This is a genomic window from Rhodococcus sp. ACPA1, from assembly GCF_002300195.1.
In the GTDB taxonomy this organism is placed as follows: domain Bacteria; phylum Actinomycetota; class Actinomycetes; order Mycobacteriales; family Mycobacteriaceae; genus Rhodococcus_F; species Rhodococcus_F opacus.
In genome coordinates, this window is record NZ_NSDX01000015.1 from 230,687 (window position 1) to 287,199 (window position 56,513).

General features: G+C 66.5%; 56 protein-coding genes and 1 pseudogene (2 of these 57 running past the window's edge). 31 read left to right on the forward strand and 26 right to left on the reverse strand.

Annotation, left to right across the window (positions count from 1 at the left end):
• The 4 genes from CJ177_RS45680 to CJ177_RS45695 form a co-directional block, all read right to left on the reverse strand.
• Positions 1–101: the beginning of an MBL fold metallo-hydrolase RNA specificity domain-containing protein gene (locus CJ177_RS45680; protein ID WP_061699391.1), read on the reverse strand. It extends 1,471 nt beyond the left edge of the window; 101 of the gene's 1,572 nt are visible here — the first part of the coding sequence; the start codon lies at positions 99–101; its stop codon lies beyond the left edge, outside the window.
• 302 nt (positions 102–403) lie between these two features.
• Positions 404–952, reverse strand: a complete 549-nt coding sequence (locus CJ177_RS45685; protein WP_061699363.1) for a PAS domain-containing protein — start codon at positions 950–952, stop codon at positions 404–406.
• A gap of 49 nt (positions 953–1,001) precedes the next feature.
• Positions 1,002–1,151 carry a hypothetical protein gene (locus CJ177_RS47885; protein ID WP_156517597.1) on the reverse strand — a complete coding sequence of 50 codons (150 nt, stop codon included), beginning with the start codon at positions 1,149–1,151 and terminating at the stop codon, positions 1,002–1,004.
• A 305-nt stretch (positions 1,152–1,456) separates the two neighbouring features.
• Positions 1,457–2,452, reverse strand: a complete 996-nt coding sequence (locus tag CJ177_RS45695) for a hypothetical protein (protein ID WP_061699365.1) — start codon at positions 2,450–2,452, stop codon at positions 1,457–1,459.
• Between the two features lie 251 nt (positions 2,453–2,703).
• Between CJ177_RS45695 and CJ177_RS45700 the strand changes: the two genes are divergently transcribed.
• Together CJ177_RS45700 and CJ177_RS45705 are read left to right on the forward strand one after the other, a co-directional pair.
• A complete protein-coding gene (locus tag CJ177_RS45700; RefSeq protein WP_061699366.1) occupies positions 2,704–4,068 on the forward strand; it encodes a wax ester/triacylglycerol synthase family O-acyltransferase in 1,365 nt (454 codons plus the stop codon).
• Between the two features lie 87 nt (positions 4,069–4,155).
• On the forward strand, positions 4,156–4,905 hold the full coding sequence (locus CJ177_RS45705; protein WP_095871028.1) for a hypothetical protein: 750 nt from the start codon (positions 4,156–4,158) through the stop codon (positions 4,903–4,905).
• Positions 4,906–5,027: 122 nt separating this feature from the next.
• Here the strand turns inward: CJ177_RS45705 and CJ177_RS45710 are convergent, their stop codons facing one another.
• Genes CJ177_RS45710 through CJ177_RS45715 form a run of 3 tightly spaced genes read right to left on the reverse strand, consistent with a single transcriptional unit; the run spans position 5,028 to position 6,175 of the window.
• Positions 5,028–5,462, reverse strand: a complete 435-nt coding sequence (locus tag CJ177_RS45710; RefSeq protein WP_061699368.1) for a CBS domain-containing protein — start codon at positions 5,460–5,462, stop codon at positions 5,028–5,030.
• A 56-nt stretch (positions 5,463–5,518) separates the two neighbouring features.
• Entirely contained in the window at positions 5,519–5,677 is a 159-nt protein-coding gene (locus CJ177_RS47890) for a hypothetical protein (RefSeq protein ID WP_179443476.1), read from the reverse strand.
• A 39-nt stretch (positions 5,678–5,716) separates the two neighbouring features.
• Positions 5,717–6,175 (reverse strand): Hsp20/alpha crystallin family protein, encoded by a 459-nt coding sequence (locus tag CJ177_RS45715; protein WP_095871029.1) that lies wholly within the window; start codon positions 6,173–6,175, stop codon positions 5,717–5,719.
• Between the two features lie 438 nt (positions 6,176–6,613).
• Between CJ177_RS45715 and CJ177_RS45720 the strand changes: the two genes are divergently transcribed.
• Positions 6,614–6,928 (forward strand): DUF1918 domain-containing protein, encoded by a 315-nt coding sequence (locus tag CJ177_RS45720; RefSeq protein ID WP_061699369.1) that lies wholly within the window; start codon positions 6,614–6,616, stop codon positions 6,926–6,928.
• 6 nt (positions 6,929–6,934) lie between these two features.
• Here CJ177_RS45720 and CJ177_RS45725 read toward each other — a convergent pair whose 3' ends face one another.
• The 4 genes from CJ177_RS45725 to CJ177_RS45740 all read right to left on the reverse strand — a co-directional run bounded on the left by CJ177_RS45725 (position 6,935) and on the right by CJ177_RS45740 (position 9,460).
• Positions 6,935–7,498, reverse strand: coding sequence for a CBS domain-containing protein (locus CJ177_RS45725; RefSeq protein WP_061699370.1), 564 nt, complete (start codon positions 7,496–7,498; stop codon positions 6,935–6,937).
• 96 nt (positions 7,499–7,594) lie between these two features.
• Positions 7,595–8,491: a universal stress protein gene (locus CJ177_RS45730; RefSeq protein WP_061699393.1), complete on the reverse strand. Its 897-nt coding sequence runs from the start codon at positions 8,489–8,491 to the stop codon at positions 7,595–7,597.
• 109 nt (positions 8,492–8,600) lie between these two features.
• Positions 8,601–8,858: a hypothetical protein gene (locus CJ177_RS45735; protein WP_007298887.1), complete on the reverse strand. Its 258-nt coding sequence runs from the start codon at positions 8,856–8,858 to the stop codon at positions 8,601–8,603.
• A 2-nt stretch (positions 8,859–8,860) separates the two neighbouring features.
• Positions 8,861–9,460 (reverse strand): HPP family protein, encoded by a 600-nt coding sequence (locus tag CJ177_RS45740; RefSeq protein ID WP_061699371.1) that lies wholly within the window; start codon positions 9,458–9,460, stop codon positions 8,861–8,863.
• Positions 9,461–9,638: 178 nt separating this feature from the next.
• On the opposite strand from CJ177_RS45740, the gene CJ177_RS45745 reads away from it, so the two are divergent.
• Entirely contained in the window at positions 9,639–10,742 is a 1,104-nt protein-coding gene (locus CJ177_RS45745) for a 3-oxoacyl-ACP synthase III family protein (RefSeq protein ID WP_061699372.1), read from the forward strand.
• Positions 10,726–11,601 (forward strand): 3-oxoacyl-ACP synthase III family protein, encoded by an 876-nt coding sequence (locus CJ177_RS45750; RefSeq protein WP_061699373.1) that lies wholly within the window; start codon positions 10,726–10,728, stop codon positions 11,599–11,601. The genes CJ177_RS45745 and CJ177_RS45750 overlap by 17 nt, the downstream gene beginning before the upstream one ends.
• 43 nt (positions 11,602–11,644) lie before the next feature.
• On the opposite strand, the gene CJ177_RS45755 is transcribed toward CJ177_RS45750, so the two are convergent.
• Both CJ177_RS45755 and CJ177_RS45760 read right to left on the reverse strand, forming a co-directional pair.
• On the reverse strand, positions 11,645–14,548 hold the full coding sequence (locus CJ177_RS45755) for an arylsulfatase (RefSeq protein ID WP_061699374.1): 2,904 nt from the start codon (positions 14,546–14,548) through the stop codon (positions 11,645–11,647).
• A gap of 144 nt (positions 14,549–14,692) precedes the next feature.
• Positions 14,693–15,415 (reverse strand): hypothetical protein, encoded by a 723-nt coding sequence (locus CJ177_RS45760; RefSeq protein ID WP_061699375.1) that lies wholly within the window; start codon positions 15,413–15,415, stop codon positions 14,693–14,695.
• Positions 15,416–15,571: 156 nt separating this feature from the next.
• On the opposite strand from CJ177_RS45760, the gene ppsA reads away from it, so the two are divergent.
• Positions 15,572–17,941, forward strand: coding sequence for a phosphoenolpyruvate synthase (ppsA, locus tag CJ177_RS45765; RefSeq protein ID WP_061699376.1), 2,370 nt, complete (start codon positions 15,572–15,574; stop codon positions 17,939–17,941).
• Positions 17,938–18,303: a hypothetical protein gene (locus tag CJ177_RS45770; RefSeq protein WP_061699377.1), complete on the forward strand. Its 366-nt coding sequence runs from the start codon at positions 17,938–17,940 to the stop codon at positions 18,301–18,303. The genes ppsA and CJ177_RS45770 overlap by 4 nt, the downstream gene beginning before the upstream one ends.
• On the opposite strand, the gene CJ177_RS45775 is transcribed toward CJ177_RS45770, so the two are convergent.
• The 3 genes from CJ177_RS45775 to CJ177_RS45785 are packed head-to-tail and all read right to left on the reverse strand — an operon-like array spanning position 18,304 to position 21,399.
• The gene (locus CJ177_RS45775) at positions 18,304–19,257 is read right to left on the reverse strand and encodes a 1-phosphofructokinase family hexose kinase (RefSeq protein WP_061699378.1); all 954 of its coding nucleotides are present in this window, start codon (positions 19,255–19,257) and stop codon (positions 18,304–18,306) included.
• A 54-nt stretch (positions 19,258–19,311) separates the two neighbouring features.
• A complete protein-coding gene (locus CJ177_RS45780; protein ID WP_061699379.1) occupies positions 19,312–20,826 on the reverse strand; it encodes an AAA family ATPase in 1,515 nt (504 codons plus the stop codon).
• 9 nt (positions 20,827–20,835) lie between these two features.
• Positions 20,836–21,399 carry a GNAT family N-acetyltransferase gene (locus tag CJ177_RS45785; protein WP_061699380.1) on the reverse strand — a complete coding sequence of 188 codons (564 nt, stop codon included), beginning with the start codon at positions 21,397–21,399 and terminating at the stop codon, positions 20,836–20,838.
• Between the two features lie 175 nt (positions 21,400–21,574).
• Here CJ177_RS45785 and CJ177_RS45790 point away from each other — a divergent pair, with 175 nt between their 5' ends.
• Genes CJ177_RS45790 through CJ177_RS45820 form a run of 7 tightly spaced genes read left to right on the forward strand, consistent with a single transcriptional unit; the run spans position 21,575 to position 27,441 of the window.
• Positions 21,575–21,934 (forward strand): three-helix bundle dimerization domain-containing protein, encoded by a 360-nt coding sequence (locus CJ177_RS45790; RefSeq protein ID WP_061699381.1) that lies wholly within the window; start codon positions 21,575–21,577, stop codon positions 21,932–21,934.
• A gap of 44 nt (positions 21,935–21,978) precedes the next feature.
• Positions 21,979–22,287: a dsRBD fold-containing protein gene (locus tag CJ177_RS45795; RefSeq protein ID WP_231914157.1), complete on the forward strand. Its 309-nt coding sequence runs from the start codon at positions 21,979–21,981 to the stop codon at positions 22,285–22,287.
• A 9-nt stretch (positions 22,288–22,296) separates the two neighbouring features.
• Positions 22,297–24,066 (forward strand): acetate--CoA ligase, encoded by a 1,770-nt coding sequence (gene acsA / locus CJ177_RS45800; protein ID WP_061699383.1) that lies wholly within the window; start codon positions 22,297–22,299, stop codon positions 24,064–24,066.
• Positions 24,063–25,061: a pyruvate dehydrogenase (acetyl-transferring) E1 component subunit alpha gene (gene pdhA, locus CJ177_RS45805; protein WP_061699384.1), complete on the forward strand. Its 999-nt coding sequence runs from the start codon at positions 24,063–24,065 to the stop codon at positions 25,059–25,061. Before acsA ends, pdhA begins: the two co-directional genes overlap by 4 nt.
• Positions 25,058–26,032 (forward strand): alpha-ketoacid dehydrogenase subunit beta, encoded by a 975-nt coding sequence (locus tag CJ177_RS45810; RefSeq protein WP_061699385.1) that lies wholly within the window; start codon positions 25,058–25,060, stop codon positions 26,030–26,032. The genes pdhA and CJ177_RS45810 overlap by 4 nt, the downstream gene beginning before the upstream one ends.
• Positions 26,033–26,047: 15 nt before the next feature.
• Positions 26,048–27,184, forward strand: coding sequence for a dihydrolipoamide acetyltransferase family protein (locus CJ177_RS45815; protein WP_061699386.1), 1,137 nt, complete (start codon positions 26,048–26,050; stop codon positions 27,182–27,184).
• A gap of 8 nt (positions 27,185–27,192) precedes the next feature.
• On the forward strand, positions 27,193–27,441 hold the full coding sequence (locus CJ177_RS45820) for an acyl carrier protein (RefSeq protein WP_061699387.1): 249 nt from the start codon (positions 27,193–27,195) through the stop codon (positions 27,439–27,441).
• Positions 27,442–27,455: 14 nt separating this feature from the next.
• On the opposite strand, the gene CJ177_RS49280 is transcribed toward CJ177_RS45820, so the two are convergent.
• Together CJ177_RS49280 and CJ177_RS45825 are read right to left on the reverse strand one after the other, a co-directional pair.
• Positions 27,456–27,974 carry a cation-translocating P-type ATPase C-terminal domain-containing protein gene (locus CJ177_RS49280; protein WP_306453433.1) on the reverse strand — a complete coding sequence of 173 codons (519 nt, stop codon included), beginning with the start codon at positions 27,972–27,974 and terminating at the stop codon, positions 27,456–27,458.
• 172 nt (positions 27,975–28,146) lie between these two features.
• Positions 28,147–30,201: pseudogene (locus CJ177_RS45825) on the reverse strand (cation-translocating P-type ATPase); the annotation flags it as partial.
• A 204-nt stretch (positions 30,202–30,405) separates the two neighbouring features.
• Here CJ177_RS45825 and CJ177_RS45830 point away from each other — a divergent pair.
• Positions 30,406–32,739: a heavy metal translocating P-type ATPase gene (locus tag CJ177_RS45830; RefSeq protein ID WP_061699388.1), complete on the forward strand. Its 2,334-nt coding sequence runs from the start codon at positions 30,406–30,408 to the stop codon at positions 32,737–32,739.
• Positions 32,740–32,751: 12 nt separating this feature from the next.
• Here the strand turns inward: CJ177_RS45830 and CJ177_RS45835 are convergent, their stop codons facing one another.
• The 4 genes from CJ177_RS45835 to CJ177_RS45850 all read right to left on the reverse strand — a co-directional run bounded on the left by CJ177_RS45835 (position 32,752) and on the right by CJ177_RS45850 (position 36,564).
• Positions 32,752–33,633: a universal stress protein gene (locus CJ177_RS45835; protein WP_061699389.1), complete on the reverse strand. Its 882-nt coding sequence runs from the start codon at positions 33,631–33,633 to the stop codon at positions 32,752–32,754.
• A 123-nt stretch (positions 33,634–33,756) separates the two neighbouring features.
• Positions 33,757–35,487, reverse strand: coding sequence for a GAF domain-containing sensor histidine kinase (locus CJ177_RS45840; protein WP_095871030.1), 1,731 nt, complete (start codon positions 35,485–35,487; stop codon positions 33,757–33,759).
• Positions 35,488–35,547: 60 nt separating this feature from the next.
• Positions 35,548–36,195, reverse strand: coding sequence for a response regulator transcription factor (locus tag CJ177_RS45845; RefSeq protein ID WP_061697520.1), 648 nt, complete (start codon positions 36,193–36,195; stop codon positions 35,548–35,550).
• A 96-nt stretch (positions 36,196–36,291) separates the two neighbouring features.
• Positions 36,292–36,564, reverse strand: a complete 273-nt coding sequence (locus CJ177_RS45850; protein ID WP_061697521.1) for a hypothetical protein — start codon at positions 36,562–36,564, stop codon at positions 36,292–36,294.
• 373 nt (positions 36,565–36,937) lie between these two features.
• On the opposite strand from CJ177_RS45850, the gene CJ177_RS45855 reads away from it, so the two are divergent.
• Positions 36,938–37,540, forward strand: coding sequence for a hypothetical protein (locus CJ177_RS45855; RefSeq protein ID WP_061697522.1), 603 nt, complete (start codon positions 36,938–36,940; stop codon positions 37,538–37,540).
• 59 nt (positions 37,541–37,599) lie between these two features.
• On the opposite strand, the gene otsB is transcribed toward CJ177_RS45855, so the two are convergent.
• Both otsB and CJ177_RS45865 read right to left on the reverse strand, forming a co-directional pair.
• Positions 37,600–41,241, reverse strand: coding sequence for a trehalose-phosphatase (gene otsB, locus CJ177_RS45860; RefSeq protein ID WP_061697523.1), 3,642 nt, complete (start codon positions 41,239–41,241; stop codon positions 37,600–37,602).
• Positions 41,242–41,313: 72 nt separating this feature from the next.
• Entirely contained in the window at positions 41,314–41,847 is a 534-nt protein-coding gene (locus tag CJ177_RS45865; RefSeq protein ID WP_061697524.1) for a flavodoxin domain-containing protein, read from the reverse strand.
• Positions 41,848–42,269: 422 nt separating this feature from the next.
• On the opposite strand from CJ177_RS45865, the gene CJ177_RS45870 reads away from it, so the two are divergent.
• Positions 42,270–43,166 (forward strand): universal stress protein, encoded by an 897-nt coding sequence (locus CJ177_RS45870; protein WP_061697525.1) that lies wholly within the window; start codon positions 42,270–42,272, stop codon positions 43,164–43,166.
• Between the two features lie 22 nt (positions 43,167–43,188).
• Here CJ177_RS45870 and CJ177_RS45875 read toward each other — a convergent pair whose 3' ends face one another.
• Positions 43,189–44,427, reverse strand: a complete 1,239-nt coding sequence (locus tag CJ177_RS45875; protein WP_061697526.1) for a serine hydrolase domain-containing protein — start codon at positions 44,425–44,427, stop codon at positions 43,189–43,191.
• 212 nt (positions 44,428–44,639) lie between these two features.
• Here CJ177_RS45875 and CJ177_RS45880 point away from each other — a divergent pair, with 212 nt between their 5' ends.
• The 9 genes from CJ177_RS45880 (at position 44,640) to CJ177_RS45920 (ending at position 51,997) form a co-directional block, all read left to right on the forward strand.
• A complete protein-coding gene (locus CJ177_RS45880) occupies positions 44,640–44,894 on the forward strand; it encodes an SHOCT domain-containing protein (protein ID WP_061697527.1) in 255 nt (84 codons plus the stop codon).
• A gap of 211 nt (positions 44,895–45,105) precedes the next feature.
• Positions 45,106–46,527: a wax ester/triacylglycerol synthase domain-containing protein gene (locus tag CJ177_RS45885; protein WP_061697528.1), complete on the forward strand. Its 1,422-nt coding sequence runs from the start codon at positions 45,106–45,108 to the stop codon at positions 46,525–46,527.
• Positions 46,528–46,597: 70 nt separating this feature from the next.
• On the forward strand, positions 46,598–46,885 hold the full coding sequence (locus tag CJ177_RS45890; protein WP_061697529.1) for a DUF1876 domain-containing protein: 288 nt from the start codon (positions 46,598–46,600) through the stop codon (positions 46,883–46,885).
• A 126-nt stretch (positions 46,886–47,011) separates the two neighbouring features.
• Entirely contained in the window at positions 47,012–48,169 is a 1,158-nt protein-coding gene (locus tag CJ177_RS45895) for a 4Fe-4S dicluster domain-containing protein (RefSeq protein WP_061697530.1), read from the forward strand.
• Positions 48,166–48,627 (forward strand): cyclic nucleotide-binding domain-containing protein, encoded by a 462-nt coding sequence (locus tag CJ177_RS45900; RefSeq protein WP_061697531.1) that lies wholly within the window; start codon positions 48,166–48,168, stop codon positions 48,625–48,627. The genes CJ177_RS45895 and CJ177_RS45900 overlap by 4 nt, the downstream gene beginning before the upstream one ends.
• On the forward strand, positions 48,624–49,472 hold the full coding sequence (locus tag CJ177_RS45905; RefSeq protein WP_061697532.1) for an FAD/NAD(P)-binding protein: 849 nt from the start codon (positions 48,624–48,626) through the stop codon (positions 49,470–49,472). The genes CJ177_RS45900 and CJ177_RS45905 overlap by 4 nt, the downstream gene beginning before the upstream one ends.
• Positions 49,472–50,257, forward strand: coding sequence for an oxidoreductase (locus tag CJ177_RS45910; protein WP_061697533.1), 786 nt, complete (start codon positions 49,472–49,474; stop codon positions 50,255–50,257). Before CJ177_RS45905 ends, CJ177_RS45910 begins: the two co-directional genes overlap by 1 nt.
• A complete protein-coding gene (locus CJ177_RS45915; RefSeq protein ID WP_061697534.1) occupies positions 50,241–51,533 on the forward strand; it encodes a Ni/Fe hydrogenase subunit alpha in 1,293 nt (430 codons plus the stop codon). The genes CJ177_RS45910 and CJ177_RS45915 overlap by 17 nt, the downstream gene beginning before the upstream one ends.
• Complete coding sequence (locus tag CJ177_RS45920) at positions 51,530–51,997, forward strand: hydrogenase maturation protease (RefSeq protein ID WP_061697535.1); 468 nt, start codon at positions 51,530–51,532, stop codon at positions 51,995–51,997. Before CJ177_RS45915 ends, CJ177_RS45920 begins: the two co-directional genes overlap by 4 nt.
• A 25-nt stretch (positions 51,998–52,022) precedes the next feature.
• Here the strand turns inward: CJ177_RS45920 and CJ177_RS45925 are convergent, their stop codons facing one another.
• Positions 52,023–53,036, reverse strand: coding sequence for a hypothetical protein (locus CJ177_RS45925; RefSeq protein ID WP_061697536.1), 1,014 nt, complete (start codon positions 53,034–53,036; stop codon positions 52,023–52,025).
• Between the two features lie 157 nt (positions 53,037–53,193).
• On the opposite strand from CJ177_RS45925, the gene CJ177_RS45930 reads away from it, so the two are divergent.
• The 5 genes from CJ177_RS45930 to CJ177_RS45950 form a co-directional block, all read left to right on the forward strand.
• Entirely contained in the window at positions 53,194–54,105 is a 912-nt protein-coding gene (locus CJ177_RS45930) for an ABC transporter ATP-binding protein (RefSeq protein ID WP_061697537.1), read from the forward strand.
• Positions 54,095–54,895: an ABC transporter permease subunit gene (locus CJ177_RS45935; RefSeq protein ID WP_061697538.1), complete on the forward strand. Its 801-nt coding sequence runs from the start codon at positions 54,095–54,097 to the stop codon at positions 54,893–54,895. The genes CJ177_RS45930 and CJ177_RS45935 overlap by 11 nt, the downstream gene beginning before the upstream one ends.
• Positions 54,896–54,897: 2 nt before the next feature.
• Positions 54,898–55,836 carry a universal stress protein gene (locus tag CJ177_RS45940; protein ID WP_061697539.1) on the forward strand — a complete coding sequence of 313 codons (939 nt, stop codon included), beginning with the start codon at positions 54,898–54,900 and terminating at the stop codon, positions 55,834–55,836.
• A 275-nt stretch (positions 55,837–56,111) separates the two neighbouring features.
• Positions 56,112–56,267: a hypothetical protein gene (locus tag CJ177_RS49085; RefSeq protein WP_231913902.1), complete on the forward strand. Its 156-nt coding sequence runs from the start codon at positions 56,112–56,114 to the stop codon at positions 56,265–56,267.
• 160 nt (positions 56,268–56,427) lie between these two features.
• Positions 56,428–56,513, forward strand: partial view of a nitroreductase family protein gene (locus tag CJ177_RS45950; protein WP_179443477.1) — the 5' portion only. It continues 937 nt past the right edge of the window; the window shows 86 of its 1,023 coding nt (coding positions 1–86); its start codon is at positions 56,428–56,430; its stop codon lies off the right edge, out of view.

Consider the following 56,513-nt stretch of genomic DNA (forward strand, 5'->3'; position numbering starts at 1 on the left):
CAGTCCACCAGGATGCGCGTGCCCTCCGACTCGATCTCCATGCAGGAGCCGGTCACTGTCTTCACAGCACCGTGAAAAGTGAGGTTCACGTGATTCGCCATGCGAGGCTCCTCGTATTCGATCTGGCTTCCGGGCCGAAGCGCGCGGGTGTCGAACGACACGACGCTGCCCTGCCGAGGCAGCGACGACATCCAGTCTCTGATGCACTCGCTCCCAGCATCCGGGTCCGGTGCCCTTGCCTGTATCGCACGGCTTTCACGATTCGAGTGAACATCGGAGGGAAGGTGGGCCGGTAGGGTCTCCCGTCACCTCTAGGCCGTGGGTGAGTTACTCGTAGTAGCGGCGGGGTGGCGTACCAGCAGCTGTCGAGCTCGCGCGAGGGGTGTCCCAGGTGCACCGGCGTTCAATCGGAGGCGCGATCCCGACCGCCGTCCCACAGTCGTTCGGTGACGTCCTCGAAGCACACGAGCGTGATCGGATCGTCGTGCCGGAGCAGTACCGACCTGCTCACCAGTGCACGAACGACGAACTCGTCCTGATGCGCGAGTTCGATCACCTTCCCGGCGAAGTCGTGCAGGATGGCCACCGCCTCGGCACCGATCGGCGACGACTGCGGATCAACGGAATCTGCGACCGAACCACCACCGAGCCCGCTCTCGCCGTAACCCAGCATCCGCTCCAGCGCCCGATTCGCATGCGAGATCACGCCATGCCTGTCCACCGTGAGAGCGGGCACCGGTAGCCGTCGCAGCAACACGAGCGCGGGAAGTTGCTCGAGGTAATCCTCCGCGGTCGCCGGATTCCGGCGTCGCCTGTCGTCTCTCGGCTTCGACCGTCGTGGGGTACCGGAGGCGGCGAGCATCGCGTCGATGCGAGTCTTGATCTCCTCGCTACTGATCGATCGCAGGGGTGGCAGGAGTCGGTCGAGCCGGTGTATCGGATGGTTGCTCATATGTTCAGGCCTCCGGTCGGGGCGGTGCGCGAGGCACCACCGCGGGGGGTCAGATCAGCACCGCGGCGAGCGCGAAACAGCCCAACACGAGGACGGCGGCGCTGGCCGCCACCCACGTTGATCCGGTGCCCGATGGTCGTCCGATGGTCGCGTCGGCCCTCGGGCGGCGCCGGAAGCTCGGTATTCGGATACTGCTCATCGCCAGGACGGCATCTTTCAGATCGACGCGGGGACGGGTGGGGCCGCCGGCCACCGACGGTTATCGGCGATAGAGTGCTCCACCGCCCGCTGCAAGGATTACGTGCGGGGGTCCGCGCTGCACAGGGGGCAATGAGTCACTGGTTCGGCCCGCCTCTGAATGCGGGTCCGTGCCCCGGCGCCTCCCGGGTTCGAGGGTACTGCCCGGCTGCGCAACCCGGGCGCGGTGTGGGAGTCGCCCACCCGGCCGGAACTGCGAACCGCGTCCGCGCACTCCGTGCGATCTCCGCGCCAAGGAATTGCCGGTCAGCAACGTTGACCGGGTCGCGGGACGATGGTGAGAACCGACTCGATCGGGCGGCGGGGTGTCTGTCGTGGAGGATCCTGCGTGTGGGTCGAACCGATTCGAACCAGGACTTGCGGTATACCCGAGTCCGGCAGCAGGCTGCCAATCATTCTTCGACTCTGCGGAAACTCGGTCATGTGGGTCAGCGGGCATGTTGCGTGTCCGGTGGCCGTGGCTTCGAGCAGTACGGCCGACAGGGCTTCGCCGGTGCGCACCCACGCTCCACGGTCGTCGCAGTCGGTGCTGAGGACGAGCACCGTCGCTTGGTCGGGATGGAGGATGGAACCGCTGTCGGAGCCGATGGGGAATCGGCGCCCGATGTCGACGCGGGCCTGATTGTCTGCGGTGGCCAGTGCCTCTGTCGGGATTCCGTCATCGGGCAGGGAATGTCCTGCCCACCAGTAGAGTTCGGTTTGGTAGGTGGGGTCGAGCCGCCGGGATGCGGCGGTGAGCTCGGTGGCGGCCGCAAGCACTGGTCGGGCGCTGTGCGGCAATACCGTCAGGTGAACGCCGTGCCGGCGAACCATGTCCTTCAGCGTGGCCGGTGACAGTGCATTCGGATCGACCGGATCAAACGGGCCCCGATCCGAGTAGCGGCGGCGAATCGCGGAAACCAGATCGAGATCGTGCGACTGCGGGCTTCGGGTGCAATGGTGGAACCGGATCTGGGCGACATGGGACGGGCTCGCCTGGTCGGGTAGGCGACGTACGTCGGCCAACCAGCCCAGCGCGGTCAATGCGGTGCCCAGATGATGCAGGGCCGCTCCACAGCTGACCACCAGTTGCCGCTCCGACGGGTCCGCCGAGGCGAGTCGGCGGCGGGAATCGGCAGACAAATCGAGCACACCACCGTCATAACGCCACCGCCACGGTTGGGTGTTGTGTACCGACGGCGCTCGGCAGGCAAGTCCGACGGCGATCCGAATGAGATCGTCATCGGGGACAGTAGGCTGCATAGTCGTCTCCTCGACCGCCTGCCCGAGTTGCTCTGACGGCCCGGGGCATTCCGTTTTCAGTGTTCGCCGGTTGGGAGCTCACGATTAGGGCCGATGGTCATCGAGTGACGACTGTAGGCGTTGACCTGTGACCCTATTTTCCCGCGCACTCCCGGATCGACACTGGTCGAAGGACGACAACTCGCGAGGCCGTGGTAGTCGTGGTCGGTCCGGGATGGACGTTCTGTTCATGCACTGATGGGGTGAGGCTCATGGAGCGGTTGACCGCACAGGACGTGATGACTCTGTGGCCGGACGAGGCCGGGTGGTCGCAGGACATCGGTCTCGTGGCCCTGCTCGACGCCTGTGACCTCGTCGACACGGACGGGCGGATCCTACTCGGCGACGTCCGGACATCGATCGAGGCGCGGTTGCAACTGGCGCCGCGCCTGCGGCAGGTGGTCTACGTACCTCGGTGGGGTCTGGGACGGCCACTGTGGGTGGATGCGGCAGCCTTCGATATTCGAGACCACGTGTGTGCCGTCCCGCCGGTGCGTCGCGCTGACGAGGCGGGGCTACTCGAGGTGGTCGAGGAGTTGCGTCGGCGTCCGCTCGACCGCTCCCGGCCGCTGTGGGAGATGTGGTTCGTACCCGGCCTGACGGGCGGCCGGACCGCGGTCTATCTCCGGGTCCACCACGTGATCGCCGACGGCCCGGCCGGGGTGGCAATGCTCGGTGCACTGTTCGACTCTGTGCCCGACGGTCCGGTTCCTCGGGTCGAGCCGTGGATGCCGGCCCCGGTGCCGGCGGCGAACGAGCTGATCGTCGACAACCTCCGACGTCGCCGGGCCGCGGTGGCTCGTGTGCTGGCGGCGTGTACACGGCCGGCGACGATCGTGTGTCGTACCCGGCGTGCGTGGGCATCGGTGCGGGAGGTGGTCGCCGGGGGACGGGCGCCGCGATGCAGCCTGAATCGGCCGATCGGTACTGCTCGTGAGTTCGCTGTCGTACGAACCGAGCTCGCAACGATGCGGAGGATCTCCGATCGGTACGGTGTGAAAGTCAACGATGTGCTGCTTGCCGTCTTCGCCGGTGGCCTGCGTGAACTGTTACGCAGTCGAGGGGAACCGGTCGACAACCTCGAGTTGCGTGCGGTCGTGCCCGTGTCGCTGCATCGGGAGCTGCCGGGGCCGGCGCGCGGGAATCTGCTTGGGCAGATGATCGTGCCGCTCCCGCTGTCGATCGACGATCCCGTCCGCCGACTGGTGTCGATAGCCGCCGACACCGCCACCCGTAAGCAGGGTGTCCGTCCGCGCCGGGGGGCCGTGGTCGGCGGCCGGACCGTCCGGTGGATTGCCCTGACTCTGCTGTCTCGGCAACGAATGATGAACACGTACGTCGCCGACGTGCCCGGCCCGCCCGTCCCCCTCTACCTCTTCGGGGCCGCCGTGCGCGAAATCATCCCGGTAGTGGCCCTGATGGGAAACATCTCGGTGGGTGCCGGCGCATTCTCCTATGCGGGGCAGTTCACGATCACGGTTGTCGGTGACGGTGCCGTATGCCCCGAGGTCGACGTGGTCGCCCGCGGAATGGAACAGATGCTGCGGTCACTCGATGCGTCACGGCACCGGGGCTGATCCACTCGCGAGGAGAATTACGCCGGACGATGCGAGAGTTCGCCGATTCGACGGCGATGTCTTGTCGCGCTGTGCCACGCTCGAACGATGCAGACGGAGCGAGACCAGCTGCTGCTCACGGTGCGCAACCTCGCACGGTTTCACCGGGAACACGAGAAGTTCTATTCCGAATCACCATTTCACGACGTGATCCGGTTGCAACGCAACTCGCGGGCATTGAAGGCATTGGCCGAACGGTGGTCGGTAGTCGCACCGTCCGGTGAGACGTCCCTCAGCCCGTTCGCGGGAGCTTCCGACCTCAACGATGATCGCGCCACCGAGACGCTCGGGATCCTGTTCATGGAGGGCGGTGGCGAGCCCGCGGAGATCACGAATCTGAAACGTGATCTCAGCGCGCTAGGGGAGGCGAACCGGGCGATCGGGCAGTGGCTGGCGTCGGCGATGTCGGCGGCTTGGGACATGTTGGAGGCATTGCTGAGCTACCCGGAACTTGCGGATCTGCTGGCCGAACGGCACCGTATCGTGAGCAACGACTGGCAGTGCGCGTCGATGGCCGAACTCATCGCCCGCAACCTCGACCGCGCGGTCGCGATCCTCGGGCGGGTCGACTTCACCCCGGCCGCTCTGCGTGCGGACCTCACGGCGCACCGTGTCGTTCCGCGGTATCTGTTCTCGGCCTCGGAAATGCTCGATTTTGCCGCGGATCTCGCGGCTCGCAGCGCGGTGCTCACGCACGAGAACGAGCGACGCTGGCGGATCTTCCACGAGCGGGTCGATCAGATCGTCGGGGCCGCCGACACCCCCGGCGGCAACGAACTCCCGCCGGAGGGCAGGTAGAGACCGATTGCAACGGCGTATTCGTCGTGATCACTGAATGGCGCCACGGCGTCCTGAGCGTTGAGTTGTCGGCTGCCTGGCGTGGCGGAGGGCTGTTATGGGCCCCCTCATCGTGATGGGTTTCAGTGGCTGGGGAGTGCTTTCGGGGCGCAGACGGCTTCGACGAACGCGCCGACGGCGTGTTCGGGGAGGTGGCGGGCGATGTCGGCTTCGCTGATCATGCCGACGAGGCGGTGGTCGTCGAGGACGGGAAGGCGGCGGATCTGGTGTTCTTCCATGACGGTGACGACTTGTTCGACGGTGGCTGCGGCGTCGACGTGGTAGGTGCTGCCCTGGGCGAGGTCGCCGGCGGTCATCGTGTTGGGATCTGTGCCGGCGGCGACGCATTTGAGGACGATGTCCCGGTCGGTGATGATGCCGTGGAGGCGGTCGTCGTCACCACAGATCGGTAGCGCTCCGACGTCGAGTTCGCGCATGCGTTGCGCGGCGGTGGTGAGCGTGTCGTGTTCTCCGATGCAGGTCGCACCGGTGTGCATTATGTCACTTGCTGTAGTCATGGTGGTGATCTCCAAAAGGTTGCAGGCAATTGTTTTGATGGTCCGGCGCTGAGGCTTCAGTGGCCGTTGGAGCCGGTGACGGCACTGGCCAGCAGGTACGTGCCCAGCAGGACGGCGGCCGGCGCGGCGATCGCGAAGGCGATGGTGCTCCAGGCGCCGATCGCGGCGAGGGTGAGCCACAGGGCTCCGATGACGGAGATGAGCGTCTTGGGCATGCTGTCCTCGATGGGCCGCGAGTGGGTTCGAACCGGCGGTCAGGTGGTCTTTTCGCCGGTGGGTGTGGTTTTCGTGATTTCGACGTGCTTTTCCGGTGTCGGGGATTCGGTGACCGGCATCGTGACGGTCAGGATGCCGTCGGTGTAGGTGGCGTCGATGTCGTCTTCCTTCGCACCGGCCGGCAGGGGCATGGATCGGTAGAAGCTCCCGTAGTGGAATTCGGATCGGGTGCCTTCCTTGTGTTGTTCGGTGCGTTCGGCTTTGATCGTCAATTGTCCGTCGCGGACGCTGATGTCGACGTCTTTGTCGGGGTCGACTCCGGGGAGTTCGGCGCGCAGGGTGTAGCGACCCTTGTCGAGGTGTTCCTCGACGCGGATCATGTGGCCTTCGAGGGAGGTCCAGGGCGGCATCGCCTCGAATCTGGCCATCAGGTCGGACCAGTCCGGCAGGGACGGGAGCAGGGCCTGGTATGGGCGGCGGGGGGACAGAATGCTCATGGTGGACTCCAGAGGATTCGGGCGTGGTTGCTGGCGTCTTCGAGTCCACTCGTCATCGGGTGAAGCCAGTAGGGCCGACGGTCCTCAATTCGCGGACTGCGGTCGGCGGCCCGACCCTTGTCTCGCACATTCGGCTCAGATCGCCATCGCCCGCCGTGCCTCGTCGAGCACGTACTTCGGCGAAGTTGTAGCCGCGACTGTCGACACTCATGTCGACGATTCGCCGGACTGACCTCGCCGATCTGCGGAGCGGGTAGTGACAGGTGGGGCGAGTCCGAACCGAGGACCCTCGGCCCTACCGTCACCACCCGAGGCGAGTGGACTCTGAAGGGGACCGGCCCCCACTACCCGCCTCGACAGCAACGTCACGGAAATCGCACGGACCACGACGATCGAACTACGGCACACGCGCGGGTCGCCCGTGTCGGATCGCGACGAATGGAGATCGATATGCATGCAGAACCAGGGGACTGGCTGGTGGTGAAAGGCACGGTCGTCGACAGCCCGGACGAGGTCGGGCACATCGTCGAGGTCCGCCGCGCCGACGGCGCACCGCCGTACCTTGTCAGGTGGATACGGGACGATCACGAGGCGCTCGTGTTCCCCGGCCCGGATGCGCATGTGGTGACGGCCGCCGCGAAGAACGAGGAGGACAGTCACGAGCGGCGACGCATTTCCGCGCTCCAAGACGCCATTGCCGGGAAACCGCACATCGAGCAGCGGACTCTCCGAACCCGCCCCCGAAAGTCCTGATGTCTATCAGGACTGGGCGAGCTGAACGTCTGCGACGCCCGGCACGGTCTCGGCGAGGGCAGCCACTACCCCCCGTTCCGGGTCGTCGAGCGCGAGCCCGGCGATCGTCACCTTGCCGTCTGCGATCCGCACCGTCCACCGCCGCGATCCCGCATACACATCGAGGCGGTGTTGCACTTCCCTCGCTATGTTCGTGTCGTCCATCGTCAGGATCTCGAGAAGATCACGCCGGGTGACGATTCCGATGACGTCGTGTTCGTGGACGATGGGGATCCCGCGCAGACCTGAGCGCAGCATCGCAGACGCGAGGTCGCTGACGTCGGTGTCCGCTGTCATAGCGACGACTGGGCTGGTCATCGTGTCGGCCGCTGTGACATCGGCTCTGGGGAGCGTAGCGAACTTTTCGCGGAGCAGATCGCCCTCGGAGACGATGCCCACCAGATGCTGCGACTCGTCGACGACCGGCAGGACGGTGAACCCCGAACTCGCAATGATGCGGAGGCATTCGTCGACCGGGGTCGACCGAGTCACAGTGGTGACGGGGCTACTCATGATCTGTTGCGCTTGCATGACAGCTCCTTCCTTTCGGCAAACGGCGTTGCAATCGGGCGCCGACAGGCGGCAGGGCCGACGCGTCGTTCTGGCCAGTGGACGCATCGACCTACGTCAACGTCGGACGATCAGCAGCGGGCAGGTGATGGAGTGCAGAAGCGCCCGGCTGGTCGAACCGAGCAACAGTGAGGCGAACCCACCACGCCCCCGGCTGCCGGTCACCACCAACTGCGATTCCCGTGCTTGCTGGAGCAGGTGGTGAACCGGTCGATCTCGGACGACAACTTTGCGTACGGACACGTCCGGATACTTGTCCTTCCATCCGGCGAGGCTCTCCGACAGGACGGCCTGTTCGGCGGTTTCGATTGCCGACCAGGGAAGATCGTTGTCGCTGAGATCGGCGGGGGTAACGGTCAACAGGCTGAAGTCGCTCCACGCGTGCACCGCCACGAGATCGACGCCGCGCAGAGAGGCTTCCTCGAAGGCAGCCGCGATGGCCGGTTCGCTGTTCGGCGAACCGTCGACACCGACCACCACCGGACCGTCCAATGGCGGCGCATCCGTCTCGGGCATTCCGCGGATCACCGCCACCGGGCACGCTGCATGACTGGCGACCGCGGAGCTGACCGATCCCACCAGGCCGCCGGTGAACTCTCCGAGGCCACGGGAACCGACGACCAGCATGCGAGCCGACTTCGCGGCGTCGAGCAGGACCGTCGCGGCCGAGCCGTGGCGTAGCGCCGTCCGGAGGGTGAGACGGTTGCCGGGCACGCTCCGCCGGGCGAGTTCGGCGGCCGTGGCGAGCCGCTGGGTACCCCCGTATTCGACGCCGGTGAATGCGCCTGCGGACAGGTTGACGGCGTCGCCGAACGTGCCGGGCGCCTTCAGGAGGGAGGACACCAGAAGTAGCGGGGCTCGGTGGTGGACGGCCGCGTCGGCTGCCCAGCGCACGGCGTCGAGCGATTGCGCCGATCCGTCCACACCCACGACGATCGGTGAATCTGTCTGCATGTCGATTCCTCGTCTCTGTTCGGTCGTGCAGGCCTGGTCGAGAATGTGCCACCGCCGCGTGACCGTCTCGAGAGGGCACACAGCCCTCTCCCGATCGCGAGGCGGCCGCTCACAGCGAGTTCACACCGTGGAGAAGTAGGGCGGGCAACCCCGGGACCATCAGTCCGACACCGACCGACACGGTCGCGGCGCCGACGACACGGTGGTGTGGATTGCGGAAGATGCCGAGTCCGATGAAGACGATCGCGGCTGCGCCCCCGAGGACGGTGAGGGGAGACGTCACCGACAATGCCGCGAGGCCCACGACGGTGGCGGCGGCGACCCATGGCCATCTCAGGTCTCGGGCTTCGAGATATCTTGCCTGCATTGCTACCCCCCACCGGGAGATGTCGATTCGGGCGGGAAGTGCACCTCGGCGATGCCCGGCACGGTGTCGGCCAGGGCGGCGATGACATTTCGTTCCGGGTCGTGAGGCGTGACGCCGAAGATCGAGGCGGAGCCGTGGGCAACGTCTACGCGCCATCGGCCGGCTCCACCGTAGACGTCGAGTCGGTGCTGCACTTCCTTCGCGACCTGAGCGTCGTCGGTCGTGAGGACGGCGATGAGATCGGGACGGGTGACGATCCCGAGGATGTCGTGGTCGTGGACGATGGGGATGCCGCGCAGCCGAGATCGAAGCATGGCGGATGCGAGTTCGCTGACCTCCGCGTCGGCCGTCATCGCCACCACGGGACTGGCCATCACGTCGCCTGCGGTCATCTCGTCCGGCTGCGAATCGGCCCCGCCCAGCTCACGGAATCGTGCACGGAGGAGATCGCCCTCGGACACGATGCCCACGAGATGCTTCCGCTCGTCGACGACCGGAAGCACCGTGAAGCCCGAACTTCCGACCAACCGAAGGCATTCGTCCACCGAGGTGGATCGGTCCACCGTGGTGACCGGGCTGCTCATGACGTGTCGTGCCTGCATGACGACTCCTCTCCTCGTCCCTCAGCGTCGGCGTGCCACTGTCACCGGACAAGGGTCCTAGGACCTCACCTCGTCGCATTCCTCGGTGCTGGTTCGAACGATCCCCCGGAAGGGTCCAAATGCCCTGGTGACGAGATCGCCGGTGCGCGATTGTGGAGTGAGCACGGAGGTGGAAAGAATGGTCAAGCGTTGGCTGGTCATGGAGACCGAGAACGGCGACCTGCGAATGCCGTTCGCTACGCGTCTCGCCGGGGCCGGCCGGCATCTACCCGCGACACATCTCACGACCACGGACCTGATGTCGACCACCCGTCACTCGACTCACATCGACCTCGAGCGGCTCACCGGGATCCGCGAGCGCCGGGTGTCCGTGGGGGACGAGGACTCCTACACACTGGCGATCTCGGCGGCACTGGATTGCCTGGAACGGTCGAACCGGGACGCCGCGTCGATCGACGTGGTGGTCAGTTGCAGCATCACCAAGTTTCACGGCGGTCTCACTCAATGGCTGGAACCGACGATGAGTAGTGCGGTCGCCCAGGCGATCGGCGCGCAGGGGGCGATGACCTTCGATCTCTCGAACGCGTGCGCCGGCATGTTGACCGGTGTGACGGTGATGAACAACTGGATCCGTCAGGGAATCGTCGAACGGGCACTTGTCGTCAGTGGTGAGTACATTTCGCAGCTCGGACAGAATGCTGCCCAGCACATCCGGAACATCATGAGCAAGGAGCTTGCGTGCCTCACGCTCGGGGACGCCGGGGCCGCGCTGCTCCTCGAACGTGCCCCTGCCGGATCGGCCGGGATCGGTTTGGCCGGATTCACCACCGTCGCCGACTACAGTCGGCTCTGTCTCGCGTACCCGAAGGGCGGCGACCCCGGCGCCCGGATGTTCACCAATTCGCGGGGGATTCAGCGGGCGGCGATCGCGGACACCCCGCTGTTGTTGCACGAGGTGCTCGACGCCGCCGGGATCTCCCTCCACGACATCGATCACGTGATCACACACCAAACCTCGGCGCGGGCGATCCGCAAAGGGATGGCCGAGGTGACCGCCACGCTGGGCGATTCTCCACGGCACGACGCGGTCATCACCGTCGACCGCTACGGAAATACGGCCTCGACGACCCACACCGTCGCGCTCGTCGAGGAACTCGAGGCAGGCCGCATCCGAGCGGGTGAGACCGTGGCGTTGATCGCCCTCGCATCGGGTTTGGAGATCGGCGTCGTTCTGTTGACCCTGGACGAGGAATTGGTGGCACGCTATGGGCACAGTCATTGATCGGCTCGACGTCACACGAGGCGGCTGGCGCACCCGCCACAGTGCATTGCATCTCGCGGTGTCTGCCGCCCAGACCTGCCTCGAACGGGCCGGTCGGAATGCCGACGACCTGGACCTGCTCGTCAACGTCGGATTGTACCGCGACCGGAATCTGGGAGAGCCCGCCCTCGCGGCGCTCATCCAGGAAGATATCGGTGCCCACCCGGAGGACCCCCACGACGACACGCACGGGACCTTTTCCTTCGATGTCGCCAACGGATCCTGCGGGGCTCTCAACGGTCTGCAAATCGTCGACGGATTCCTACGGTCGCACACGATCGACTGGGCGCTGGTGGTTGCCAGTGACGCCGATCCCGGACGTGGGATGAGCGAGCACTTTCCGTTCGCGCCGACGGGTGGAGCCATTCTCTGCCGCTGGACCGACGACGACTTCGGCCTGGGCCCCGTCCATTGGGTGAATCGCTCCGATGCCGGTGAAAGTTTCTGCGCCACCGTCGGACTCGAGGACGCCCGGAACGTACTGCGGTTCCGGGAATCGGATTCGATGGACGAGCGATTCGCGACCGCCGGAGCGCAGGCGGCACGGGAATGCCTGGAGGCATCCTCCCTCGACCTCGCCGATGTCGATCTGATCGTGGCCGCTCCCGCCCGGCGGAAGTTCCGCGCGACGCTCGCCGAGCACCTGGGCGTCCCCGTGCCACGGATCGTTGTCGCGGACGACGAACGGATGCATACCGCGTCCCTCGTGGCGGCCCTGGACCGCCGGACGGGTGGTATCCCGGCCGGGAACCGTGTCCTGATTATCGCCGTGGGTGCAGGGGTCACCGCCGGCGCCGCCCTGTACAGCGAACACCCCTGAGCCCGGGCAAAGGCATCGTCGCCCGGGCAAAGGCATCGTCGGGTCAGCCGGCCGCGCCGTGCCCGACACCCTGCATCGCCGCGTGCTCGTGCAGCGCAAGCTCGGCCTCGTGGTGTGCCGGTTGGAGATCGAACACGACCTCGTGGACGGTCCCGGTGAACCGGTACGGGGCCTTGTCCTCGTAATCGCGGTCGACGACCAGGCCGTTGTCGCGGCCCACGTCCATTCCCGCGTACGAACTGAAGGCCACGGGCACCGTCCGGGGCATGTCACCTTCCCCGATCAGTTCGTCGTTCGCCCACAAGGACACGTGACCACCGCTGCCCGGTTTGGGCTCGTCGGTCTCGAACAGCATCTTCACGGTGACATCACCGGTCGGAATCTTCTGCTCGGACGCCTGCCTGTAGGTCTCCACACCGAGGAAGGAATACGTGTGGTGGAGTATGCCGGTGCCGTCGACCCACAGTGCGAAGCCGCCGATGAAGTCGGCGTTGGCAACGATGACACCCTCGGCGCCGTCATCGGGTACGTGAAGGTTCGCTTCGATGGCGTACGAGCGTCCCGCCACACGAGGCACCATGCCGCGCTGCACGTTCTGGACGTCGCCCTTGAAGGTGAATCGGGTGGTCGTCGGCATCGGCGGCAGCAGGCCGAAGAAGATCGACATTCCCCCGAGCAGGGGGAGAGCCCGGTTGCGTTCCGCCTCAAGCCACCACAGCTGCTTCAGCTCCTCCAGTCTGTCGGGGTGATCGGCGGCGACGTTGTGGGCCTGGGAGAAGTCGTCGGGCAGGTAGTAGAGCTCCCAGACATCGTCGTCCGGGTTGTAGACACCCGGTGCGAACCGTTTGATGGTCTCCGGGGAGAAGTCCCAGGGGGCCTTGTCCAGGCGGGTGCACGCCCACCAGCCGTCCTGATAGATCGCGCGGCTGCCGAACATCTCGAAGTACTGCACCGTGTGCTGTTCGGGGGCGTCGGCGTCGGCGAATGTGGGGAGAAAGCTCGTTCCGTCCATGGGTTCCTGGTCGATCCCGTCGACGGTGGTCGGTTCGGGCAGCCCTATCGCGGCGAGCACGGTGGGGGTGATGTCGATGCAGTGGGTGAACTGCCCCCGCACCTGTGAGTCGGGGGGGATCCGGTTCGGCCACGCGATCACCATCGGGTCGCGGTCGCCGCCGAGGTGGCTGGCCATCTGCTTGCCCCACTGGAACGGGGTGTTGTTCGCGTGCGCCCAGGCGGCGGCGAAGTGCGGAGCGGTGTGGTCGCCGCCGAGCGCCTCGATCCCACCGTATTCGTCGATCAGCTTCAACTGGTGTTCGGCGTCGAGTACCACCCCGTTGAGGAAGGTCATCTCGTTGAAGGAACCGGTGATCGTCCCTTCCATGCTGGCGCCGTTGTCACCCCAGATGTAGAAGACGAGCGTGTTGTCGAGGTCGCCCATGTCCTCGATCGAGTCGAGCAGCCGCCCGACGTTCCAGTCGGCGTTCTCGGAGTACCCGGCGAACACCTCCATCTGTCGGGCATAGAGCTTCTTCTGGGAGTCGGACAACGTATCCCAGGCAGGAAACAGGTCCGGTCGCTCGGTCAGTTCGGTGTCCGCGGGAACGATCCCGAGTACCTTCTGACGCTCGAGCGTCTTCTCGCGGTAGGTGTCCCAGCCGTCGTCGAATTGCCCCTTGTATTTGTCTGCCCATTCCTTGGCCACATGGTGCGGGGCGTGGCTGCACCCGGTGGAGTAGTACATGAACCACGGTTTCTGTGGGTCCTGAGCCTGGACACCGTGGAGCCACTCCACCGCCTTGTCGGTGAGGCCGTCGGGGAAGTAGTAGCCGTGACCGTCTTTGCCCTCGGGGACGCCGAGGATCGAGTTGTCCTGGGTGACGATCGGATCGTATTGTCCGGCCGCACCACTGAGGAAGCCCCACCAGTGGTCGAAGCCCCAGCCCTGCGGCCAGTTGTCGAAGGGTCCGGCGGCGCCCTGCACGTTGTCCGGGGTGAGATGCCATTTGCCGAACCCGCCGGTCACGTACCCGTTCTCGCTGAGAATCCGGGGGAGTGCGGTGCAGCTTCTCGGCCGCACGGCCGTGTATCCGGGGAAGGGGCCCGGGTACTCGGCAATCGAGCCGAATCCCACGCGGTGGTGGTTGCGGCCGGTGAGAAGCCCCGCCCGGGTGGGCGAGCACACCGCGGTCACGTGAAAGCGGTTGTAGGTCAATCCCTGTTGCTGAACCCGGCTCAAGGTGGGGGTGCGGATCGCACCGCCGAAGGTGTCCGGGCCACCGAAACCGGCGTCGTCGATCAGCACGATCAGCACGTTCGGAGCACCGTCCGGTGGCTTCGGCCCGGGCACGATCGTCCAATCCGGTACGGAGTCCTGCACCGTGCGGCCGACGGTGCCCCCGAAGGTTCGGTTGGGGATCGGTAGCCGCGTGCGGTCCGGATCGAACTTCCCCATTGCCGCGGCCAGGGACGCCTCGAGGTCCCTCAGGCTCGAACCATCCAATTCCGCGACCGACTTCAGGGGGGCGCCGCCGAGCGCCTGCTCCACCGGAAGCCGGCTGCCCGACGGCAGGACCGCGATCACCACGCATGTCCCGGAGGCCAGCGCCTCACCGATCTTGGTCTCGAGGCCGCTCGTGATGCGGTGTGAGGCGAACTTGCCTGCCAGCGCGCCGGCACCGGCGCCGACGGCGGCTGCAGCCAGCATCGGCGGGGCGAACAACCCCACCACCAGGCCGACGCCCGCACCCCAGCCGGCGCCTTTACGGCCCAGATGGTCGCCCGTGTCGATCACGGTGAGGTTTCCGTCCGAGTCCTTCGTTACCAGGACTGCACCCCGAAGGGTGATCTGCTTGCCGCGCACCTGGGCGGCGAGCGCGTCGAAGTCCTCACGTGCACGGTCGAGGTCCTGATAGCCGGCGACCAGGACCAGCGCGTTGTCTTCAGTCATGGGGGGACTCTCCGTCTTCGGTGTCGCCGGTTCTGTGTGGGCGGCCTGCTCTCGATGCTCGTCCGGCGGCAGACTCGGCGACAAGGATCAAAAGGCCTCTGTTTCCGGCAGCGTCCGCTCGTCCCGTTTGCGAACGTTGCCTGATCAGCCGCATTCGCGGCGGTGGCCGAGATCGATCCGTCGCGGGACGAAGCCACGCCTCGGGGGCTGTGGTCGCGCAGCTTCGGTACCGGTGGCCGAGGCGAGAGCTCGGATCGTGAGAAGCATCTTCCGGCTCATGACGAAACCGATCGGCTCCATCAGCAGAGGCCCGAAGAAGAGACGGCTGACGAGTCCGGGGCCGCAGGAGCTGCAGCCCCGCTCGATCAACCGGGTGCGCCCAGCCTGGTCGCGAAGAAGATGAAACGCCCAGATGGAGGCGTCGCCGGTGCGGGGGTCGCGGGCATGGAGGACCAGGCGTGCATTCGGTTCGACCGACGCGACAGTCAGCGGGGGCGCTTTCGGGTGCAGCCGCACTTCGTCGCCGGTGTCCAGGTTCTGGTAGTCACGAAGTACCTTGTCGGTGTTGCGCACGCGACAACCGATGAGGTTCTCGAGTCCGACGTAACTGTAGAAGCCGCCGCGGCCCTGACCCAGCTGGACGATCCAGGGCCACACCACTTCCGGCGGCGCGTCGACCGTGACGGCGTGCGTGTAGCGCCATGCGGGGTGGGGGATCAGCTCGTCTCCCGGCAGCGCTGCCGCCGCCTCCGTTGCGGTCGCGCCCCACGTCGTGCGCCGCCGGCGCAGCGGTTTCGTCAGGAGCACGTGCGTCGAAATCAACACCGCACCACCGAGGGACTGCCGGATGACGGCCGAGCGCGTCACGACGTGCCTCCTGTCGGTCGAGCGTACGTCCCATCATCGAGCCGCAGACCAGAGTTCGACAGGGTATTTCGGCCCCGCGCGAAGTGACGGTGACTTTGGACCCTGTGCGGTCCGAAGTCGACGGTGTTCGCTGGATCATGACGACGAGGAGACCTCATGAACGTGCAACAGACGGTGGTCGAACACCGTTGGGTCAAGCCGATCGATCAACTCGGATTGGCGGACGCACCATCGGTAGGGGGCAAGGCGGCCAATCTCGGTGAGCTGACGCGCGCCCGCTATCCGGTCCCACCAGGATTTGCCGTCACCGCGGAAGGCTACCTGGGGGCGATGGACGAGGCGGGAGTGCGCGACACCCTTCGGGAACACGGGTTGCCGAAAGCCGGGACCGACGACAACACCCTCACCGCAGCGTCGCACGAGTTGCGGTCGACCGTACTCGGCGTTCCGATGCCCGCTGCCCTGCGGGCGGAAATTCTCGCTGCGTACCGTGAGCTCGGCGCGGGGGCGCCGAGGGTCGCGGTCCGCTCGTCCGCCCCCGCCGAAGACGCGGCCGACACCTCGTTCGCAGGTATCCACGACAGCTTCGTCGGCGTGTCCGGTGACGACGCGCTGATCGAGGCAATCGGCAAATGCTGGGCGTCGCTGTGGTCCGAGCGCGCACTCACCTATCGCAGCGTTCAGGGAGTGACCGACGAGCCGTCGATCGCGGTCGTCGTCCAGTTGATGGTGGACGCCGACCAGTCGGGCGTGGTCTTCACCGCAGATCCCAGAACCGGTGCACGCGATCGCATCGTCGTCGAAGCCGCGACCGGACTGGGCGAGGTCGTGGTGGGGGGCCAGGTGGAGCCGGACACCTATGTGGTGGCGAAGTCGGGATTCGCAGTGATCGACGCCCACATCGGGTCACAGTCCTTCTCCATCACCGCGGATGACGAAGGGGAGCATTCGGTAGAGATTCCCGCCACGGCACGAGGCCGACGCGTTCTCACCGACCAGCAGCTCGAACGATTGGCGTTGCTCGCCGTCGCTGTCGAAGACCATTATCACGTCCCCCAGGACCTCGAATTCGCGTTCGCTGCAAATCGGTTGTGGATCGTCCAGACCCGCCCCATCACGACTCTGGGACAGCCCCGGGCTCGCACGGAGGAACACCGCGAATCGACGAGCAAGGCCCTCGTCCACGGGCTCGGCGCAGGCCCCGGAACGGCGACCGGCCGCGTCCGCATCCTGCGGTCCATGTCCGACGCCCACCGGTTGTCCGACGGAGAGATACTCGTCGCACCCATGACACGCCCCGACTGGCTTCCCGTGTTGCGCCGTGCGGCGGCAATCGTCACGGACGGCGGCGGGATCACCTGTCACGCCGCCATCGTCGGTCGCGAGCTGGGACGTCCCGTGGTCGTCGGTACCCGGACCGCCACCACCGAACTGGTGGAGGGGGCGATCGTCACGGTCGACGGTGATTCGGGGGTGGTCTACGACGGAGCGGTATCCGCCTCTGCACCGGAGTCGTCGGCGAAGGGTGCCGTTTCCGCACCGCGACCGGCGACGGAGCGGACGAGTGCGGGGTCCGCACCGGAGGTGACGGCCACCTCCGTGTACGTCAACCTCGCCACACCGGACGCCGCCGACCGTGTGGCCGCTTCCGACGTCGACGGAGTGGGGTTGCTGCGCGCCGAGTTCATGATCATGGACGCGCTGGGTGGGACACATCCGGCAGCGATGATCGCGCAGGGACGCCGCGACGAGTACGTGGCCGAGATGGCGGCGGCGGTCGAACGCATCGCCGCCGCGTTCACGCCGCGCCCCGTCATCTACCGGGCGATCGATCTACGCACCAACGAATTCGCCAACCTTTCCGGTGGCGACGTGGAGCCGCACGAAGACAACCCGATGATCGGCTACCGCGGCTGCTTCCGCTACGTGCGCGAACCCGAACTGTTCCGCCTCGATCTCGACGTGCTGTTCACCGTCAGGAAGCGCTACCCGAACGTGCATCTGATGATCCCGTTCGTCCGCACCCGGTGGGAACTCGCTCAGTGCCTTGCTGACCTCGACTCCCATCCACTGGGCGCGGATCGCCGCATGCACCGATGGATCATGGCGGAGGTCCCCTCCGTCGCGTACTGGATTCCGGAGTACGCGGCCCTCGGCATCGATGGCGTCTCCATCGGTACGAACGACCTCACCCAACTCGTGCTGGGAGTCGATCGGGATTCCGAGATCTGCCGGGATCTGTTCGACACCATGGACCCGGCCGTACTCGACGCCATCGACGTCATCATCGAGCGTGCTACACGTGCCGGGCTCACCACCTCCCTGTGCGGGCAGGCAGTGTCGACCAACCCCGCTCTGGCGGAACATCTCGTGCGCAAAGGCATCACCTCGGTGTCCGTGGCACCGGACGTGGCCGCCAATACGCGCCACAACATCGCGGCTGCGGAACGCAGGATCCTGCTCGACCGAGCAAGGTCAGAGCTGCGAACGTCCGCGGATGGGGACCGGCGAGGAGGAACCCGATGAGCGAACCCGTCGCGACACTGATCAGCGGCACCAGCGACTCCGTCACCGTGCACGGTCCTGGTGGCACCGACACGGTGCTGCCGGTCGCCGTGTGGCAGCTGCCCGACGCCCGTCAGGTGGTCGTGGTGGGGGAGGGCGGTCCGCTCATCGTCGCCGATATCGACGGGGCGCAGCTCGCCGAGGCGATCCAGTCGAGATGGCCCGGGGCTGCCATGCTGGAGCGTCGCACCAGTCCCATCGCATCGACAGGTGACCCACGAGCTTACGACGCCGTGTACTGTCAACTCGCGCTGGATGGTTCACGATGCGATCCGAACTACGCGGAACTGAGCGCGGCCGGTCTCCATCTCGCACACGCTTGACTATCCGACGATGGTGCCCGCGGCGGATCCGTCGGTGAGCAGTTGATAGAACCGCTCGACGTCGGATCGCCGGCACAGGGCGGTGCCGGGTGTCTGCAGCATGGCCGCCCCCGCGGCGATCCCGTACCGCACCGAGTCGCTCAACGAGCGACCGTGTGCCAGGCCGCACACCACACCGGCGACCATGCTGTCGCCCGCACCGACACCGCTGACCACCGGGACTTGGACCGACGGGAAATACTCGTCGCGGTCCCGCGTGACCAGCAGAGCGCCATCGGCACCGAGCGAAAGGACCACGACCTGGGAGACCCCCCGGTCGATGACTTCCCGAGCCGCAGCCACCTGGTCGTCGATCGCCGACAACTCCCGCCCCGTCCAGTCCCGGAGTTCGCGAATGCTCGGTTTGACGAGAAACACCCCACCCCGAAGTTGTCTCAGGGCCGGACCGGACGTATCGACGATGACTCGCGCACCGAGGTCGCCGACGACGTCTGCCACCTGCTGGTAGAAATCGGCGGGCACACCCGGTGGCAGACTTCCGCTCACCACCACATAGTCGGCGCCCGACGCGACCTCGATGACCAGGTCGAGACAGGCCACCTGTTCCCTCGCGGTCACTGTTGGTCCCGGCAGGACGAAACGGTACTGCAGACCCGTCTCGTTCTCGTTGATCGTCAGGCTCTCCCGTGTGGAACCGCGGATCGTCAGACTCCGGATCTCGACGCCCTCGGTGGCCACGAGATCCTCGAGGGCCCGGCCGGTATGGCCGCCCGAAGGAAACACCGCCGTCGCGGGAGTTCCGAGAACGTGCAGTACCCGGGCCACGTTCAGTCCGCCGCCGCCGGGATCTCGGCGAGGCGCGCCGCAGCGCACCTTGTCGGTCGGCACCACCCGGTTCGTGCTCGTGGTGATGTCGAGCGCGGGATTCATCGTCAACGTCACGATGTCGGGCATGGGCTCTCCTGTCGTCGGGCAAGCCGGGCCGTGACCGGCGAACGGTAGCTGTGACTACTCATCTCGCCACCCCGACGTGGAATGCCAGATCCGCTCCGCCGTCTGCACGGTGTCCCCGGCGGCCGTGTCCGTGTCGACCGCGGTGGCCGAGGGCCACGCCGCGGCACTCGCGGCCATCGCGTCGTACACGGCGGGGGTGGCGTCCGAGTCGCCGGTTGGACGGCTCCCGATTCTCGCGATCGCCATGGCGCGTGGTGCCCTGCATTCGAGTTCGACGAGATCGCTGTGGGTGCAGGAAGCGACGAGCGCAGCGCGCTCCCGGAGCATCGGTTGTGTCCACGACGCATCCAGCACGACCGACCTTCCGGCCGTGAGATGGTCGCGAGCGCGCCGCAGCACCTCGGCGTAGGTGCGGTCGGTCATGGTGCCGCTGTACAAGCCCTCACCGAATCCGGCCACCTGACCGGAATGCGGATCGAGGCCGTCGAGTTCCTTGCGGACGCGGTCGCTGGAGATGACGACGGATCCGGTGACGTCGGCCAACCTGCGCGACAGCGTGGACTTTCCGGTGCCGGGTAGCCCACCGACCAGTGCCATGCGCACGGTTCCTGCGCGCAGCTGCCGCAACGCGAGGCCGCAGTGCGCCCGGGCATCCTCGCGGGCTGCCCGGGAACCCTGCGTGTACCGCAAACAGGCCACCTTCGCGCGGACGAACGCCCGATAGGCGATGTAGTGATGCTGCAATGATGCCGGGGGCTGGTCGCGTGCCGCGGCGCAATACCGATCGAGAAACCGCAACCCCAGGTCTTCGCGTCCCAGGTACTCGAGGTCCATCGCAAGGCATGCCGCGTCGTCGATACAGTCGACGTGGCGTAGGTGGTCGTCGAAGTCGAGGCAGTCGAGAATACGCGGCCCGTCTGCGAGGCAGAAGATGTCGTCCGCCAGAAGATCGCCGTGACCATCGACTATCCGGCCTTCCCGAACGCGGTTCTCGAACAGCCGTTTCCGCCCCTTCAGATACCTGAGGGCCCGTCGCTCCACCTCGTCGACGTCCGCCGCCGGGAGGACATCGCACCGGTAACTCGTCACCTCGGAGACGTTGGCTCGCCACCGTGCGGCCACCGCTCCGGGCGTGGCGTCACGATCGATCTCCGCAGACTGCTCCGCCCCGGCATGGAATCGGGCGACGACGGCGGCGATCGCATCCACCTGCGCGGTGGTATCGTCGCCGCCCCCGCCGACCAGCCGGGCCAGTCGTCGGTCCGACGGCATCCGGCGCATCTTGACCAGCGCTTCGGTCGGCCCTCCGGCCGGGTCCGTCAATTCGGCGACACCGAGATACACGTCGGGGCACAGCCTGCGGTTCAATGTCACTTCACGCTCACAGGCCGCGCGACGCCTTTCGGCGGTGCCGAAGTCGGCGAACGCCGTCCGGATCGGCTTCTTCGCCTTGAAGACGACATCACCGACCATGACGACGTAGGCCGTGTGCGTCTCGACGCCGCTCACCGCGAGTCCACCGACTGCCTGCGGTGGCGAACACCTCTGAGTTCTCTCGGTCGCCGACATGAGGGTTCGTCACATCACGACGGGCCGGCGCCGCGCCGAAGGTCCGTCAGCCTGCGCCTCCTCATCGAGGTCGAGGTCGAGGTCGAGGTGAAGTGTGGTCCCGTCGCGACGCAGCGCGTGGGCCCACCCCCGGTCTCGGATCACCTCGAGCATCAAGGTGTTCTGCGCCAGCACCTCCGCCGTCATCCGCTCGATGCCGTGCGCCCGCGCTGCGTCGACGAGCCGGGTCAGCAGCATCGTTCCGATTCCGTGCGATTGGTACTCGTGATCGACCACCAGCGCGAATTCGACCAGCGGCGAGTCGTTGTCCTGCTGGTGTGCCGGGCTCACGTAGTTCGCGACTCCTACCAGGATGCCGCCGATGAAGGCGCCCAGTGCGCAATGCCGGGGGTCTTGCAGGCACAGTGACTCGGCCAGATCCTCGAGATGGGTCGGACGGGCTCCGAAGAACCGCAGGTAGGCGTCGTGCTGGTCCATCCGCTCGTGCAGATCCTGCACGTCGTCTCTGTCGGCGGGTCGAAGGGAGCGCACGCCGACGCCCGTGGTGACCGCGTGTGGCCTTCCGGCATTCATGCACCGTCACCTCCGTCGTCGGCCGTCGGAATTCATTCAATAGTGGGGGCGGCCGCGGCGTCAGAGCCTTTGGTCCTCGACTACGGTCCTTCGCCTCTATTACCGGTGTCGGTGAGTTCGCGATGCTGAAGTAACCAAGGACGCGCAACTGGCATCGAAGGAACCCCAGAACGCAATGACCAGCACGAACAGTGATACGAACAACACGTCGGTGGGGCATGCGGAGGCGGTTGTGGAGCGGCTGATTCCCGAGTTCTGTGGGAGTTTCACCCGGGACGCGATTGCTCGGACAGTTGCCGGCAGCATTGCGGACCTCGCGGGGGTGCCGATCGCAGACATGCCGGAACTGGCCGAGCGGGTTGCCCGGCAACGACTCTTCACGGCACTCGAACGGCATCCGGAATGGTCGTCGTTCGCGAGTGGTGAGCCCTCCCCGAACAGCCGAGTGATCGTCGTTTCAGCTGCGGACGGGATGTTTGACCGGTCCGGGGTTACCGCGCGTCACCACACAGCAAGCGAACGGGAGAGGCCATGACGGAGCAGTGGCACGGCCGCGATGTGCATGGGTCCAGAGCTGCGGTGAACAGACAGGTGCCCGCGACCACGTGGCCCGTGGAGATCGAGATACACGAACCCGACGCGGAGCAGACCTGCTCCCGGGCCACGGCGCGCCTGCGCACACACGACAAGGCCCTCCTCGAGGGACGGGGAGAGGCCGGCTGCCACTCTCGAAACGCCGACATCGTGCAGGTCAGTCGCCAGATGGCCGCCGCTCGGGCCCTGACCGACCTGGCGCACCAATTGTTCGAGCTGGCAGCCGCACAGGACGCGGCTGCGGGCGGGCACGGACGCGAGTTCGGCGCTTCCGAGGCCGGACGCGGACTGTGATCAGCGGCCATGACAATTCTTCCCGCATCGCCATCCACCAGTGGGGCGTCAACGAACTTCACCGACTACGACGGTGAACGCACCCGATTTTCGTGGTCCGATATCGAGCGTCAACTCGGTCCTGCCCCCGGTGGCTGCAACATCGCCTACTACGCCGTCGACCGCCACGACTGCGGGCCGCAGCGAGACAAGGTCGCTTTCCGGTTCGTGGGTCCGAGCAAGGGTGTCGGCGAGCTACCCACCACCGAGGTGACCTTCGGAGAATTCGCGCATCGAGTCCGCAAGTTCACCGACGTGCTGCGCGGACTCGGCGTCGGGAAGGGCGACCCCGTCTTCGTGTTCACCGGTCGCATCCCGGAGTTGTACGTCAGCATCCTCGGCGCGTTGCGCAACGGAAGCGTCGTGTCGCCGTTGTTCTCCGCCTTCGGCCCCGAGCCGTTGGCCACGAGAATTCGGCTCGGCGGCGCCCAGGTCCTGGTGACCACCGAGCAGCTGTATCGGCGGCGGGTGGAGAAGATCCGCGGCTCGTTGCCCTCCCTGCGCCACGTTCTGCTGGTGGGGGATTCCGGTTCGATCACCGACGTCGCGGACACGCTCGACTTCCACAGCATGATGGCGGCAGCCGACGGGGACTGCGACATCACCCCGACCTCCGCCGACGACGTGGCCCTGCTGCATTTCACGAGTGGAACGACCGGTACCCCGAAGGGTGCGGTCCACGTCCACGGCGCCGTGGCCACGCATTATGCAACCGGCTTGTACGCCCTGGACCTGCATTCGTCGGACGTGTTCTGGTGCACGGCCGATCCGGGCTGGGTCACCGGCACGTCGTACGGGGTGATCACACCGCTGCTGCACGGCGTGACGTCGATCGTCGACAGCAACGAATTCGACGCCGAACGGTGGTACCGCATCCTCGAAGAGCAGGCCGTCACGGTCTGGTACACCGCGCCGACCGCGATCCGCATGCTGATGAAGTCCGGTCCGGAGCTGGCGCACAAGTACTCCCACCCGCACCTGCGATTCATCGCCAGCGTCGGCGAACCACTCAACCCCGACGCGGTGTTGTGGGGACGGGACGTCCTCGGGCGGCCCATCCACGACAACTGGTGGCAGACCGAGACCGGCGGCATCATGATCGCCAACACACCCGGTTTCGCCATCAAACCCGGCTCGATGGGACGACCCCTTCCGGGTATCGACGCCGCCATCGTCCGGCGCACGGAGGACGGCGGGATCGCACCCGTCGAAACGCCAAACGTGGAGGGGGAACTCGCGATACGGCGAGGCTGGCCGTCGATGTTCCGCGGTTACCTGCACAACGACGACCGGTACCGGCGTGCATTCGCCGGCGACTGGTACCTGACCGGCGACCTGGCCAAGCGCGACGCGGACGGCTACTACCGGTTCGTGGGCCGGGCGGACGACGTCATCAAATCGGCGGGCCACCTCATCGGTCCGTTCGAGGTGGAGAACGTCCTCATGGAGCATCCCGCGGTCGCCGAAGCGGGAGTCATCGGTAAGCCGGACCCGATCGTGGGGGCAGTGGTGAAGGCATTCGTGTCGGTGAAGACGGGCTGGAACGCCGACGACGCCCTGCGCCGTGAGCTTCTCGGGTACTCCCGCAAGAAGCTCGGCGCCTCGGTCGCTCCCAAGGAGATCGAGTTCGTGGACGTTCTCCCGCACACGCGGAGCGGCAAGATCATGCGCAGGCTGCTGAAGGCGCGCGAACTCGGTCTGCCCGAGGGGGACACATCGACTTTGGAGGTGGGCGGATGACTGCCCCGGACTTTCCCTACGACAAGGCGTTCGCGGTCGAGTTGCTGACGGACATGCTGCGCATCCGACGCTTCGAGGAGAAGGCGGCAGAACTATACGGCGCCCAGAAGATCCGCGGCTTCCTGCACCTGTACGTGGGGGAGGAAGCGGTCGCGGTCGGGGCCCTGCACGCGCTGTCTCCGGGCGACGCGGTGGTCGCCACCTACCGCGAACACGGCCACGCGCTGGTGCACGGTGTCCCGATGAACTCGATCATGGCCGAGATGTTCGGGAAACGCGAAGGCTGTTCGAGGGGTCGAGGCGGATCGATGCATCTGTTCGACGCCGCCACCCGGTTCTACGGGGGCAATGCGATCGTCGCCGGCGGTCTGCCACTCGCGGCCGGTCTGGCGATGGCCGACAAGATGCAGGGCAAGCGCCGGGTGACGGCCTGCTTCTTCGGCGAGGGCGCAATGGCGGAGGGCGCTTTTCACGAGACCATGAATCTCGCATCGCTGTGGCAGTTGCCGGTGCTGTTCTGCTGCGAGAACAACCTGTACGCCATGGGAACGGCCCTGTCCCGCTCGGAATCGCAAACGGATCTGTGTGTCAAAGCCGCGTCGTTCGACGTGCCGACGCTCAAGGCGGACGGCATGGATGTGATTGCCACCCTGCACGCGGCCCGCTCCGGCGCCGCGCACGTCCGCACGACCGGAGGCCCCTTCTTCATCGAATTCCAGACGTACCGATTTCGTGCCCATTCGATGTTCGACCCGGAGCTGTATCGCGACAAGGCGGAGGTGGAGTCCTGGAAGGAGCGGGGCCCGATTCACACCTTCTCGGCACGGCTCAAGGCGCTAGGGCTGTTCTCGGAGGAAGAGTTTCTCCGCATCGACGACCGCGTCATGTCGGAGGTCGATGCCGCGGTCGACTTCGCCGAGGCAGGCACCTGGGAAGCACCCGGGGACCTCCTGCGCGACGTACTCACACCGGAGCGAACAGAGGAGGCGTCGTGAAGATCACCTACCGGGACGCGATGCGGGAAGCGATCCGTGAGGCAATGCACTCCGATCCGCGGGTGTTCCTCATGGGTGAGGACGTCGGACGCTACGGCGGCACGTACGCGGTGTCCAAGGGTTTGCTCGCCGAGTTCGGGGACGAGCGGATCCGCGACACCCCGCTCTCGGAGTTGGGTTTCGTGGGAGTGGGAATCGGGGCGGCCGTGGGCGGGATGCGCCCGATCATCGAGGTGATGACCGTCAACTTCAGCCTGCTCGCGCTCGACCAGATCGTGAACACCGCGGCGTCGCTCCGGCACATGTCGGGCGGACAATTCTCCGTCCCCGTGGTGGTGCGCATGGCGACCGGCGCGGGCAGGCAACTCGCCGCACAACATTCGCACAGCCTCGAGAACTGGTATGCCCACATCCCCGGCATCCGGGTCCTGGCGCCCGCGACGGTGGCGGACGCGCGCGGCATGCTCCGACCCGCCCTCGCGGACCCCGATCCGGTGATCATCTTCGAACACACCCAGCTGTACAACTCATCGGAAGACCTCGAGGGGCCCGTCCCGGTGGACATCGACTCGGCGGCGGTGCGCCGGGAGGGAAGCCACATCAGCCTGATCACGTACGGGGGTTCGCTGCCCAAGGTCCTCGCCGCCGCCGACGTCCTGGCGGAGAAGGGAATCGCCGCCGAGGTCATCGACCTTCGGGTGCTGCGACCCCTCGACACGGCCACCATCGCTGCGTCGATCCGGAGGACACACCGTGCCGTGGTGGTCGACGAGGGTTGGCGTACCGGCAGCCTCGCGGGGGAAGTGATGGCGCAGATCGTCGAACGCGAGTTCTACGAACTCGACGCGCCACCTCGCCGCGTGTGCAGCGCCGAGGTCCCGGTGCCCTACGCCAAGCATCTCGAATACGCGACCCTTCCCCAAGTCGAGACCATTGTGTCCACGGCGTGGAATGTGATCGGCGATCGGTAGGAACGAGGCATAACCATGTTTGATTTCACGCTGCCTTCCCTGGGCGCCGACATGGACGAAGGAACGTTGACGGACTGGTTGGTCAAACCCGGTGACGAGGTCGAGCGCGGTCAGGCGATAGCGACGGTCGACACCGTGAAAGCGGCCGTAGACGTGGAGATCTGGCAGAGCGGCACCGTTCACCGGCTGCTCGTCGAGCCCGGAACGACCGTGTCGGTCGGAACCCCGTTGGCGACCCTGCTGAATCCCGGAGAATCACCTCCACCGGAGCGGCCCACGGCCGATGGGGTGCCCGGCACCACCGCGGCCACCCCCGCAGGGGAACCCGCACCGCGACGCAAGGTCTCGCCCAGGGCGCGCAAGGAAGCGGAAAGAGCGGGAATCGATCTCGCCGGTGTCACCGGGACAGGCGCGGACGCTGCGGTCACACTCGACGACGTCCAGCGGGCGGCAGCCCACGGCATCGAGCACGGACCGGCCGAGGCCAAGACCCGCGACATGCGCAGCGCCATCGCCGCGTCCATGAGCCGCTCCAAGCGGGACATCCCGCATTACTACCTGATGGACGAGATTCCACTGCGGACGGCGACGAAGTGGTTGCGCACCGAGAATGCCGCCCGACCGATCACCGAACGAGTCCTCCTCGCCGCTGTGCAACTCAAGGCGGTAGCGCTCGCTGCCCAGCAGTTCCCGGACCTCAACGGGTACTGGGTGGACGGCGAGTTCCGGCCGGCACCCCACATCCACCTCGGGGTGGCGATCTCGCTGAGAGACGGAGGTCTGGTCGCTCCCGCGATCCACGACACCGCCGACAAACCCCTCTCCCAGCTGATGGTGGAACTCGGCGACCTGGTGACCCGCGCCCGTGCCGGTTCGCTGCGCAGCTCCGAGATGTCGGACCCGACGTTGACCGTGACGAACCTCGGGGAACGCGGGGTCACCTCGGTTTTCGGGGTGATCTATCCGCCGCAGGTGGCGCTGGTGGGTTTCGGGAGGCCCAGTGAACGCCCCTGGGTGTTCGACGGAGATCTGCAGGTCGCGACGGTCGTGACAGCGACCCTCGCCGCCGATCATCGTGCCAGCGACGGAACACGGGGTGCACAGTTCCTGACCAGAATCAGCGAACTGCTTCAACAGCCGGACAGGTGGTGAGGACGACGATGAACAGCGAGACGATCGACTCGAGAGTCATACACGCATTGCGGGATATCGCCCCGGAGATCGAGGACGAGGAACTGTCCCCGGACGTGCCGTTACGCGACCAGGTCGATCTGGACTCGATGGACTGGCTGAACTTCCTGGTGCGCCTGCACGCCGTGTTCGGCGTCGATATCCCGGAATCCGACTACGCAACGCTGGTGACCGTGGAGGACATCGTCGAATACATTGCCTCGCGCACCCACGCCTGACGGGCGAGTGACTACTACGCGATCCCGGCGGGCAATCGGGCCGCGGTACTGCGGGGTGTCCGTCGCCGGTGCCACCGCCACAGTTCGTCACACCCCCAGACGACGAACGGCAGGGGAAGGAGCCACAGCACCTGATGCCATGACGGAGTCACAGTTCCGAAGACGAGTCGAAGCGCCGGGACGGTGACGACCAGCGCGGCGAAACACACCTCGAAGGCGATTCCCCACAGCAGCAGCGGATTGGAGGCGATCCCCACCTCGGTGAGTGCCGCGTGTTCGGTGCGCGAGGCGAACGCGGTCCCGATCTGACAGGCGACGATGCCCAGGAAGCTCATCGTCGTCGCCGATTGCCAGGTGTGGTGCAGGCTTCCGGCGCCCACATCGGCACCCAGATACCAGCCACCTTCGAGAAGTGTCGCGAAGAAGAGCGTCATCACCAATACTGCCGACACACCTCCCAGCAGGCCCCACGACCGGACGAGGATCCCCCTGTCGACCACGTTCTGGGTGCGCTTGCGTGGACGCCGATCCATCAGGCCCGGTTCGGCCTTCTCTCGGCCCAACGCCAGCGCCGGTAAGGTCTCGGCCCAAATCGATGGCGAGAATCTGCATCACCGTGAGAGGGAGGGGAACCTGTCCGCCGGACAGTGCGTAGACGAGGAACGGCACCACCTCGGGGGTGGCGTGCGCGAAAATGTAGACAATGAACTTGCGGACGTTGTCGTAGACCCTCCGTCCCGCCTCGACGGCGCTGACGATGGTCGCAAAATTGTCATCGGTGAGGACCATCGTCGCGGCCTCCCGCGCGACATCGGTGCCCGACTTACCCATCGCCACACCGATATCGGAACGACGCAACGCCGGAGCGTCGTTGACCCCGTCACCTGTCATCGCGACGACCTGCCCGCTGTCGCGCAAGGCGTCGGTGATCCGCAACTTCGCCTCTGGTGAACTGCGCGCGAAGATGAGTTCGACGTCGGTGGCGAGCAACCTGTCGAGATCGGCTTCCGGCATCTGCTCGAGTTCCGAGCCGGTGACGACTCGCAGACCTGCGTGCCCGATCCCCACGCTCTGTGCGATCCCTCGCGCGGTGAGGCCGTGATCACCGGTGACGACGATGATCCGAATTCCCGCGGAATGACACCTGGCGACGGCCGCCGCTACTTCCGGACGCGGAGGATCGAGCATTGCCGCGATTCCGAGGAGGGTGAGATCGCTCTCCGCCTCTTCCCGCGTCAGTCCCGGGCGAGTGCCCGCGTCGATGTCGCGCTCGGCGACGGCAAGCACACGCAAACCTTCGCGAGCCCAGTCGCGTACGAGATTCGCGGTGAACTCCCGATCGGAACCGGTGAAGGCCGTGTCCACACCAGCCGGACCGGCGATTCGGGTACACCGATCGAAGATCACTTCGGGTGCTCCCTTGGCATGGACGTGCAGCGTGTCGCCGATACGATCGACGGTGGACATCCGGCGCAGCACCGGGTCGAAATGGAACTGCGACAACCGGATTCCGTCAGCGTCTTCTGTCGCGGCTCCCAAGGACAGCGCTGCGTGCAGCAATGCCACCTCCGTCGGATCACCGGATTCGGCACCGGTACTCGAGATGCGGATCTCCGTACTACAGCACGCGACGATCGCCCGGGCCGTCCGGCCTGCCGGAGTCTCTGGTGCCGGAACGGCGACGGCGCCGTCGAACGTCACGACACCGTCCGGGGTCCACAACTTGGTGGTACGCATCCGGTTCATCGTCAGGGTGCCGGTCTTGTCGGTGCAGATGACGCTGGTGGAACCGAGCGTCTCCACGGCCGACAGACGTTTGACGAGGGCGCCCTGCCGGGCGAGTGTGCGCACGCCCACCGCGAGAGCCAACGTGATGGTGGGCAGCAACCCCTCGGGCACGTTCGCGACGAGCAGGCCGATGGCGAAGTTGATCGAATCGTCGAGCGACAATCCCGCCATCAGCGTCCCCAGCGGGATGAACGCCAGACCCATCGCCACCGCAACCGCCGCGATCAGCCAGGCCACGCGCTTCACCTGTTTCTCGAGGGGGCTTTCCTCGTGGCCGACGCGTTGTGACAACGCCGCGATGCGTCCGAGTTCGGTGTGCATTCCTGTCGCGAACACCACCGCGGTGGCATCGCCGCCCACCACATTGGTGCCGCTGAAGACGATGTCCGGCGCCTCGATCAACGGTCCCGTGGTCGACCCGGCGTCGAATCGGATCAGAACCGGCACGGACTCGCCGGTGAGTGTCGACAGGTCGACCTCGACCGATCCCGACAGAAGTCGCGCATCGGCAGACACCCGGTCGCCTTCGGACAGGAAGATCACGTCACCCGGCACCAGTGACCGCAGATCGACCGTCTCCGTCGTTCCCTGGCGGGCGACGCGCGCCCTGGTCGGCAGAAACGCCGCCAATGCTTCGACCGCCCGCTCGGCGTGTCGTTCCTGCACGAACGCGAAGGCGGCGTTGAGCAGGATCACGATGACAATCGCGACACCCAGCGGCGCCGAGCCGCTGAAGACGGCGAGAACGGCAGCCATCCACAAGAGCAGCGCCAACGGATGCGTGAATTGCCGCAGTAACTGCCGGGGCCAGGTGCGACCGCGATGCCGAATCAGTTCATTGGTCCCGTAGACGAGTGTTCGTCGTTCCGCTTCCCTCCGTGACAGTCCATCCCGTCTGGTGCGGAGGTCACGCAATAGCCGGTCGGTCGACTCCTGAGGGTCCACGCGAGCTGTCTTCGTCGCCGTCACCATCGCGCGCTCCTGGTCGTCGGGCCGTTCCGGTACGGATCACGTGGGACGGGCCCGGCGGGGTTCTTCTCCGACGGTGCGCCATCGACGGTTACGGGGAAAGGGACCTTGGTCCTCTCTTGCGGTCGCACGCAGCGCGAACCGGGTCCGGGCTGCGACGATGGAGACACGCGTCCTCACGCGTCGGCCCTCGACGAGGGAAGGCCTATGCACGACACACGAACCCGCGAAACGTGGAATGCGCGCCTCACGAGGCTGTTGGCACCCACCCTGCTCGCAGTCACGTCGGTGGCGCTCGTGTCCGGCGTGGTGGCCACTTCGCTCGGTCGGCCGGGCGTCGCGGACGCGTGTTGGGCGATCGGCACGGTGGTGTCCCTGGTGCCCGCTGTGGGCTGGGTCGTCGTGTCGCTCCTTCAGCGCACAGCTGGTGTCGACCTCATCGCCGTGCTCGCCCTCGCGGGCACACTCGCGGTCGGCGAGTATCTGGCAGGTGCCCTCATCGGGTTCATGCTCGCGACGGGGCGCACGCTCGAATCCGCGGCGGAGCGGCGCGCGTCACGCGATCTGCGCGCCCTCCTCGAACACGCACCACGACGAGCACACAAACGGATCGGCCAAGACGTCGTCCTCGTCCCCTTGGACGAGGTCGAGCCCACCGATCTGCTGGTCGTCGCCTCCGGAGAGGTTGTCCCCGTCGACGGCGTCGTCGTCGCCGACCGATCGGCCGTCCTCGACGAGTCCGCGCTCACCGGGGAGTCGCTCCACGTCGAACGACAGGTCGGGGAGTCGGTGCGCAGTGGGGTGGTGAACGTCGGATCGACGATCGAGCTGCGCGCCACCGCGAGCGCCGCGGACAGCACCTATTCGGGCATCGTCCGGCTGGCGCAGGAGGCCGCTGCCGACAAGGCACCGATCGTACGGATCGCGGACCGCTTCGCCGTCTGGTTCCTTCCCCTGACCCTCCTGGTGTCGTCCGTCGCATGGTGGCTGAGCGGTTCAGCCGTGCGCGCGGTCGCAGTTCTCGTGGTCGCGACCCCGTGTCCGTTGCTGCTCGCCGCCCCTGTCGCCATCGTGTCGGGGTTGTCCCGCGCCTCACGGATCGGTGTCGTCATCCGCGGTGGTGGAGCACTGGAAACACTCGGGCGAGCTCGGACCCTGGTGATGGACAAGACGGGAACCCTGACGACCGGCAGGCCATCCGGACTCGACGTCGCAACCGCTCCCGGCCACAATCCCGACGAGGTACTCCAACTCGCCGCAGCCGTCGACCAGCTGTCACCCCATGTTCTCGCCGAGTCGATCGTCCGCTTCGCGAGGGCTCGGGGCTGTCCGCTTCCCCTGCCCACCGATGTCAGCGAGCAGGCGGGAACCGGGGTCACCGGCATCGTGAACGGTCGTGCGGTGAAGGTCGGTTCGGATCACGGCGTGTTGCCGGACTGGGCGGAGGCCGTATCGACGCGATCGGCGCTGGACGGCGCGGCGGTGGCCTGGGTACAGGTCGACGACGCACTGGTAGGGGCGATCCTGCTGCGGGATCCGCTTCGTCGAGACGCACCTCGCACATTGCGGCGATTGCGGGCAGCCGGACTGGACCGACTGATCATGCTGACCGGAGACCGCCGGGCGCCCGCCCTCGAAATCGGATCCATCGTCGGACTCGACGCCGTGCTCGCGGAGCACACTCCCGTGGACAAGGTGGCGGCAGTGCAGGCCGAGAAGCTCAAAGCTGTCACGATCATGGTGGGCGACGGGATCAACGACGCCCCCGCCTTGGCGGCGGCGTCGGTCGGAGTGGCGATGGGGGCGCGGGGAGCCACGGCCAGTTCGGAGGCTGCCGATATCGTGCTGACGACCGATCACCTCGCCCGGTTGGCGGACGCGATGGAGATCGCACGACGGTCGAGGCGGATCGCGATCCAGAGTGCCGGCATCGGCATGACGCTGTCGCTGTTGGCGATGATCGGCGCGGCGTTCGGCTGGATCGCTCCCGCGGCCGGCGCCCTGCTGCAGGAAGGAATCGATGTGGCGGTCATCCTCAACGCCCTGCGCGCCCTTCGAGGCGGCCGCTCCTCCGAACTGACGGTGACGCGAGAAACCGGCCTGCTGTTGCAGCGTTTCGATCGTGAGCACGACGATCTGCGGGGAGCGCTGGCTCTGATACGTGACGCTGCAGAGCGGGTGACCGCCGAACCCGGAACCGAGACACTGGCGGCGGTGCGTAGAGCACACACCGTCCTGGTGGAGCAGGTCCTGCCCCATGAACGTGCCGAGGAGACCCAACTGTATCCCGCGCTGGCGGACGCCTTCGGAACGGCGGAAGCCACCGCCCCGATGAGTAGGGCTCATGCGGAGATCGATCGACTCAGCCGGCGCCTGGGAACTCACCTCGGCGCGGTCGAGGCACACGGCGAAGTCCGCCCGGATCAGCGTGACGACCTTCTCGCCTGCCTGTACGGGCTGTACGCGGTGCTGCGTTTGCATTTCGCCCAGGAGGAAGAGGACTACTTCGCCCTCGCCCCGAGAGTCGACGACGAGCACTGACAGCCGTCGGCACTACCGGACGACGAGGATCGGGCAGCGGACGGAGTGCATCAAGGCCCTGCTCGTGGATCCCAACAACATACTGGTGAAGCCGCCGCGTCCGCGGCTACCCACGACGAGAAGTCGCGCGTTGTCGGCTTGTTCGCGCAGGTTGCGCACCGGTCGGTCCATCACGACCATCGTCCGAACCTTGACGTCCGGGAAATCCTCGGCCCGGCCGGCGAGACTCTCCGACAGGAGGGCCGTTTCCTGGGTGACGACCTGCTTCCACCCGGAGACGCTGCCGCCCTCGTGGTGCACGGGGAGGTCGACGTCGGACCAGGCGTGAACGGCCACCAGTTCGCACTGCCGCAGGGCGGCCTCCTCGAACGCCAGCGAAATGGCGGGCTCGCTGTGTGCCGACCCGTCCACGCCCACGACGACGGGCCCCTCGAGTCGGGTGACCTCGGTATCGGGAAGCCCGCGGATGACCGCCACCGGGCACGGTGCGTGGGTGGCGACCGCGGCGCTGACCGATCCCAGGAAGCCGCGCTCGATGATTCCCTGGCGGTTCGAGCCGACGACGACCATCGCGGCGGATTTCGATCTTTCGAGGAGTTCACCGGCCGGCGTTCCGGTGCAGAGGGTGGTGTGAATGTCGAGGGAATGTCCCGGTACCGCTCGGGCGGCGATCTCCGCGGCGGCGGCCAGCCGGTTCTTCCCGTTGCGTTCCTCGTCGTCGAAGAAACTCTCCGGCATGCCGATCGGGACACCGTAGGCGCCGGGCACGAACGTGGTCGAGACCACCGACAGTGGGGCATTACGCAACGCCGCCTCCTGCGCGGCCCACGCGACGGCCTGGAGGGACGACGGTGAACCGTCTGTTCCGACAACGATCGGGCGGCGGGCGGTCATGGTGTTCTCCTCCAGGAAGCGCGCGGCAGAAAATGCCGCTACCTCTCATCGTTACGGTGCGTCCGTCACCGGCGTAGGGGAGAAGGTCCCCACCTTCTGTGAGCGGGGGGAGCCGATCCCGGTTCAGGGCAGCGGCGCCGACCACCGGAGCGTGGTTCCGCCACCGGGGGTGGTGTCGATGGTGAAGTGCCCGTTGACTTCCCGAGCCCGGACAGCCAGATTGTCCAATCCACTGCGGGAGACGTTCTTCGGAATACCGGTGCCGTTGTCCGCGACCTCGATGGTGAGATCGTCGTAGACGGAGATGCTGACCGTGACCGTGTCGGCTCGCGCGTGTCGGACGGCGTTGCTCAGCGCCTCACGCAGGACTGCCTCGGCGTGTTCTGCGAGCGCGGCGTCGATGACGGACAGTGGGCCAGACATGTGCACCGTCGTGCGTAACCCGGAATCCGCGGTGGTCTCGGCGACGATTTCGTGCAGTCGCCGTCGGAACTGGGTCATACCACCCGAACCGCCGTGAAGGTCGAAAATGGCGGTACGGATATCACGCACGATGTCGTGAAGGTCGTCGATCGATTGTTCGAGTCGCTCCTTGACGATCGGAGCCTTCGCCCTCTGCAAGGTGCTCTGCATTGACAGGCCGACCGCGAAGAGTCGCTGGATGACGTGGTCGTGGAGGTCCCGCGCGATCCGATCGCGATCGGACAGGACATCGAGCTCACGCATTCGGCGTTGACTGTTGGCGAGCTGCAGAGCGACCGCCGCCTGATCTGCGAACCCCGACATCAACGCCAATTGGTCGTCCGTGAACGGCGACGCGTCGACGCGACGGAGCGTCACCAGAACCCCTGCCACCGATTGCGCGGCACGCAGGGGCAGCGCCAGCGCCGGGCCGAACCGGGTTCCGGTCTCGAACCCGGGATCGAAGGCCAGCGCGGTGACCCGAAGCGGTGTCCGCTCGCGGAATGCCTCACCGGAAGTGGATTTCTCGATCGGGATCGTCCGGCCGATGATGCGATCCGACACCGTTCCGGCCGACGCCGTGACCACGAGTTCGGTGACCTCGTCCGACGGGATGTCGGGATCGTCCGGCACAGCAAGGAAAGCACTGTCGGCGCCGGTGAGGGCAAGCGCGTCGTCGGCGATCACTTGCAGCACCTCTGCCGTCTCGCTGCCCGCGAGTAGTTCGGTCGCTATCTCACGTGTCGCCTCGAGCCAGGCTTGCCTCGCCCGGGACTCCTCGTACAGGCGGGCGTTCTCGATGGCGATCCCGGCGGCGGCCGCGAGTGCGCGGAGAAGGACCTCGTCGTCCTCGGTGAAGTGTGCACCGTTCGCCTTCTCGGTGAGATACAGATTCCCGAACACCTCGTCTCGGATCTGAATGGGCACTCCCAGAAAGGTTTTCATCGGCGGATGGTGGTCGGGGAATCCTACCGAGGCAGAGTGATGTGACAGGTCCTCCAACCGGACCGGCTTCGGATTGGTGATGAGGAACCCGAGGACTCCGTGACCCCGGGGCAGGTCGCCGATACGTTCGCGTGTCTCCTCGTCGATGCCCTCGAAGACGAACTCGCTCAAGCCCTCACCCGGGGCGAGCACCCCCAGCGCGCCGTACCGGGCATCCACGAGATTGATCGCGGCATGGACGATGGTGCGAAGCGTGTCGTCGAGGTCGAGTCCTGACGTGACCGCGAGCATCGCCTCGAGCAGCCCGTCGACGTGATCTCGGGCATCGACGATCTGCGCGATGCGTTCCTGCACCTCGGTCAGGAGCTCACGGAGCCGCAGCTCGGACAGGCTACCGAGTAACGGACCCCGGTCGCGCTCATCCGGTTGACGGGTCACGAGACGCATTCTCCCACGTAGTGGCGTCGCCGTATGACGGAACCGCTACTGGACTGAGGGCTTCGCCCGTCAGGTGCCGGCCGGTCTCGACGGCATCTTCGTGGCGAGTACCGCTGCCTGGGTCCTGCGCTCCACCCCCAGTTTGGTCAGCAGCCTGGACACGTAATTCTTGACGGTTTTCTCGGCAAGGAACATCCGCGCAGCGATCTGACGGTTCGTCAACCCTTCACCGAGCAGGGCGAGGAGCGTCCGTTCCTGATTGGTCAGGTGCCCGAAGATTCCGTCCTTCTCACTGGCGTCCGCGCGGATCTTCACCATCAGGGCGGCGGCGGCGCGACTGTCGAGGAGCGACTTTCCTGCCCCGACGTCGTGGACGGCCTGGGTCAGTTCCATGCCCCGGATGTCCTTCACGACGTATCCGCTGGCCCCGGCGAGAATCGCGTCGAGCATCGCCTGGTCGTCCGTGAACGAGGTCAGGATGAGGCAATGCAACTCCGGCATCAGCGAGTGCAGTTCGCGGCACAGTTCGATGCCGTTGCCGTCGGGGAGACGTACGTCGAGGACCGCGACGTCGGGTTTCAGGGCCGGCACTCGTGCCATCGCCTGCGAGTAGGACGCGGCTTCACCGACGACCGTCAGATCAGGGTCGGCGGTGAGGAGATCCGCGATTCCGCGCCGGACGACCTCGTGATCGTCCACGAGAAAGACGTTGATCATGCCGCAACCTCCAGTCTTACTGTGTGATCGCTCCGGAAGATCAGACTACGCCGGGAGCAGCAGGCATCAGAAGCGTCGCCCGAGGAGCCCCGGTGCTCATCGAGCAGCTGGACGGACCGGGCGCGCCCCGTGCCGGCGTGGTCGGTGGGGCATCAACATCGCCACGGCCAGGCCGACGGTGGCGACGAGTGTCGCGGCAGCGCCGACTCCGACCAGCGGGGTTGCAAGCCAGGCGCCGAGCAGGACGACGAGGCCTGCGGTCACTGCTCCCGACAACAACGCCAGCACCAGCCCGATCGGGTGGAGGTACAGGAACTCGCCGGGTTCGTTGTCGCGCGGCCGCGACGCGGTGGAGTGGCGTTCGAACATGAGGTCCTCGTTCCTTTGCCGACGGGTGGTTCCGATGTTGTGCGTCGGCCTCTCCCACAACGGTGCGATAACGGCGCGCGCGATTCCAGGGCCGAAAGTCACTCTTGCCGGGTCTTCCCGGGAGGACGCGAAGCATGTGCGACGTCCGGCGTGCAGCGATGCCGCGGCTCGATTCCGGCGGAGCGCGGAATGATACTGCAGGACAGGGTAACCCGGCCTCCGATGCAAGCGGGCAGACGCTCCGTGAGCCGCAGCTCCTCCCGGCGACGACCACATCCCGCACCGGTCACCCCTGCCAATGACCTTGTGCCCTAGGCCGCCCACCTCGTGCGCGGAAGACTCGGAAACAGGAGGACGGTCCGAGGAGGCTGTGATGACCACTGATCAGACACTGCGCTGGTGGCGTCTGGCGCCCTGGAGCCGAAATCCTCTCATGCGGTCCACGGACCGTTGCGACTCCGTCGTCGCGGCCGTCCTGATCACATTCATCCTGATCGTGGTCCCGTTCGCAGCGGCGTTCGGAACCGTGACGTACACCGGCCTGAACGAACGGTCGCACGCCGAACTCCAGACCAGGCATGCACAGTCTGCCGTTCTCATCGATGATCCGCGACAAGTGGTGGTCGCGGACGCACACAGCCGCTCCCCGGAATCGCAGGACCGTGCGACAGCTCAGTGGACTGCACCGGACGGCACCCTGCGCTCGACCGCCGTGGAAACCGCACCAGGCACGCACAGGGGCGACACCGTCACTGTGTGGGTGGACACGAACGGCACCGTGGTCGCCGAGCCCCGTTCTGGAGTGCAGAACGCGATGATCGCCGTGAGTGCGGCACTATCGGTCTGGGCGGGCGCGGCGGTCTGCTCCCTCCTGCTGTATGTGGGGGTGCGGTGGATGAACGGACGGAGCCGGATGCGCCAGTGGGACAAAGAATGGAACGACCTCGGCCGCACACCGGGATGGCCGGTCGGCTGACAGCACTGATGCGCTGGTCGTGGACGGCGTCACCGACGGTATCCAGCCCAGACTGACATCTAGCCCAGACTGACCGTGCATCCCGGCTCCAGTCGGACTACCTCGTCACGACACGAGATCTCGATCGCGCGTTGATTTCCGGCGCCCGCGCTGACCTGAACACGTCGACCACTGATCGTCAGCCACAACTGGTGGCCGCGATAGACGATCGGAAATTCGAGCGCACCGAGCGTTTCCGGCCATTCCGGGCCGAAAACGAGGCGATCACCGCGAGTTTCGAGTCCCGTGAAACAGCGCTGAAGCAAGTCGATACTTCCCGCCATGGCTGCCAAGTGGATCCCCTCGGAGGTCGTGCCCCCCTGGATGTCCGTGATGTCGGACGCAAGCACCTTTTCGAAGAATTCCATGGCTTTGTCACGATTGGCGCGGGCCAGCACCCAGGAATGCACCACCGCGCTGAGCGTCGAACCGTGCGAGGTCCGGGCGATGTAGTAGTCGATGGTGCGCGGTATCGCTTCCGGTTCGAGCTGATATCCGAGTCGCGCGAACAGATCTCGCAGTTCGTCGGCGGACAGCAGATAGAACAGCATCAGCACGTCGGCCTGCTTCGAGGCGCGGTACCGGTTGACGTCGTCCCCCTCCGCCTCGAGGATGCGGTCGAGCCGTTGAATGTCGACGTACCGCTCCCGGTAGCCGGCCCAGTCGAGTTCCGCCAACGCTTCGTACCCCTCGAACTGACTGATGACCCGATCGTGGAAGGGCACGAACATACGGCGGCTCACGTCCGCCCACCGGGCCATTTCGTGGGCATCCAAGCTCAGGGAGTCGACGAGATCGGACCGGTCGGGGACCGGTATTGCATCGAGCGCCTCTATCGCCCGGAGGATCACCCACACGGCCATGACGTTGGTATACGCGTTGTTGTCGACTCCCTCGTTTGGAGCCTCGGGGTAGCCGGAATGAAACTCGTCCGGTCCCATGACGCCGCGGATCGTGTAGCGACGCCGGGGCCCTTCGTAGGAGGCAAGGCCGGCGAAGAAGCGGGCTATCTCCACCAGCATCTCGGCGCCGAAATCACTGAGAAACTCCAAGTCCCCGGTGACCTGGTAGTAGTGCCACACGTTGTAAGCGATCGCGATGCCGATGTGGTGCTGGCGCCAACTCGGGTCCGGGAGCCAGCGACCGGACCGCGGGTTGAGGTGCACTTGCTGGCTTTCCTCCCGGCCGTCGCTGCCCGACTGCCACGGGAACATCGCGCCGCGATGACCGGCCGCTCGCGCGGCCCGGCGGGCCTCCGGCAGACGACGGTACCGGTAGCGCAGCAACGACCGGGTCAAGGTCGGCACCCGCAGGTTCAGGACCGGGAAGACGAACAACTCGTCCCAGAAGACGTGGCCCCGGTACGCCTCGCCGTGCAGTCCCCGGGCCGGCACACCGACGTCGAGGTCGGCAGTGTTCGGTGACACCGTCTGCAGGAGTTGCATCTGATGAAGCCGGGCGATGCGCAGGGCGTCCTGGTAATCGCCGAGGGTGATGCCGATACGGTCCCAGAGGTGCTCCCATGCCAGCACGTGACCGTCCAGCACTTCCTCGAACCCGCCGATCGACGGCACCCAGCGTGCCGCTTCCGCGGCCGGCTCGGACAGCGCGTGATCGCGCCCCGTGAATACTGTCACCATCTTCTCGAACGTCACGGACTCACCCGCGGTGAGGTCGACCGTGATGTCGTGGCCGATGCGGCCGTCGCGGTCGAGCAGACGGTAGTTGGACGCGCGGTGTCGGTCGCGGGGCGACAGCGTGGTTCGTGCCGCCATGGCCACTGGTATGCGCGATTGAGTGGTCTGCATCGCCAGCAGGACGGAGTCTGCCGACAGCGCGCCTGAATGGAGTAGCGCGAGATGATCGTCGGCGAGATCACGGTATCGATCGACGAGGGTGTTGCGGACCGAACCATCCAGGGCCGAACGCAATTCGAACGATCCGGACCAGTTCTCCGCGATGATCGTCGTCTGCAGCGCGCAGACGTGGGGTAGGTGCATGGCGACGAATCTTCGCTGGATGACCGACGTCGCTCGCCCGGCGTCGTCGCGGTACCGAAACCGGCGGGTGAGCACGGCGCGACGCAGATTGAGGTACTGGCGGTACTCGAGGAGGTCGACGGCATCGACGTCGAACCACGGCCCGCCCTCGATACGAAAGGTCGTCGTCAGCCAATTCGGTGCATTCACCATGCTTTCGTTCACGATCGCCATCCCGGCACGCTCGTCGCCCAAGCGGTTGTACACACCCGCGAGATACGTGCCCGGGTAGTGGACGGTGCCGGCGGTTGCTTCGGGGGCGCACCCGCGAGTGGCGAAGTAGCCGTTCCCCAGAGTGCAGATGGCCTCCCGCAACTTCTCGGTCGCGGGTTCGTAGCCGTCGAAGAACAGCATCCATGCATCGGCCGCGGACGCGGTCTCGGGGTCGCGGCCGAGAAGATCCCCCAGCCGCTGCAACAGTTCGCGGACCTGAGCCGGATCGTTCACGGCGAATCGTGCCGCCGACCGGCGATCCCCGATCTCACTGCTGCGGACGACGATCCCCACTCCAGTCGCCGACACGGCGTCGAATGCGTCCTCGTCGGTGAGATCGTCGCCGACGTAGATCGGAAGCAGGGATCTCGCGTCGTGGATGTGCTCGAGGACCCAGTTCAGTGCGCGTCCCTTGTCCCAATCGACGTCGGGACGGAGTTCGACTACTTTGCGCCCACCGGTGACTCTGAGCCGGACCTCCCCGGACGCGGCGACGTCACGGACCGTGGCGACGACCTCGTCTATCCGGTCGGCGGCAACATTGCGATAGTGCACGGCGACGGTGTACTTCTTGGGTTCGATCAACACGCCCGGCACGTCGCGGAGGCGGTCGGTGAGCGCGCGGGTGGCGTGATGCAGTACTGGTACCGCGGCGAGAGCGTCAGGGTTCTCGTAGTACTGCCCCTGCGGTCCCGCCAACTCGAAGCCGTGGCTGCCCGCATACCAGATCTCCGCCATACCGACCCGGGCCTGCACGTCCGCGAGGTCGCGTCCGCTGATCACGGCCACCGGGCATTCGCGTGTCAACCTGGCCAACTCGGTGGCCACACCGTCGACAAGAACGGCCGCCGACGGGTCGGACACGATATCCGAGAGGGTGCCGTCGAAGTCGAGAAACACAGCGGGCCGCCGTACCCGGAGGAGGGCGGTGAGTTCGTGCCGAGACGTCAGCGCGTCAGGAATCTCCGACAGTCGGAGATCGCCCGCACGGACCTGAATTTCGGAGGGGTCGGCGACGACGATGTCTGCTCCGCATCGTCTCAGTTCGTCGGCGCGGCGGTCGCGACCGACCCCGATGACGAGAGCGAAGCCGCCCCGCCTGGCCGCCGCTGCCGCTTCTCCCGAGGCCGTGACGACCACCGCACCGCCCGGACGCGCCCCCAGCCGATCGGCGGCGGTGACCGGCGACGCGCCGTCGACCCGAACGGGAAACACGTCGGCGATCCCTGCGGCGTCGAGCACCGGTTGAACGTTCCGATCAGTCGAGAAGATCGCTGTCGTCACCCCGAGACTCTGCAATTGACGGACGAGTGCCATCGTGGTGTCGGTCCGCGCGGACCCGGTCATCACAACGTCGAGGTCGAAGATCACCGCATCGTGCCGACGCAGATCGATCGCAGATTGTGACATGGGCTCATCTCCCGGGTGGCGAACGCGGTCGCAGTCACGAGCCGATAACGAGCCCGGGCGACGCGGGATGTGTTACGCGCGACTGGAAGTGACCTGCTGGGCGAGTGTCCGACCCCACTGCTCGGCGCGTGTCTCCTCGCCTTCCTCGAGCCGCGATTCCTTGTCGACGAGGAAACTCTCGGACTCGGCGACGAGGTCGAACCCGTGCAGGCGCAGCTTTCGGCAGATACCTTTCGATGCTCGGCCGGTCAGGAGGGCTGGGCCGTCGGCGCGAGTGTCGAACGCCACGGCCTTCCCGTGGGTCGGCGGGAGCCCGTCGAGCCACTCACGGAGGCCTTCGCTTTCCGCGTCAGGTTCCAGTGCCACCGTGCTGTCCGGTTTGCGGGCTGTCACCGCTGCCCCGTGACGGGTCGACTCGCGGCTCATCCCGTGGACGTGCGTCGGACCGCCGACCATCACGAGATCGTAGCCGGACAAGTCTTCGTCACCGGCTTTGCCGACCGGGATCGCTGTGACGGTTCCCGCGGACTCGAGGCCTCGGGCGATCGCCTCTGCCACGTGCCGGGTATTTCCGAACATCGATTCGTAGACCACAAGTGTGCGCATGTCGACTCCTTCTATGGTTGGTGGGTCCTTCTATGGTTGGTGGGCTCGGTCGCAGCGCTCTGTGCACGGCATGTTGCGGCCGGCGGTGTCACGCGTCGAAGGGTGTGCACCGAACATCACGCGCGCCCACCAGTCGGCCAGCGGGCTCGGGTCGGGCCAGTCGATGCGGTCGTCGTCCGTGCTCGGCGCCGGAGACTGCGTCTGCCTCGGTGTCGACTGTTCTTCCTGTCGACGATGGTGGTGTGGATGATTCATGGCGAACTCCGGGGTGTCGTGTCACTTCGGATTCAACCAACGATGTCGTCCACCGAGTAGGGTCGACCGTCACTTTCCGGAGCTGCCGCGTTGCAGCCAGATGACCTATGCCTCTACCGGCGCCGTTGCCGCGTCTGCGACTGTGACGGTGACCGGAGGAGTTGAAAATGAGCGTTCTGGCGCAACGAAAGTCCATCGTCGTCGGTGTCGACGGTTCGGAAAGAGCGATGAGAGCCGCTGTGTGGGCGGCAGCGGTCGCTCAGCGGAAGTCTGTGCCACTGCGACTGGCTCACGTCCTGCCGAGTCCGGGATACCACTACAGCGAAGCCGCACTTCTCTTCCAGAACGAGTTCGCCCAGGAAGTCGAAAAGTCTGCCCACGAGATCCTGGATCGGGCCGAACGGCGCGTGAAGAGCGCGTTCCCCGACATCACCGTGTCGTGCAGCACCCATCCCGGCCCTGCGGGACCGGCACTCGCAGGATTGAGCGCGCACGCAGAGATGGTGGTGGTGGGATCCACCGGTGCGGGAGCGCTGGAAACGCTCGTCACCGGCTCCACGGTCATGCAGGTGGTCAACCGTGCACACTGTCCGGTCACCGTCTTCCGATCGGAGGCGCCGTCCCCGGTGCCCGATCACCGTTCTGTCGTCGTCGGAGTCGACGGAAGTGAACTGAGCTCACTCGCCATCACCACGGCTGTCGAGTTCGCCACGTTCTTCGACGTACCGCTCCTCGCGGTGCACGGCTGGGGCGCCGGCGACATCTCGGAGCGCCCTGCTGCCCTGACGATGGTGAACTGGGCCGTCGTCGAAGAAGAGCAATCCGTCCTGATGGCGGAAAATCTCGCCGGCTGGCGCGAGAAGTGCCCAGATCTGCAACTGACCACCGTCATCGAGCAGGCCAACCCGGCCGAGCTGATCCTCGAATACGCCCGCGACGCGCAACTCGTCGTCGTCGGCAGCCACGGCCACAACCGCCTGGCCGGAGCGTTTCTGGGATCGACCAGTCAGAATCTCCTCCATCACGTCGCCTGCCCGATCACGATCTGCCGCCGGGCGAGCTAGACCCACGGCTGCGGCACCACGCTCACAGTCGCCGAGCGATCGATTCCGCCTGCGCGCCCAGTTTTGCGAGCCGCAGGTCGGCGAGCGGGGTCAGTGCACCGCCCATCCTGTTCGTCACGAACGCCACCGACAGCCCCGTCTCCGGGTCCGCGAACGCACCGGAACCACCGAGTCCGTAGTGGCCGAATGCGTGTGGATACTGGTTGCGGCTGGCGACGAACGCGGCGTGATACCCCAGGCGCCAGTTCATCCGGATTCCGAGCACGTAGTCGCGTGCCGTCGTCTGCACCTCACCGATCTGCGCGAGAGTTTCCTCGGTCAGGAACCTGCTGCCGCCCACCATGCCCTTGTTCGCGATCGCCGCATACATGCGGGCGAGGGCGCGGGCGCTGAAGACGCCGTTCCAGCCGGGCATCACGTAGTCGTGAATGGCGGGGTTGCGGACCAGTTCGTCGAACCCCTCCGGCATGCCTGCGTGTGCGATGTTCCGCAGCACCGGCAGGCACGACAGGGCAAAGGACGCGGTCTCCCAGGGCACCCCGAATGGAGTGATGCGAGGGAAGGACTTCGCGATGCGGTGACGTTCCTCCGCGGGAACCTGGAACCAGAACTCCCGGATTCCGAGGGGTTCGGCGATCTCGGTGCGGACGAGGTCGGTGAAGGACGAGCCGGTCGCCCGAGTGGTGAGTTCCGCGACCAGTGATCCGAACGTGACTGCGTGATAGCCCGGCATGACGGCTCGGCGACGATCCGGCGCCGCGGATGCGAGTGCGCCGACGACGCTGTCGTGATCGAACAGCGCCGAGGGCCCCGGTACCAGTCCGCGCACACGGTGCAGACCGGCCCGGTGCGTCAACAGCTCCCGCACCGTCACCAACTCCTTGCCGGCCATAGCGAACTCGGGCCAATATGTGGCAACGGGTGCGTCGTAGTCGATCAGTCCGCGGTCCACCAGCCGGTGGAGCACCGTGCTCGCAACTCCCTTGCCCGTGGAGAAGGACACCGACACGGTGTCGGATTGCCAGCGGGTGTCGCGCGCGGCCCATCCCGACCAGATGTCGACCACGGGCTCACCGTGCAGGTACAGCGCGAGGGCGCCGCCCCCGTCGCTCGGCTGCCCGAACAGCCGGAAGAACTGACCGGCCAGCGCACCGAAACGAGGATCGACGAGCATCATGTGGGGCGCGGACAGGTTCGGACGCGCCACCGTACGCTTGCGGGCCGGCGGTTTTTCTGCGGCGAGTTCGCGAGGGTTCGTCATGGGTGCACGTCTTCTATCCTTCGGCGGTCGCCCGATGCCACCACCATCGCTTGTATACAACGCCGGATACGGCACGCTGATTCCGCCGGGGCGAAACCACCGGAAACGGCCGAAAGACCCTGTGAACCACCCCTCGCACGGTTGGACACTGGTAGTACGGCGGACCGACCTGGACACACACCGCCGAACAGACCGTAGGAGGCCGCCCCGTGATGTACGACGACGATTTCGGCGGTTGGGGGTATGCACTGATGTTCACCGGGATGGCGCTGTTCTGGGGCCTGCTGATCGTGGGGATCATCCTGCTGATCCGTTATGTGAGTCACCCGTTCCCGGCACCGCCCGGTGGGTCGCCGCCGCTTCGCAGTGCCGAGGCGGTCCTTGCCGAGCGGTTCGCACGCGGCGAGATCGACGAGCAGGAATACCGGAGTCGCCTATCCATTCTGCGCGCCGGAACGACACCCTGACACGAGCGCACGGCGAAGGAGGTGACCGTGATGGATGCGATGCAGATGTTCCACATGTTCATGATGTGGCTGCACAGCATGGGTGTTCTGCCACCCATGCCCATGATGCCGATGTGACCGGCGGCCGCCGGGAGCCCCCGGGACCGGGCCCCGGCGGCCACACCGAAGACCACCGACAGCAGACCGACCGCAGACCCAATCGACGAGCGAGTTGACCGACGTGAGCACGACGAATCAGCGCTACATGACCCAGACGGACTTCATGTCGTGGCGGATGGAGGAGGACCCGATCCTCCGGTCGACCATCGTGGCGGTCGCGCTGCTCGACCGCAGTCCGGATCAGAGCCGATTCGTCGACATGATGCGCAGGGCGGTCGACCTGGTTCCACTCTTCCGGCGGACGGCGATCGAGGCTCCGATGGGCTTTGCTCCGCCGAGGTGGGCGGACGATCACGATTTCGATCTCAGCTGGCACCTGCGCCGTTACACCCTCCCCGAACCACGAACATGGGACGGGGTTCTCGACTTCGCCCGGACCGCCGAGATGACCGCCTTCGACAAGCGCCGTCCGCTCTGGGAGTTCACCGTTCTCGACGGACTCCACGACGGCAGGTCCGCCCTCGTGATGAAGGTGCATCACTCTCTCACCGACGGTGTCAGTGGAATGCAGATTGCCCGGGAGATCGTGGATTTCACCCGCGATGGCGGGCCACGGCCGGACCGGGCCGACCATCGGACGGCCACGTCGAACGGTGAATCGCCCACTCCGCCGGGCCGCCTCTCCTGGTACCGGAACACGGCCACCGACGTGGCCCGCCGGGCATCGAACATGCTGGGCCGCAACAGTGTTCGACTGGTCCGGACTCCGAGGGCCACCTGGCGCGACGCAGCCGCACTAGCCGGCTCCACACTGCGCCTCACGCGTCCCGTGGTCTCCACACTGTCCCCGGTGATGACGAAACGCAGCACGCGGCGTCACTGCGCGGTGCTCGACGTGCCGGTGGAGGCGCTCGCTCAGGCGGCCGCGGCGGGTGCCGGTTCCATCAACGACGCGTTTCTCGCTGCTGTCCTGCTGGGAATGGCGAAGTACCACCGACTGCACGGCGCCGAGATCAGCGAACTGCGGATGACGCTGCCGATCAGCCTGCGTGCCGAGACGGACCCGGTGGGAGGCAACCGCATCACCCTGGCACGTTTTGCACTACCCACCGACATCGACGACCCCGCCGAGTTGATGCGCCGGGTGCACGCCACGGTGGATGCCTGGCGCCACGAGCCCGCGATTCCGCTGTCACCGACGATCGCCGGCGCCTTGAACCTGCTTCCGGCCTCGACACTCGGAAACATGCTCAAACACGTCGACTTCGTCGCCTCGAACGTCGTCGGATCTCCGGTACCACTGTTCATCGCCGGGTCGGAGATTCTGCACTACTACGCGTTCAGCCCCACACTCGGATCGGCGTTCAACGTCACCTTGATGTCCTACACCACGCGCTGCTGTGTCGGGATCAACGCCGACACGGACGCAATCCCGGACCTCGCAACCCTGACGGATTCGATAGCGGACGGGTTTCGCGCCGTCCTCGGGCTCTGCACGAAGACAACCGATACGAGGGTGGTCGTGGCCTCGTGATCGCGGCACACGCACGTACCCGACAACCACACCGAGGACGCGACACCGTGTCCACACCGAACGGAGGCCGATGGATATGAACGAGAAGAAATGGTCAGTGGAGATCGTCATCGACGAACACGACGCCGACGAGGGTGGATCCAGGACCCGGGCACAGGCCCGGCTCCGAACCCGCGACACCCACACCCTCGTCGGGGTCGGGCTCGCCCGCCGGAATCCCGCGGACACCGAGATCCCCGAGATCGGGGACGAACTGGCCACGGCACGTGCGTTGGCCGACCTGGCCCACCAATTGATCGAGCTGACCGCCGCCGATGTCGAAGCGGCCACGCACAGCCGCGTTCACCTCACCGAATGATCGTTCCTGCCGGGGTGGGCTTCGACGCGAACCAAGGAAAGGCCCAACGGCCCTGGTCCCGGGGTGATGCGCCTGGCTCAATGGACGAAGGGCCCACACCCGCCGGGTCGGCAAAGGAGTGAGCGCATGGATGGGCAACCGACCGTGCACACCGATGCGAGTGTTCTGGATCGCCGCGGCCTCGACCAACTGATCGAGGCCCTCCGCGCCCGCGGCTATTGCGTTGTCGGTCCCACCGTCGAGGACTCGGCCATCGTTCTCGCCGAACTCGAATCCGGCGCGCAGCTACCGTCCGGCTGGGGTGTGACAACCGGACCCGGGACGTATCGGCTGCGTCGGCGGGACGACGCCGCGGTCTTCGGCCACTCGGCCGGCCCGCAGTCGTGGAAACGCTTCCTCCATCCGCCACGGCAGCAGCAGTGGTCCGTCGACCGGGACGGTGCCTTCATCGCACCGGCACCCGACGAGCGGCCCTACGCATTCGTGGGGGTTCGAGGCTGTGATCTCGCGGCGATCGCGGTCCTGCGCCGGGTGCTGTGCCCAGACCCCGATTCCGACAGCACCACCGCCCGCAGGTTCCGGCAGCTGTTCATCGTGGCCGCCCACTGCACCGAACCCGGAGGTGTGTGTTTCTGCGCCTCGATGGGGACCGGACCGGCGGCCGGCCCAGGATACGACCTGGCACTGACCGAGCGCATCGACGACAACGGTCACCGCTTCGTCGTCGAGGCCGGCACCGAATCCGGTGCCGCCGTCCTCGCCGAGGTCGCCCACCGCACCGCTGCGACCGCTGAGGTCGACGAGGCCCGGTTCGCCGTGAGCACCGCAGCCGGCCGGATGGGACGGGCAATGCCCGAGGTGGATCTTCGTGCCCTGCTCCGCGACGCGCGCGGAGCCGACGTCTGGGAGGACGTCGCCAGCCGGTGCCTCACCTGCGGAAACTGCACCATGGTGTGCCCTACTTGTTTCTGCACCACCAGTGAGGACGTCACCGATCTGACCGGGGAGCACGCCGAGCGCTGGCAGCACTGGTCGTCGTGTTTCGAACCCGATTTCAGCCACGTGCACGGCGGGAACGTCCGGACGTCGGGGGAGAGCCGGTACCGGCAGTGGATGTCCCACAAACTCGGAACGTGGTTCGACCAGTTCGGCAGCTCCGGGTGCGTGGGATGCGGACGGTGCATCGACTGGTGCCCAGTCGGTATCGATATCACCGAAGAGGCCGCGCGGCTGGTCCAGGTCATGCCGGCGTACCGGCCGGAGGACGACCGGGAGCAACGGTGAACGCCGACGAAGCGACGCTGCCCCCCGCCCTCGGCCACCTCGACCACCGGCACCGGCTCCGGCTCGCAGAACTCAGCACCCCGGTTCGATTCGCCGCGGGGGAATTCGTCTTCCACGAGAACGAACCGGCGACCCGGTGCTGGCTGCTCGGTACCGGAAGTGTCGTCCTGACCACGCTGGTACCCGGCCGCGGCACCGTCGCACTCGAAACCCTGCACGGCGGTGACGTTCTCGGCTGGTCCTGGCTCGGTGCCCGGCAGCTGTGGCAGTTCGATGCACAGGCCACGACGACCACCGACGCCGCGGAAGTGGACGTCGCCGCGCTCGAGCAGATGGCGCTCTCCCAACCCGACTTCGGATACGCCGTCACCCGCGCGTTGTCCGGGGTGCTGATCGCCCGACTGCAGTCCACCCGCGCCCGCCTGCTCGATCTCTACGCGAACCGAGGGGAACGGTGACTGTCGTGCCGGCCGACCGCATGCTGCCGACCGGATACCGGGTCGTGTCCCGTTCGGTGGAGACACGCGACTCGGTCACCATGACCCTCGTCCCGGCCGCCCCACCTCCGATGCCGCTCCCGCGGTTCACCCCCGGCCAGTTCATGATGCTGTACGCCCACGGGGTCGGCGAGGTTGCCATCTCGGTATCCGGAGACCCCTCCCGAACCGATGGAACCCTCGTCCACACGATCCGCAACGTCGGGGCCGTGAGCCGGGCACTCCACGACGCCCCGCTCGGCACGATCATCGGCGTGCGGGGCCCCTTCGGGCAGGGCTGGAACCTGCCGGCCGGCTCGGACCGCGACCTCGTGATCGTCGCCGGGGGAGTGGGGTTGGCGCCGCTGCGCCCCGTGGTCCTCGCCGCACTGGCCGCGCGGGAGAAGTTCCGCCGACTGACTCTCGTCGTCGGCGCGCGGAGCCCCGCCGACATCCTCTACCGCACCGAACTCGCGGCATGGCAGGCCCGCACAGACCTCACCGTGGAGTTGACGATCGACCAGCCGATCGCGGGATGGACGGGAGGCGTCGGATTCGTCACCGAATCCCTGCACCGGGTGGACGTCGACCCCGAACACACCACAGCACTGTTGTGCGGGCCGGAGCCGATGATGCGGTTCTGCGCCCGGGCGTTGACGGACCACCGGGTGAGTCCGCGCGACATTCAAGTGTCCGTGGAACGGAACATGCAATGCGGCGTCGGGGCCTGCGGACACTGCCAGCTCGGCGAACTGCTGCTGTGCCGGGACGGTCCCGTCGTCGACTACGCCACCGCCGAACCACTCCTGCGGGTACCGGAGCTGTGATGAGCGCACCACCGACCACCAAACCGAAACTCGCCGTGTGGAAGTTCGCCTCCTGCGACGGCTGTCAACTGACGTTGCTCGACTGCGAAGACGAGTTGCTCGCGCTGTCCGAGGCCGTGGAGATCTCCCACTTCCTGGAGTTGTCGAACACGATCACCGCGGGCCCGTACGATCTGTCGCTGGTTGAGGGGTCGATCACCACGGCCGCCGACCGGGACCGCATCCGCGCAGTGCGGGCGCAGTCCCGGTTTCTCGTCACGATCGGGGCCTGCGCGACGGCCGGCGGCATCCAAGCGTTACGCAACTTCGCCGACATCGACGACTTCCTGTCGGTGGTCTACGCGAGGCCTGAGTACATCGACACCCTCGCCACCTCGACCGCGATCTCGGCGCACGTCCCCGTCGACTTCGAGCTACGCGGGTGCCCGATCGACCGGCGGCAGCTCCTCGAGGTCATCACCGCGTACCTGGCGGGCCGGCGACCGAACATCCCCGACACCAGCGTGTGCACCGAGTGCAAGCGGCGCGGACTGACGTGTGTGATGGTCGCCGACGGAACACCGTGCCTCGGTCCGGTGACCCACTCCGGGTGCGGCGCGCTGTGTCCGTCGGTCTCCCGCGGGTGCTACGGCTGCTTCGGTCCCACCACCGACCCGAATCTCGCCGCGATGAGCGGTTGGCTGCGCACGTGCGGAATGAACGAGGACGCCATCGGCCGCATCTTCGCCACGTTCAACGTGGCGGCCTACGGATCGGAAGGGCACGACCGTGACGCCCCGGAATAGGGAACTGACCGTGCGCGCACTCGCCAGGGTCGAGGGTGAGGGCCGAGTCGACGTAACCGTGCGCGAGGGGAGAGCCGAACGCGTCGAACTCAACATCTACGAGCCGCCCCGCTTCTTCGAATCCTTCCTCCGCGGCCGCCACTTTCTCGAACCCCCGGATATCACCTCGCGTATCTGCGGTATCTGCCCGGTCGCCTACCAGGTGAGCGCGTGCAATGCCATCGAGCAAGCATGCGAACTCGAACTCGACGACGCGGTGAGGGATCTGCGGCGACTTCTGTACTGCGGCGAGTGGATTGCCAGTCACGTGCTGCACATCTACTTCCTGCACGCACCCGACTTTCTGGGGCTCCCGGATTCGATTGCCCTCGCCCGGCGCGATCGGGAGGCCGTCGAGCGGGGCCTGTCGTTGAAGAAGGCCGGAAACGCGATCCTCGATGTGATCGGTGGCAGGCCGATTCACCCGGTCAACGTCCGAGTCGGCGGGTTCCACCGGATGCCGACCACAGCCGATCTGATTCCCCTGTCCGACCAACTGCGCACGGCACTCGATCACGCCGTGGCAACCGTCCGATGGGTGTCGTCCTTCGACTTCCCCGACGTCGAACTCGACCACGACCTCCTCGCACTTCACGACGACTCCCGCTACGCAATCGAGGACGGCGAGATCTGGTCGTCGACCGGATTACGTTGCACCGCTGACGAATTCCCGAAGCACGTGGTCGAGCGTCAGGTGCCGCACTCGACCGCGCTCCACGCCGAACTCGACGGCCACCGGTACCTCACCGGGCCACTGGCTCGATACTCACTCAACTCGTCGCAGCTTGCCGGAGTGTCGGCGCAGACCGCCGCCGACGCCGGGCTGGGCGCGCAGTGCCGGAACCCGTACCGCAGCATCGTCGTCCGCGCCGTCGAGGTCGTCTACGCCGTCGAGGAAGCGTTGCGGATCATCGACCGCTACGAGCGGCCTGCGGAGCCGTTTACCGCCGGACCACCGATACGCACGGTCGGGCACGGGGTCAGCGAGGCACCCCGTGGACTGCTGTATCACCGATACGAGTTCGATCCCGCCGGATTGATCCGCGCCGCCATCATCATTCCTCCGACCTCGCAGAATCAGGCTGCCATCGAACACGATCTACGGCGCGCGGTGGACGGAAATCTCATGCTGGCCGATGACGACCTGACAACGCTGTGCGAACGAACCATCCGCAACTACGATCCGTGCATCTCCTGCGCCACCCACTTTCTGACCCTCACGGTCGACCGCCGATGACCGTCGTGGTGATCGGGCTGGGAAACGATCTCCGCCGCGACGACGGGATCGGCCCGGCAGTTGCGCGGCAGGTCGCGGACCACGTCGCCCCGGACGTGTGCGTGTCGGTATCCGATGGGGACCCGGCCACTCTGCTCGAAGCGTGGACCGGTGCGCAGCTGGCCGTCATCGTGGACGCCGTCGTATGCGACCCGCCGCGACCCGGCACCGTCTATCGGCTCACTCCGGACGAACTCGGCGACGTTCGGGCGGGGACGTTCAGCACGCACGGAATCGCGCTCGACCACACCATTCGCCTCGGCGCCGTACTCGATCGGCTGCCCCACAGAATGATCGTCCTGGCTGTGGAGGTCGCTGATCTGGGCGATGGCCGCGGGCTTTCACCCGCGGTGGACCGAGCTGTCGACACGGCGGTGTCGGCGGTGCTGTCGGTGATCGGTGAGCACTCCGACCGAATGGCCTGACCGTGCGCAGGTGTCGCCGGAATCGTCAACGAGCGGAGTGGCGGCGGCCGATCGAGAACACCGACTCGACGGGGCGTCGCGGAGTCTGCCGTGGCGGAGACTTCTTCTCAGTCGTGCCTACCCGAATCAGGGCCTGCGGGAAGCCGCGGTCGGGGAGTAGTTCGCGGATCATCTCCCGGCTCTGACGGAGTTCGGTCGTGTGCGTCAAGGGACACGTCGCGAGACCGCCGACGGTAGCCTCCAGCAGCACCGCGGACAGGGCCTCACCGGCCCGGAGCCACGCGCCGCGGCCGTCGGTGTCGGTGCTCAACACGAGAACCGTCGACCGGTCGATCGCCGTTCTCGCGTCATTGTCGCGGCCTGCCGGGAAGCGGCGTCCGATGTCGACGCGGTCACGGTTCTCCGCGGTTGCGAGGGAATCCGACGGTATTCCACCCTGAGGAATGGAATGACCAGCCCACCAGTGGAGTTCGGCCTGGTAGGCGGAGTCGTACTTCCGTGCGGCCGCGGTCAGCTCCGTCGCCTTCGCGAGTGTCGGACGAGCGTCCTGTCCCAGCACCGTCAGGTGGACGTCCATGCCCCGCGCCATATCGGTCAATGCCGCGGGCAGCGGGGTTTTCACGCTGACCGGGCCGAAGGGCCTGCGGTCGGAATATCGGTGCCGGATCGCGGCAAGCAGATCGAAGTCGTGCGACTGAGGCCGGGCGTCGTGGCGGAACCGAATCGTCGCCAGATGCCCCGAGTGTGGACCCTCCGGGACGCGCCGGATGTCCACCGACCATTTGAGCCCGGTCAATGCCGTCTGGAGATGATTCAGCGCCGCACCACAACTGACGACCAATTGCCGGCCCGACGGGTCCGTGGAAGCCAAGAGCCGGCCGCGTTCGGTGTAGAGGTCGAGCTGCCCGTCGGCGTACGTCCACTGCCACGGCTGACTGTTGTGTACCGACGGTGCCCGGCAGGCGAGGTCCACGGCAATGCGGACGACGTTCTCGTCGGGAATGGTGGTGTCCACGATCGCCTCCTCGGTGGTTCGCACTTCCGCCCGGACCCGGGTCGGACAGTCGGTGCGTCCACCTCAGTGTTCGCCTTCCAGTGGCCTGAAATTAGGGCCGATGGTCACTGCCGGACACCTGTCGACGATTCGGGCCGGAAGACCCTACTGACGGCAACTGCGCCGCTGTAAGCCTGAGAAGATGTCCAGCGACATCGCCATTCGCACGCTCGGCCTCACCAAGCGGTTCGGCTCCGTGCTCGCCCTGGACGCGGTGGACCTGAATATTGTCGAGGGTGAGGTCTTCGGTTATCTCGGCCCCAATGGCGCCGGAAAGTCGACCACGCTGCGTCTGCTCGTGGGCTTGCTGCGTCCGACTGCGGGATCGGCCCAGTTGTTCGGCCTCGACGCATGGTCATCGGCGCCCGCGGTTCATCGTCTGATCGGCTACGTCCCCGGTGAATTGGCACTGTACGACCGCATGACCGGCCGCCAGCACATCACGTACTTCGGACACCTACGTGGCAAGCCGGGCGGCAAAGCGGCGACAGTTTTCGCCGATCGGCTCGATCTCGACCTCGACCGAACTGTCCGGACGATGTCGAAAGGAAACCGCCAGAAGCTCGCGTTGGTCCTCGCGCTCATGTCCGGCCCGCAACTGCTCATTCTCGACGAACCTACCGGCGGCCTCGATCCGCTCGTGCAACACGAGTTCCATGCGCTCGTTCGCGAGCACACCGCATCCGGCGGAACGGTGTTGCTGTCGTCTCACGTACTCAGCGAAGTTCAGCAAGTAGCCGACCGCGTCGGTGTGCTGCGGGAGGGTCGCCTCATCGCCGTCGAGAGTCTTCACGAACTACGCCAGAAGTCGCTGCACCATGTCACCGCCGAATTTGCGACACCGATCGTGGAATCGGACTTCCGCGAAGTGGCCGGCCTCCGCGACCTCACCGTCGCGGGCACGTCGCTCACGTGCAGTGCACCGCAGTCCGCGCTGGACGCCCTGATTCGTCGGATCTCGCAATTCCGCATCGTCGACTTCGAGTGCGCCGAGGCCGACCTCGAGGAGACATTCATGGCGTTCTACGAGATTCGAGACCGAAATGCTGCGTAGCGTGCTCACCAAGACGTTGTACGATCAGCGCCGCGCGTTCCCTGCATGGGTCGTCGGGCTCGCGCTGTTGGTGGCGATGTACGTGGCGATCTGGCCCAGTGTTCGCGACCAGCCGTCGATGAATCAATTCCTCGACGAGATGCCCGAGGCGTTTCGTGCCCTGTTCGCGATGTCCGGGGCCGACATGTCTACCCCGGTCGGATACGTCGAGATCGAACTGCTGTCGTTCATGGGTCCATTGCTGCTTCTGATCTATGCCGTCGGAACGGGTGCGGCGGCGGTCGCCGGAGAGGAGGAGCGGGGAACGCTCGATCAGTTGCTCGCCACGCCCATGAGCCGCGGGCGAATCCTGACGGAAAAATTCGGTGCCCTCGCCATGGGCACCATGACGCTGTCGGCGGTCTTGGGACTCGCACTGCTCGGCGAGGGGATACTCGCCGACATGGATCTGCCGGTGGAAAACGTCGCGGCGGCAATGACGCACCTGGCGCTTCTGGCGCTGGTCTTCGGCGCACTCGCATTCGCGATCGGCGCCGTCACAGGCCACCCCGCACTGAGTCGTTCGGTTCCTGCCGTGGCCGCGATACTGGCATATGTGCTCAACGGCCTCGGGCCTGTGGTGTCGTGGTTGGCACCGTGGCAACGATATTCACCGTTCTATCAGTACGCCGGCCATGACCCGTTGCGCCATGGGTTCTCGTTCGCGGCAGCATCCGTCTCCTTGCTCACAATTGCAGTGTTGCTCGGAGTCGCGCTCGTCGGGTTCGCTCGGCGCGACGTGGTGAGATAACCGTGACCGACGCGAGGACACCTTCGCTCGAGCCGGTTGTCGTCGGAGTTGACGGCTCGACGGCAGCGAGAGCTGCGGCGCGCTGGGCCGCCGCGGTCGCGGAGAAGCAGGGAACAACGTTGCACCTGGTTCACGTGCTCCCTCCACCCCCTGTCTCCTACGCAGACCCGCGTCCCCTGCCGTCGGAAGACGAGGACCGCATCGCAGCGGAAACGTTCCTGGCCGGTGCGTTGCGCGGCATCAGGGCCGACCGGCGTGCCCTCGACGTGGAGTGTTCCTCACCGACCGGGTCGACGGCGGCCGACATCCTGTTGTCGTTGGCGGACTCAGCGTCGATGGTGGTGATCGGGTCGACGGCACGAGGCCCGGTGGAGGGGTATCTGAATGCGACGGCGCTGCGACTCGCCCATCACTCACCGTGCCCGGTCGTGGTGTGGCGGGGAGCCGAACAGCACGCGATTCCCGACCGACGCGCGGTCGTCGTCGGTGTGGACGGCAGCCGGTGCAGTGTCGCCGCCGTGGCCGACGCCTTCCAATTCGCCGGGCGATTCGACGCGCCGCTGATCGCGGTGCATTCGTGGAGGTCGGATTTTCCACACGATACCGAGAACGAAGCGGTCGGGGTCGGGGCCTGCCAACGGGAAGGGGCAGTTCTGGCGGAAAGTCTCGCCGGCTGGGTCGAGCGATATCCCGACGTGGTCGTGCGAGAGATTGTCGAGTCCGGCGGGGCAGGTGAGGTATTGCTCCGCCGGTGTGAGGACGCGCAACTTCTCGTCGTCGGAAGCCATGGGCACGGCGCGATCGGCCGTGCGATCCTCGGGTCGACGAGCCAGGACATGCTTCACCGGGCCCGATGTCCGGTCATGATCAGCAAGGTTCACCGGAATACCGGTACGGTTGATGATCGCGCCAAGGAGTTCGGCGACCGTGGACATCGCTGAGTTCCACGCCTACGGCTACGCCGCCGCCCTGCTGATCGGGCTCGGGCTGGGAATCGAGCGGGAACACGCGGCCCGGTCCCCACCCGACGGTGCGGACCCGGGGTCTTGGGAGTTGCCCGGCGCACGTACCTTTCCGCTCATAGCCCTCGCCGGCGCCATCGCAGCGCACCTCGGCACCGCCGTAGTCACGGCGGCTTTCGTGGGGATCGCGGCCCTCGTCGTCGCTCGCCGCGGCGTCCGCGGCAGGTGCCGAGATCACCGTCGACACCGCGACCGTGGCGGCAGTTGTCGCCGTCGGCACGAACCTGCTCACCAAACTGGTCCTCGCCGCCGTTGCCGGTTCGTTCCGGTTCGCCGTGACGCTGGCGGCGTGGCCGGCCCCACCGGTCGCTGTGACAGCCGCGACCGTGTGGGTCGTGCTCATCCAGTGACCAGCCGCAGATGCGCTGGTCGGACCGTGCCGTCTCCGCCGGACGGTGTCGATGACCTACGGCCCTAGAGCCACCGAGCCGCGAGCACAACACTCGAAGCCAGGACAAGCAGGAGACACACGATGACCGGCGCAGCACCCACCCCACACACGGACACACTGTGAACACGCGAGAGCTGCCCGTGGTACCCGACCGACGTACCGTCGAATCAGCTGTGGCGCTGGCGTGCCGCGCGCCGTCGCTGCA

Bases quoted from the DNA above. Each gene is read 5' to 3' on its own strand.
- CJ177_RS47885 (WP_156517597.1), bottom strand. From the start codon at position 1,151: ATGAGCAGTATCCGAATACCGAGCTTCCGGCGCCGCCCGAGGGCCGAC.
- CJ177_RS45845 (WP_061697520.1), bottom strand. From the start codon at position 36,195: ATGATCAACGTCTTTCTCGTGGACGATCACGAGGTCGTCCGGCGCGGA.
- CJ177_RS45755 (WP_061699374.1), bottom strand. From the start codon at position 14,548: ATGACTGAAGACAACGCGCTGGTCCTGGTCGCCGGCTATCAGGACCTC.
- CJ177_RS45780 (WP_061699379.1), bottom strand. From the start codon at position 20,826: ATGTCGGCGACCGAGAGAACTCAGAGGTGTTCGCCACCGCAGGCAGTC.
- CJ177_RS45895 (WP_061697530.1), top strand. From the start codon at position 47,012: ATGGATGGGCAACCGACCGTGCACACCGATGCGAGTGTTCTGGATCGC.
- CJ177_RS45695 (WP_061699365.1), bottom strand. From the start codon at position 2,452: ATGCAGCCTACTGTCCCCGATGACGATCTCATTCGGATCGCCGTCGGA.
- CJ177_RS45835 (WP_061699389.1), bottom strand. From the start codon at position 33,633: ATGACCGCCCGCCGCCCGATCGTTGTCGGAACAGACGGTTCACCGTCG.
- acsA (WP_061699383.1), top strand. From the start codon at position 22,297: ATGACAATTCTTCCCGCATCGCCATCCACCAGTGGGGCGTCAACGAAC.
- CJ177_RS45840 (WP_095871030.1), bottom strand. From the start codon at position 35,487: ATGCGTCTCGTGACCCGTCAACCGGATGAGCGCGACCGGGGTCCGTTA.
- CJ177_RS45720 (WP_061699369.1), top strand. From the start codon at position 6,614: ATGGAGATCGATATGCATGCAGAACCAGGGGACTGGCTGGTGGTGAAA.
- CJ177_RS45870 (WP_061697525.1), top strand. From the start codon at position 42,270: ATGAGCGTTCTGGCGCAACGAAAGTCCATCGTCGTCGGTGTCGACGGT.
- otsB (WP_061697523.1), bottom strand. From the start codon at position 41,241: ATGTCACAATCTGCGATCGATCTGCGTCGGCACGATGCGGTGATCTTC.
- CJ177_RS45865 (WP_061697524.1), bottom strand. From the start codon at position 41,847: ATGCGCACACTTGTGGTCTACGAATCGATGTTCGGAAATACCCGGCAC.
- CJ177_RS45735 (WP_007298887.1), bottom strand. From the start codon at position 8,858: ATGCAGGCAAGATATCTCGAAGCCCGAGACCTGAGATGGCCATGGGTC.
- CJ177_RS45830 (WP_061699388.1), top strand. From the start codon at position 30,406: ATGCACGACACACGAACCCGCGAAACGTGGAATGCGCGCCTCACGAGG.
- CJ177_RS45775 (WP_061699378.1), bottom strand. From the start codon at position 19,257: ATGCCCGACATCGTGACGTTGACGATGAATCCCGCGCTCGACATCACC.
- CJ177_RS45920 (WP_061697535.1), top strand. From the start codon at position 51,530: ATGACCGTCGTGGTGATCGGGCTGGGAAACGATCTCCGCCGCGACGAC.
- CJ177_RS45700 (WP_061699366.1), top strand. From the start codon at position 2,704: ATGGAGCGGTTGACCGCACAGGACGTGATGACTCTGTGGCCGGACGAG.
- CJ177_RS45750 (WP_061699373.1), top strand. From the start codon at position 10,726: ATGGGCACAGTCATTGATCGGCTCGACGTCACACGAGGCGGCTGGCGC.
- CJ177_RS45790 (WP_061699381.1), top strand. From the start codon at position 21,575: ATGACCAGCACGAACAGTGATACGAACAACACGTCGGTGGGGCATGCG.
- CJ177_RS47890 (WP_179443476.1), bottom strand. From the start codon at position 5,677: ATGCCCAAGACGCTCATCTCCGTCATCGGAGCCCTGTGGCTCACCCTC.
- CJ177_RS45685 (WP_061699363.1), bottom strand. From the start codon at position 952: ATGAGCAACCATCCGATACACCGGCTCGACCGACTCCTGCCACCCCTG.
- ppsA (WP_061699376.1), top strand. From the start codon at position 15,572: ATGAACGTGCAACAGACGGTGGTCGAACACCGTTGGGTCAAGCCGATC.
- CJ177_RS45740 (WP_061699371.1), bottom strand. From the start codon at position 9,460: ATGCAGGCACGACACGTCATGAGCAGCCCGGTCACCACGGTGGACCGA.
- CJ177_RS45875 (WP_061697526.1), bottom strand. From the start codon at position 44,427: ATGACGAACCCTCGCGAACTCGCCGCAGAAAAACCGCCGGCCCGCAAG.
- CJ177_RS45850 (WP_061697521.1), bottom strand. From the start codon at position 36,564: ATGTTCGAACGCCACTCCACCGCGTCGCGGCCGCGCGACAACGAACCC.
- CJ177_RS45880 (WP_061697527.1), top strand. From the start codon at position 44,640: ATGTACGACGACGATTTCGGCGGTTGGGGGTATGCACTGATGTTCACC.
- CJ177_RS45725 (WP_061699370.1), bottom strand. From the start codon at position 7,498: ATGCAAGCGCAACAGATCATGAGTAGCCCCGTCACCACTGTGACTCGG.
- CJ177_RS45820 (WP_061699387.1), top strand. From the start codon at position 27,193: ATGAACAGCGAGACGATCGACTCGAGAGTCATACACGCATTGCGGGAT.
- CJ177_RS45815 (WP_061699386.1), top strand. From the start codon at position 26,048: ATGTTTGATTTCACGCTGCCTTCCCTGGGCGCCGACATGGACGAAGGA.
- CJ177_RS45930 (WP_061697537.1), top strand. From the start codon at position 53,194: ATGTCCAGCGACATCGCCATTCGCACGCTCGGCCTCACCAAGCGGTTC.
- CJ177_RS45935 (WP_061697538.1), top strand. From the start codon at position 54,095: ATGCTGCGTAGCGTGCTCACCAAGACGTTGTACGATCAGCGCCGCGCG.
- CJ177_RS45890 (WP_061697529.1), top strand. From the start codon at position 46,598: ATGGATATGAACGAGAAGAAATGGTCAGTGGAGATCGTCATCGACGAA.
- pdhA (WP_061699384.1), top strand. From the start codon at position 24,063: ATGACTGCCCCGGACTTTCCCTACGACAAGGCGTTCGCGGTCGAGTTG.
- CJ177_RS45770 (WP_061699377.1), top strand. From the start codon at position 17,938: ATGAGCGAACCCGTCGCGACACTGATCAGCGGCACCAGCGACTCCGTC.
- CJ177_RS45855 (WP_061697522.1), top strand. From the start codon at position 36,938: ATGACCACTGATCAGACACTGCGCTGGTGGCGTCTGGCGCCCTGGAGC.
- CJ177_RS45745 (WP_061699372.1), top strand. From the start codon at position 9,639: ATGGTCAAGCGTTGGCTGGTCATGGAGACCGAGAACGGCGACCTGCGA.
- CJ177_RS45715 (WP_095871029.1), bottom strand. From the start codon at position 6,175: ATGAGCATTCTGTCCCCCCGCCGCCCATACCAGGCCCTGCTCCCGTCC.
- CJ177_RS45710 (WP_061699368.1), bottom strand. From the start codon at position 5,462: ATGACTACAGCAAGTGACATAATGCACACCGGTGCGACCTGCATCGGA.
- CJ177_RS45705 (WP_095871028.1), top strand. From the start codon at position 4,156: ATGCAGACGGAGCGAGACCAGCTGCTGCTCACGGTGCGCAACCTCGCA.
- CJ177_RS45785 (WP_061699380.1), bottom strand. From the start codon at position 21,399: ATGAATGCCGGAAGGCCACACGCGGTCACCACGGGCGTCGGCGTGCGC.
- CJ177_RS45730 (WP_061699393.1), bottom strand. From the start codon at position 8,491: ATGCAGACAGATTCACCGATCGTCGTGGGTGTGGACGGATCGGCGCAA.
- CJ177_RS49280 (WP_306453433.1), bottom strand. From the start codon at position 27,974: ATGGATCGGCGTCCACGCAAGCGCACCCAGAACGTGGTCGACAGGGGG.
- CJ177_RS45910 (WP_061697533.1), top strand. From the start codon at position 49,472: ATGAGCGCACCACCGACCACCAAACCGAAACTCGCCGTGTGGAAGTTC.